The 57,240-nt window shown below is 67.8% G+C and carries 51 protein-coding genes (2 of these 51 cut by a window edge); 26 read left to right on the forward strand and 25 right to left on the reverse strand.

Features of this window, described 5'->3' with window-relative positions; translation table 11 throughout:
- The 6 genes from QMZ16_RS06565 to QMZ16_RS06590 all read left to right on the forward strand — a co-directional run.
- A protein-coding gene (locus QMZ16_RS06565) for a TRAP transporter substrate-binding protein (RefSeq protein WP_282602609.1) crosses the window boundary here: on the forward strand, positions 1–907 show its 3' portion. The gene continues 128 nt to the left of window position 1, outside the view; the window shows 907 of its 1,035 coding nt (coding positions 129–1,035); its start codon lies off the left edge, out of view; the stop codon is at positions 905–907.
- Between the two features lie 15 nt (positions 908–922).
- Entirely contained in the window at positions 923–1,468 is a 546-nt protein-coding gene (locus QMZ16_RS06570; protein WP_090734000.1) for a TRAP transporter small permease, read from the forward strand.
- Positions 1,465–2,748: a TRAP transporter large permease gene (locus QMZ16_RS06575; RefSeq protein WP_022706111.1), complete on the forward strand. Its 1,284-nt coding sequence runs from the start codon at positions 1,465–1,467 to the stop codon at positions 2,746–2,748. The genes QMZ16_RS06570 and QMZ16_RS06575 overlap by 4 nt, the downstream gene beginning before the upstream one ends.
- A gap of 15 nt (positions 2,749–2,763) precedes the next feature.
- Positions 2,764–3,432, forward strand: coding sequence for a DUF2848 domain-containing protein (locus tag QMZ16_RS06580; protein ID WP_282602610.1), 669 nt, complete (start codon positions 2,764–2,766; stop codon positions 3,430–3,432).
- Between the two features lie 110 nt (positions 3,433–3,542).
- The gene (locus QMZ16_RS06585) at positions 3,543–5,033 is read left to right on the forward strand and encodes an aldehyde dehydrogenase family protein (protein WP_282602611.1); all 1,491 of its coding nucleotides are present in this window, start codon (positions 3,543–3,545) and stop codon (positions 5,031–5,033) included.
- Positions 5,033–5,764: a sulfite exporter TauE/SafE family protein gene (locus QMZ16_RS06590; RefSeq protein WP_282602612.1), complete on the forward strand. Its 732-nt coding sequence runs from the start codon at positions 5,033–5,035 to the stop codon at positions 5,762–5,764. Before QMZ16_RS06585 ends, QMZ16_RS06590 begins: the two co-directional genes overlap by 1 nt.
- 66 nt (positions 5,765–5,830) lie before the next feature.
- Here QMZ16_RS06590 and QMZ16_RS06595 read toward each other — a convergent pair whose 3' ends face one another.
- The 3 genes from QMZ16_RS06595 to QMZ16_RS06605 form a co-directional block, all read right to left on the reverse strand.
- Positions 5,831–7,093 carry an ABC transporter permease gene (locus QMZ16_RS06595; protein WP_282602613.1) on the reverse strand — a complete coding sequence of 421 codons (1,263 nt, stop codon included), beginning with the start codon at positions 7,091–7,093 and terminating at the stop codon, positions 5,831–5,833.
- Between the two features lies 1 nt (position 7,094).
- Positions 7,095–7,895, reverse strand: coding sequence for an ABC transporter ATP-binding protein (locus tag QMZ16_RS06600; RefSeq protein ID WP_022706116.1), 801 nt, complete (start codon positions 7,893–7,895; stop codon positions 7,095–7,097).
- Positions 7,896–7,965: 70 nt separating this feature from the next.
- On the reverse strand, positions 7,966–8,946 hold the full coding sequence (locus QMZ16_RS06605; RefSeq protein WP_282602614.1) for an ABC transporter substrate-binding protein: 981 nt from the start codon (positions 8,944–8,946) through the stop codon (positions 7,966–7,968).
- 278 nt (positions 8,947–9,224) lie between these two features.
- On the opposite strand from QMZ16_RS06605, the gene QMZ16_RS06610 reads away from it, so the two are divergent.
- Together QMZ16_RS06610 and QMZ16_RS06615 are read left to right on the forward strand one after the other, a co-directional pair.
- Positions 9,225–10,601, forward strand: a complete 1,377-nt coding sequence (locus QMZ16_RS06610; protein ID WP_282602615.1) for an aminotransferase class III-fold pyridoxal phosphate-dependent enzyme — start codon at positions 9,225–9,227, stop codon at positions 10,599–10,601.
- Positions 10,602–10,674: 73 nt separating this feature from the next.
- Positions 10,675–12,147, forward strand: a complete 1,473-nt coding sequence (locus tag QMZ16_RS06615) for a PLP-dependent aminotransferase family protein (RefSeq protein ID WP_282602616.1) — start codon at positions 10,675–10,677, stop codon at positions 12,145–12,147.
- On the opposite strand, the gene QMZ16_RS06620 is transcribed toward QMZ16_RS06615, so the two are convergent.
- Positions 12,148–13,134 carry a LacI family DNA-binding transcriptional regulator gene (locus QMZ16_RS06620; protein ID WP_282602617.1) on the reverse strand — a complete coding sequence of 329 codons (987 nt, stop codon included), beginning with the start codon at positions 13,132–13,134 and terminating at the stop codon, positions 12,148–12,150.
- Positions 13,135–13,285: 151 nt separating this feature from the next.
- On the opposite strand from QMZ16_RS06620, the gene QMZ16_RS06625 reads away from it, so the two are divergent.
- The 4 genes from QMZ16_RS06625 to QMZ16_RS06640 all read left to right on the forward strand — a co-directional run bounded on the left by QMZ16_RS06625 (position 13,286) and on the right by QMZ16_RS06640 (position 19,247).
- Positions 13,286–15,607 carry an aminomethyltransferase family protein gene (locus QMZ16_RS06625; RefSeq protein WP_282602618.1) on the forward strand — a complete coding sequence of 774 codons (2,322 nt, stop codon included), beginning with the start codon at positions 13,286–13,288 and terminating at the stop codon, positions 15,605–15,607.
- A gap of 32 nt (positions 15,608–15,639) precedes the next feature.
- Positions 15,640–16,602, forward strand: a complete 963-nt coding sequence (locus tag QMZ16_RS06630; RefSeq protein WP_282602619.1) for a glycine betaine ABC transporter substrate-binding protein — start codon at positions 15,640–15,642, stop codon at positions 16,600–16,602.
- Between the two features lie 68 nt (positions 16,603–16,670).
- Positions 16,671–17,720, forward strand: coding sequence for a betaine/proline/choline family ABC transporter ATP-binding protein (locus QMZ16_RS06635; RefSeq protein WP_282602620.1), 1,050 nt, complete (start codon positions 16,671–16,673; stop codon positions 17,718–17,720).
- 9 nt (positions 17,721–17,729) lie between these two features.
- Positions 17,730–19,247 carry an ABC transporter permease subunit gene (locus QMZ16_RS06640; RefSeq protein WP_282602621.1) on the forward strand — a complete coding sequence of 506 codons (1,518 nt, stop codon included), beginning with the start codon at positions 17,730–17,732 and terminating at the stop codon, positions 19,245–19,247.
- A 79-nt stretch (positions 19,248–19,326) separates the two neighbouring features.
- Here QMZ16_RS06640 and purU read toward each other — a convergent pair whose 3' ends face one another.
- Genes purU through QMZ16_RS06675 form a run of 7 tightly spaced genes read right to left on the reverse strand, consistent with a single transcriptional unit; the run spans position 19,327 to position 28,284 of the window.
- Positions 19,327–20,211 (reverse strand): formyltetrahydrofolate deformylase, encoded by an 885-nt coding sequence (gene purU / locus QMZ16_RS06645; RefSeq protein WP_282602622.1) that lies wholly within the window; start codon positions 20,209–20,211, stop codon positions 19,327–19,329.
- Positions 20,208–21,113 carry a bifunctional methylenetetrahydrofolate dehydrogenase/methenyltetrahydrofolate cyclohydrolase FolD gene (folD, locus tag QMZ16_RS06650; protein ID WP_282602623.1) on the reverse strand — a complete coding sequence of 302 codons (906 nt, stop codon included), beginning with the start codon at positions 21,111–21,113 and terminating at the stop codon, positions 20,208–20,210. Before folD ends, purU begins: the two co-directional genes overlap by 4 nt.
- A 3-nt stretch (positions 21,114–21,116) precedes the next feature.
- Positions 21,117–22,037 carry an FAD-binding protein gene (locus QMZ16_RS06655; RefSeq protein ID WP_282602624.1) on the reverse strand — a complete coding sequence of 307 codons (921 nt, stop codon included), beginning with the start codon at positions 22,035–22,037 and terminating at the stop codon, positions 21,117–21,119.
- Entirely contained in the window at positions 22,037–22,789 is a 753-nt protein-coding gene (locus QMZ16_RS06660) for an electron transfer flavoprotein subunit beta/FixA family protein (protein ID WP_282602625.1), read from the reverse strand. Before QMZ16_RS06660 ends, QMZ16_RS06655 begins: the two co-directional genes overlap by 1 nt.
- A 36-nt stretch (positions 22,790–22,825) precedes the next feature.
- Positions 22,826–25,270 carry an FAD-dependent oxidoreductase gene (locus QMZ16_RS06665; RefSeq protein WP_282602626.1) on the reverse strand — a complete coding sequence of 815 codons (2,445 nt, stop codon included), beginning with the start codon at positions 25,268–25,270 and terminating at the stop codon, positions 22,826–22,828.
- Between the two features lie 13 nt (positions 25,271–25,283).
- The gene (locus QMZ16_RS06670; RefSeq protein ID WP_282602627.1) at positions 25,284–27,716 is read right to left on the reverse strand and encodes an FAD-dependent oxidoreductase; all 2,433 of its coding nucleotides are present in this window, start codon (positions 27,714–27,716) and stop codon (positions 25,284–25,286) included.
- A 10-nt stretch (positions 27,717–27,726) separates the two neighbouring features.
- Positions 27,727–28,284 carry a cupin domain-containing protein gene (locus QMZ16_RS06675; protein ID WP_282602628.1) on the reverse strand — a complete coding sequence of 186 codons (558 nt, stop codon included), beginning with the start codon at positions 28,282–28,284 and terminating at the stop codon, positions 27,727–27,729.
- 250 nt (positions 28,285–28,534) lie between these two features.
- On the opposite strand from QMZ16_RS06675, the gene QMZ16_RS06680 reads away from it, so the two are divergent.
- On the forward strand, positions 28,535–29,821 hold the full coding sequence (locus tag QMZ16_RS06680) for a 4-aminobutyrate--2-oxoglutarate transaminase (RefSeq protein WP_282602629.1): 1,287 nt from the start codon (positions 28,535–28,537) through the stop codon (positions 29,819–29,821).
- 42 nt (positions 29,822–29,863) lie between these two features.
- Here QMZ16_RS06680 and speB read toward each other — a convergent pair whose 3' ends face one another.
- Complete coding sequence (speB, locus tag QMZ16_RS06685) at positions 29,864–30,808, reverse strand: agmatinase (RefSeq protein WP_282602630.1); 945 nt, start codon at positions 30,806–30,808, stop codon at positions 29,864–29,866.
- 111 nt (positions 30,809–30,919) lie between these two features.
- Between speB and QMZ16_RS06690 the strand changes: the two genes are divergently transcribed.
- On the forward strand, positions 30,920–32,308 hold the full coding sequence (locus tag QMZ16_RS06690) for an FAD-dependent oxidoreductase (protein ID WP_282602631.1): 1,389 nt from the start codon (positions 30,920–30,922) through the stop codon (positions 32,306–32,308).
- A gap of 3 nt (positions 32,309–32,311) precedes the next feature.
- Here QMZ16_RS06690 and QMZ16_RS06695 read toward each other — a convergent pair whose 3' ends face one another.
- The 7 genes from QMZ16_RS06695 to QMZ16_RS06725 form a co-directional block, all read right to left on the reverse strand.
- A complete protein-coding gene (locus QMZ16_RS06695) occupies positions 32,312–33,598 on the reverse strand; it encodes an amidase (RefSeq protein ID WP_282602632.1) in 1,287 nt (428 codons plus the stop codon).
- 10 nt (positions 33,599–33,608) lie between these two features.
- Positions 33,609–34,928 (reverse strand): amidase, encoded by a 1,320-nt coding sequence (locus QMZ16_RS06700; RefSeq protein WP_282602633.1) that lies wholly within the window; start codon positions 34,926–34,928, stop codon positions 33,609–33,611.
- The gene (locus tag QMZ16_RS06705) at positions 34,925–35,110 is read right to left on the reverse strand and encodes a hypothetical protein (protein ID WP_022706137.1); all 186 of its coding nucleotides are present in this window, start codon (positions 35,108–35,110) and stop codon (positions 34,925–34,927) included. The genes QMZ16_RS06700 and QMZ16_RS06705 overlap by 4 nt, the downstream gene beginning before the upstream one ends.
- 26 nt (positions 35,111–35,136) lie before the next feature.
- Positions 35,137–36,135 carry an ABC transporter permease gene (locus QMZ16_RS06710; RefSeq protein WP_282602634.1) on the reverse strand — a complete coding sequence of 333 codons (999 nt, stop codon included), beginning with the start codon at positions 36,133–36,135 and terminating at the stop codon, positions 35,137–35,139.
- The gene (locus tag QMZ16_RS06715) at positions 36,132–37,724 is read right to left on the reverse strand and encodes a sugar ABC transporter ATP-binding protein (RefSeq protein ID WP_282602635.1); all 1,593 of its coding nucleotides are present in this window, start codon (positions 37,722–37,724) and stop codon (positions 36,132–36,134) included. The genes QMZ16_RS06710 and QMZ16_RS06715 overlap by 4 nt, the downstream gene beginning before the upstream one ends.
- Positions 37,725–38,831 carry a substrate-binding domain-containing protein gene (locus QMZ16_RS06720; RefSeq protein ID WP_282602636.1) on the reverse strand — a complete coding sequence of 369 codons (1,107 nt, stop codon included), beginning with the start codon at positions 38,829–38,831 and terminating at the stop codon, positions 37,725–37,727.
- A 147-nt stretch (positions 38,832–38,978) separates the two neighbouring features.
- Entirely contained in the window at positions 38,979–40,214 is a 1,236-nt protein-coding gene (locus QMZ16_RS06725; protein ID WP_282602637.1) for an MFS transporter, read from the reverse strand.
- A gap of 110 nt (positions 40,215–40,324) precedes the next feature.
- Here QMZ16_RS06725 and QMZ16_RS06730 point away from each other — a divergent pair, with 110 nt between their 5' ends.
- The 3 genes from QMZ16_RS06730 (at position 40,325) to QMZ16_RS06740 (ending at position 42,989) form a co-directional block, all read left to right on the forward strand.
- The gene (locus QMZ16_RS06730) at positions 40,325–41,077 is read left to right on the forward strand and encodes a GntR family transcriptional regulator (protein WP_282602638.1); all 753 of its coding nucleotides are present in this window, start codon (positions 40,325–40,327) and stop codon (positions 41,075–41,077) included.
- Between the two features lie 141 nt (positions 41,078–41,218).
- A complete protein-coding gene (rutA, locus tag QMZ16_RS06735; RefSeq protein ID WP_282602639.1) occupies positions 41,219–42,298 on the forward strand; it encodes a pyrimidine utilization protein A in 1,080 nt (359 codons plus the stop codon).
- Between the two features lie 52 nt (positions 42,299–42,350).
- Positions 42,351–42,989: an isochorismatase family protein gene (locus QMZ16_RS06740; RefSeq protein WP_282602640.1), complete on the forward strand. Its 639-nt coding sequence runs from the start codon at positions 42,351–42,353 to the stop codon at positions 42,987–42,989.
- 16 nt (positions 42,990–43,005) lie between these two features.
- Here the strand turns inward: QMZ16_RS06740 and QMZ16_RS06745 are convergent, their stop codons facing one another.
- Genes QMZ16_RS06745 through QMZ16_RS06770 form a run of 6 tightly spaced genes read right to left on the reverse strand, consistent with a single transcriptional unit; the run spans position 43,006 to position 49,304 of the window.
- Positions 43,006–44,394, reverse strand: a complete 1,389-nt coding sequence (locus QMZ16_RS06745) for an amidase (protein ID WP_282602641.1) — start codon at positions 44,392–44,394, stop codon at positions 43,006–43,008.
- A gap of 27 nt (positions 44,395–44,421) precedes the next feature.
- Entirely contained in the window at positions 44,422–45,222 is an 801-nt protein-coding gene (locus QMZ16_RS06750) for a dipeptide/oligopeptide/nickel ABC transporter ATP-binding protein (protein WP_282602642.1), read from the reverse strand.
- Positions 45,215–46,024 carry an ABC transporter ATP-binding protein gene (locus QMZ16_RS06755; protein ID WP_282602643.1) on the reverse strand — a complete coding sequence of 270 codons (810 nt, stop codon included), beginning with the start codon at positions 46,022–46,024 and terminating at the stop codon, positions 45,215–45,217. Before QMZ16_RS06755 ends, QMZ16_RS06750 begins: the two co-directional genes overlap by 8 nt.
- A complete protein-coding gene (locus QMZ16_RS06760) occupies positions 46,021–46,839 on the reverse strand; it encodes an ABC transporter permease (RefSeq protein WP_282602644.1) in 819 nt (272 codons plus the stop codon). The genes QMZ16_RS06755 and QMZ16_RS06760 overlap by 4 nt, the downstream gene beginning before the upstream one ends.
- Positions 46,836–47,789, reverse strand: a complete 954-nt coding sequence (locus QMZ16_RS06765; protein ID WP_282602645.1) for an ABC transporter permease — start codon at positions 47,787–47,789, stop codon at positions 46,836–46,838. The genes QMZ16_RS06760 and QMZ16_RS06765 overlap by 4 nt, the downstream gene beginning before the upstream one ends.
- 18 nt (positions 47,790–47,807) lie before the next feature.
- On the reverse strand, positions 47,808–49,304 hold the full coding sequence (locus tag QMZ16_RS06770; RefSeq protein WP_282602646.1) for an ABC transporter substrate-binding protein: 1,497 nt from the start codon (positions 49,302–49,304) through the stop codon (positions 47,808–47,810).
- A 165-nt stretch (positions 49,305–49,469) separates the two neighbouring features.
- On the opposite strand from QMZ16_RS06770, the gene QMZ16_RS06775 reads away from it, so the two are divergent.
- The 9 genes from QMZ16_RS06775 to QMZ16_RS06815 form a co-directional block, all read left to right on the forward strand.
- Positions 49,470–50,372: a LysR family transcriptional regulator gene (locus tag QMZ16_RS06775; protein WP_028725526.1), complete on the forward strand. Its 903-nt coding sequence runs from the start codon at positions 49,470–49,472 to the stop codon at positions 50,370–50,372.
- 76 nt (positions 50,373–50,448) lie between these two features.
- Entirely contained in the window at positions 50,449–51,354 is a 906-nt protein-coding gene (locus tag QMZ16_RS06780; RefSeq protein ID WP_282602647.1) for a LysR family transcriptional regulator, read from the forward strand.
- 139 nt (positions 51,355–51,493) lie between these two features.
- Positions 51,494–52,162: a DUF4286 family protein gene (locus tag QMZ16_RS06785; protein ID WP_282602648.1), complete on the forward strand. Its 669-nt coding sequence runs from the start codon at positions 51,494–51,496 to the stop codon at positions 52,160–52,162.
- A 72-nt stretch (positions 52,163–52,234) separates the two neighbouring features.
- Positions 52,235–53,194, forward strand: coding sequence for a TRAP transporter substrate-binding protein (locus tag QMZ16_RS06790; RefSeq protein WP_282602649.1), 960 nt, complete (start codon positions 52,235–52,237; stop codon positions 53,192–53,194).
- Positions 53,195–53,277: 83 nt separating this feature from the next.
- A complete protein-coding gene (locus QMZ16_RS06795) occupies positions 53,278–53,787 on the forward strand; it encodes a TRAP transporter small permease (RefSeq protein WP_282602650.1) in 510 nt (169 codons plus the stop codon).
- Position 53,788: 1 nt separating this feature from the next.
- Positions 53,789–55,087 (forward strand): TRAP transporter large permease subunit, encoded by a 1,299-nt coding sequence (locus tag QMZ16_RS06800; protein ID WP_282602651.1) that lies wholly within the window; start codon positions 53,789–53,791, stop codon positions 55,085–55,087.
- An 8-nt stretch (positions 55,088–55,095) separates the two neighbouring features.
- On the forward strand, positions 55,096–56,292 hold the full coding sequence (locus QMZ16_RS06805) for an amidase family protein (RefSeq protein WP_282602652.1): 1,197 nt from the start codon (positions 55,096–55,098) through the stop codon (positions 56,290–56,292).
- On the forward strand, positions 56,289–57,122 hold the full coding sequence (locus QMZ16_RS06810) for a 6-bladed beta-propeller (RefSeq protein ID WP_282602653.1): 834 nt from the start codon (positions 56,289–56,291) through the stop codon (positions 57,120–57,122). The genes QMZ16_RS06805 and QMZ16_RS06810 overlap by 4 nt, the downstream gene beginning before the upstream one ends.
- A gap of 117 nt (positions 57,123–57,239) precedes the next feature.
- Position 57,240 carries a 1-nt sliver of a bifunctional aconitate hydratase 2/2-methylisocitrate dehydratase gene (locus QMZ16_RS06815; protein ID WP_282602654.1) on the forward strand. 2,792 nt of this gene lie beyond the right edge of the window, so just 1 of its 2,793 coding nucleotides falls inside the window; only part of the start codon is in view: it crosses the right edge, with 1 base visible at position 57,240; its stop codon lies beyond the right edge, outside the window.

Raw genomic sequence — 57,240 nt, forward strand, 5'->3', positions numbered from 1 at the left:
CTGGACCGAGAAACTGCCCGAGCTGACCGACGGCGAATTCACCGCGCAGCTGACCAGCTTCGACCAGATGGGCATTGCCGGATCCGACGTCTACCGGATGCTGGGCGACGGCGTTTTCGACGTGGGCGCGACGGTGGCCGATTACACCGTGGGCGATGCGCCCGAACTGGAAGGTCTGGACGTGCCGCTGGTCGCGACGACCCCCGCCCAGGCGCAGGCCATGGTCGAGGCCGCCCGCCCGATGGTCGACGACATCATGCGCGACCGCTTCGGCGCCGAGGTGCTGGCCATCGCGCCCTATCCGCCGCAGGTCGTCTTCTGCAAGGGCGAGGTCGCCTCGCTTGCCGATCTGGAGGGCAAGAAGGTGCGCGGCTCGGGCCGCATGACCACGAAATTCCTCGAGGCGCTTGGCGCCGAGGGCATCAACATCGCCTTCTCCGAGGTGCCGGGATCGCTGGAACGCGGCGTGATCGACTGCGCGGTCACGGGCGCGGGCTCGGGCTATTCCGCGGGCTGGTGGGAAGTGTCCGACACGCTGATGACCATTCCGCTTGGCGGCTGGGACGCGGTCGTGATCGCGATGAATGCCGACCGCTTCGACGGCTTCAGCGAAGCCCAGCAGGCGACGCTGAAATCCGCCGTGGCCGAAGGGCTGGAGGCCCCCGCATGGGCCGCGGCCGAGGGCGGTCTGGACAATGACATCGCCTGCCTGACCGGCACCGGCGACTGCGCCTCGGGCGAGGCGGCCTCGATGACGCTGGTCGAGCCGAGCGAGGCCGATGTCGAAACCGCGCGCGAGATCCTGACCACCGAAGTCCTGCCCGACTGGGCGGAACGCGCGGGCGGGGACTGGGCCACGCGCTGGAACGAGACCGTCGGCCAGGCCGTCGGCGTGACGATCCAGTAAGCCGGGACCACCGCCATGACAGATGCATTGCACGGCGCGCTTCGGCGCGCCAACCGTATCGTCGCGCTGATCCTCGGGGTCGCGCTGCTGCTGACCGTCGCCTTCATCCTGACAGACGTGATCCTGCGCAAATTCGGCTGGGGATCGCTTGGCGGCTCGGACGAGGTGTCGGGCTATGTCATGGCGGCCGTCGCAAGCTGGGGCCTGGCCTGCGCGCTTCTGGACCGCGCGCATGTCCGCATCGACGTGCTGCGCCAGAAGCTGGCGCAGCCCTCGCAGGCGGCGATGGACATCTTCGCCATGATCGTCACCAACGGCGTCGTGCTGCTGATCGCGTGGCATTGCTGGCCGGTGCTGCAAAAGACGCTGGAACGCGGATCGCGGGCCAACACCCCGCTGGAAACGCCGCTGTGGATCCCGCAGGGCATCTGGTTTTCCGGCTGGCTGTGGTTCGCGCTGTCGGCGACGCTGCTGTCGCTGATCGGCATCGCGCATCTGGCCAAGGGCCGTCGCGCCGAATTCGACGCCGCCATCGGCATGGGATCGGAGCTGCAGGAATGATCTGGACCGTCGCGATTTCCCTTCTGGGCCTGATGGCCCTGTCGATCCCCGTCGGCATCGTCCTGTTCATCCTGGGCATCGGCGTGGGCGAGTTCTACTCCGCCTTCCCGCTGCTGCGCGGGCTGGGACAGGTGATCTGGTCGGCGTCGAATTCCTCGACCCTGATCGCCATTCCGCTGTTCGTCCTGCTGGGCGAGATCCTGGTGCGCGGGGGCGTCGCCGAACGCACCTACGCGGCGCTGGACAAGTGGCTGTCCTGGCTGCCGGGCGGGCTGGTCCATGCCAATATCGCCACCGCGACGATGTTCTCGGCCACGTCGGGATCGTCGGTCGCGACCGCCGCGACCGTGGCCACCGTCGCAATGCCGCAGGCGGAAAAGCTGAACTACGATCCGCGCCTGTTCTCCGGCGCGATCGCTGCGGGCGGCACGCTCGGCATCCTGATCCCGCCCTCGATCAACCTGATCGTCTATGGCTTCCTGACGGAAACCTCGATCCCGCGCCTGTTCTCGGCGGGGCTGATCCCGGGGCTGCTGATGGCACTGGCCTTCATCGCCGTCACCGCCGCGATCTGCCTTGCGCGTCCGCATCTGGGCGGGCCGTCGCGCAGCTTCGGCTGGGCCGAACGCGCGAACAGCCTGATCCAGCTGGTGCCGATCATCCTGCTGTTCGCGGTGGTCATCGGCTCGATCTATGCGGGCTGGGCCACGCCCACCGAAAGCGCGGCGATCGGGGTCGTCATGGCCGGGCTGATCGCGATCTTCCTGGGCGACGGGCTGGGCCCGCGCGCGATGGCGCAGGCGCTGCACGGCACGATCCGCATTTCCGCGATGATCATGCTGGTCGTGGCGGGCGCGTCCTTCCTGAACTTCGCCATGACCTCGGCGGGGCTGGGTCGGCAGCTGACCGAGATGATCGAGGGATCGGGCCTGTCGCCCTTCGGCACGCTGCTGCTGGTCATCGCGCTGTACCTGGTGCTGGGCTTCTTCATCGAGACGCTGTCGCTGATGGTCGCGACCATCCCCATCGTCGTGCCGATCATGGCTGGTCTGGGCTATGACAAGGTCTGGTTCGGCGTCCTGATGATCGTCCTGATCGAGATGGCGCTGATCACCCCGCCCGTCGGCCTGAACCTGTTCGTGGTGCAGGGCGCGCGGAAAAGCGGCTCGATCAACGATGTCATCATGGGCGCGATCCCCTATGTGCTGGTCATGATCTGCATGATCGCGGCGCTGATCGCCCTGCCGGGGCTGGCCCTGTGGCTGCCCTCGATTCTGTAGAAAAGGACTGACTTCATGCAATTCACCGTCGACGGAACGGCGCTGGACCTGAGCCCCGCGAACCTGATCATCGCGGGCTGGACGGGCCGCAACCAGGACGCCATCCAGCACCATATCGACGAGCTGGCCGAACTGGGGGTCAAGCCGCCCTCGGCCACGCCGCTGTTCTATCGCGTGTCCGCATCGCTGCTGACCACCGCCGATGAAATCCAGGCCGTGGGCCCGGCATCCTCGGGCGAGGTCGAGCCGATGATCGTCCAAGACGGCGCCCGCCGCTGGCTGGGGCTGGGGTCGGACCATACCGACCGCGCGCTCGAGGCGCATTCGGTCGCCATGTCGAAGCAGGTCTGCGCCAAGCCCTGCGCATCGCAGCTGTGGGACTGGGACGAGATCGCCGACCGGCTCGAGGATCTGGTGCTGGAAAGCTGGATCCACGAGGGCGGCGACTGGGTCGAATACCAGAAGGGCACGGCGGCCTCGATCCGGCCGCTGGCCGACCTGATCGACGGCGCGGGGTTCGACGACCTGGCCAAGGACGGGCCGGTCGCCATGATGTGCGGCACCTTCGGCGCGATCGGCGGCGTGCGTCCGGCGGGCCGGTTCCGGATGCGCATGACCGACCCCGCGACGGGGCGCAGCATCACGCATGAATACGCCACGACCACCCTGCCCGACATCGCCTGAGCCGGAGGGCGAAACTGGCACTATAGAACCGCCCCTCTGGCCCTAACGCCGGGGGGCTTTCGCCATCTATACCGGACCCAGCCGAATGTTCCATGGCCGGAGAACCCTTGATGACGACGCAGAAACAGATCCAGACCGCACCGGACGAGGTCTTCGCGAATTATCGGCAGGTGAACCTGATCGACGGGCAGCGCGTCCCCGCCAAGGCAGCGCTGGACGTGCTGAACCCCGCCACCGGGCTGGTGCTGGGGCAGGCCGCCGCCAGCGACGCCGACGAGACCGCAGCCGCCGTCGCATCGGCCAAGGCCGCGCAGGTCGCATGGGCGCAGGTCCCCGCCCGCGAACGCGGCAAGCGCGTCGCCGCCGCAGCCCGCGCCGTCGCCCAGAACGCCGAGCTGATCGCGCAGGTCCTCGCGCGAGAGACCGGCAAGGCCATCCGCACCGAATGTCGCGGCGAGGTCGCGGTCGCCGCCGACATCATCGAGTTCTATGGCGGGCTGGCATCGGAACTGAAGGGCCAGACCGTCCCCTACAACCCGCGCATGCTGACCATGACCACGCGCGAACCCCTTGGCGTCGTCGCGGCCATCGTGCCCTGGAACGTGCCGCTGGTCCTGTTCGCGCTGAAGGTCGGCCCCGCGCTGGTCGCGGGCAACTCGGTCGTGGTGAAATCCTCGGAAGAAGCCCCCTTCGCGACCTTCCTTCTGGCCGAGATCATGATGGCCCACCTGCCCGCGGGCGTGCTGAACATCGTGAACGGCACCGGCGCCGTCTGCGGCAATGCGCTGACCGGCCATCCCGACATCGCCAAGATCACCTTCACCGGATCCGAGGCCGTGGGCGAGGCGATCTACAAGGTCGGCGCGTCGCGCATCATCCCCGTCTCGCTCGAGCTGGGGGGCAAGTCGCCCATGATCATCTGCGAGGATGCGGATCTGGACAAGGCCGTCGCGGGCGCGATCTCGGGGATGCGCTTCACCCGCCAGGGCCAGAGCTGCACCGCCGCCAGCCGCATCTATGTCCATGACAGCCTGATGGACGGCTTCATGCAGCGCCTTGGCGAACAGCTGGACCGTCTGGTCATCGGCGACCCGCTGGACGAGGCCACCGATGTCGGCACCATCATCAACGCCCGCCAGACCGCGACCATCGCAGGCTATGTCGCGCAGGCCGAGGCGACGCCGGGCGCGACCGTCACCCGCTATGGGCAGCTGCCCAAGGACGCGGCGCTGTCGCCCGACCTGTTCGTCCAGCCGACGATCCTGACCGGTCTTCCCGACGATCACCCCTGCATCATGGAAGAGATCTTCGGCCCCGTCGCCGTCGTCCAGGGCTGGAGCGATTACGACGAGGTCATCGACCGCGCCAACAGCACGCATTACGGCCTTGCCGCATCGGTCTGGACGCGCAGCCTGCAGGTCGCGCTGGACAGCACCTCGCGGCTGGATGCGGGCTATGTCCAGGTGAACCAGAACCTGACGATCCAGCCCAATGTCAGCTATGGCGGGTTCGGGCGGTCGGGCCTCGGCAAGGAAGCCTCGCTCGAGGCGATGCTGGAGCATTTCACGCGGTCCAAGACCATCGTCATGAACTTCGACTGATGGACGACATCATCGTGCTGTCCGCCGCCACCCTGGCGGCGGGCTTTCTGCGGGGCGTGACCGGGTTCGGTTTCGCCCTTGCTGCCGTTCCGCTCTACAGTCTCAGCGTGCCGCCGATCCAGGCGGTGGTCATGGCGCAGATGCTGCAGATCGCCGCCGCGCCGACCGACATCGTGCAGAACCGCCGCAGCGTGGACCGCAAGGCGCTGACCCTTCTGTGCTCGGGGGCGGTGATCTGCACGCCGGTCGGCGCGTTCTTCGCGACCCGCCTGCCTGCCGACGCCATGCGCCTTGCCATCGCGGTCGTCGTGCTGATGGGCCTCGTGGCGCTGATGGCCAAGGTCACGATCCGCGACGGCAAGGGTCCGGCGATCACCGCAGGTGCGGTGGCGGGCCTGCTGGGGGGACTGGCCGCGATGCCCGGACCGCCCGCCGTGGCCTATTTCCTGGGCCGGGGCGCGGGCAAGGCGTCCAGCCGGGCCTCGTTGCTGCTGTTCTTCGCCTTCACGGCGGTCATCGCGCTTGGGTCGCTGGCGATCGGGTCGGACGTGCTGCGCTGGCACATGGTGCTGGCGGCGGTCGCGGCCTATCCCTCGATGCTGATCGGAAGCTGGCTGGGCACGCGCCTGTTCCAGCGGCTGGGTGACGGGCATTACCGGATCGCGGCACTTGGCGTGCTGTTCGTCTCGGCGGTGCTGACGGGGATCAAGGGCGTCGCGGGCCTGATCTGAACCGATCCGCAACGAAGAACGCCGCCCCCGACGGGGCGGCGTTTCGCGTTCTTTCGGGGTATATCGTCAGGAGCGGCCCTTCCAGGGCACCAGCCAGCTCTCGGCCTTGCGCATCAGGATGTCGATGCCGAAGCCGATCAGGCCGATCAGCACGATCCCCATGATCACGATGTCGGTCGCCTGGAACTTGGACGCCGCGACGATCATCTTGCCCGCGCCCTTTTCGGCAGCGACCAGCTCGGCCGCGACGACGGTGCCCCAGCAGACGCCCATCGCGACCCGCGCCCCGGTGAAGATCTCGGGAAGCGAGTTCGGCACGATGACATGACGTAGCACCTGCCATTTCGACGCGCCCAGGCTGTAGGCGGCATGCACCTTGGTGATGTTCACCCCCGACACGCCCGCCCGGGCCGAGATGATCATGACCCACAGCGCCGCCAGGAACAGCAGCACGATCTTGCCGTTCTCGCCGATGCCGAACCAGATGATGACCAGCGGGATCAGCGCCAGCGGCGGGACGGGGCGCATGAATTCGACGATGGGATCGAACCAGCCGCGCGCCCAGCCCGACAGGCCCATCGCGTAGCCAAGCGGGATCCCCACCAGCGACCCGATCACGAAGCCCGCGATGACGCGCCACAGCGACCAGCCGACATGTTCAAGCAGGGCGACGTTCTGGTATCCGTCGCGCGCGATCTCGAAGAAGCGGGCGACGACGGCCTCGGGGGCGGGCATCCAGATCGGCTCCATCTGCAGGCCCTTGTCGGGCGAGAAGTTGAGCGAGCCCTTGGCCGTCATCGTCACGCTGCCATCGGGGACCGAGACCGTGCCGCCCGGCTGGATCGGACGACCTTCGATCGCGGTGATGGTCGCGTCGTCGCCATCGTTGCGCTGCGCGCTGATCAGGACCGAGCGCCATGCGGCGACGGTCGCGACATCGCTTGTGGCAAAGCCGGTCGCGGGACCGGCCTCGGGGTCCTCGGCCTCGGCGCCGGTCTCGTGGACCAGCACGGTCACGGTGGCGTCGGCCTGCTGCCCGTCCGGCGCGGTCGCCGTATAGGTGAACGAGGTCGTCCCCGTGTATGGCCCCGGCACGTGGACCGGCACCAGCTTCGAGCCGGTGAACGCACCCCAGACCAGAAACACCACCACGACCGAGATGATCGAGGCCCACCGATCGGGCCTCACCGCGCTCTCATCCCCGAAGGTGACGGTCTTGAGCGAGGTGAAGTCGGTGACCTTGGCCATCGACCTGCGCACCAGCGATATGGCCAGCGCCGCCCCGAAGAACAGCGCGGCATAGACGGCAAGTATGATGAGACCGGTCATGTCAGTTCTCTGCTCCGCCCATGATTTCCTCTTCCATTTCCCAGATCATGCCCAGGATCTCGTTCTTGGTGGCCCCGAAGGCCGGATCTTCCTTGACCGAGCGCAGATCGGCGCCGACGGCGCGTTCCGCGAAGGGCAGGCGATATTCCTTGTGGATGCGGCCGGGGCGCGGGGCCATGACCAGCAGGCGTTCGCCCAGCAGCAGCGCCTCGTCGACGGAATGCGTGATCAGGATGATGGTCTTGCCCGTCTCCTTCCACAGCTTCAGCACGAGGCCCTGCATCTTCTCGCGCGTCAGCGCGTCCAGCGCGCCCAGGGGTTCGTCCATCAGGATCACGTCGGGGTCGTTGGCAAGGCAGCGGGCCAGCGCCACGCGCTGCTGCATGCCGCCCGACAGCTCGTAGACGGCCTTGGTCTTGAAGGCGCCGAGGCCGACCGTGTCCAGAAGGTTCTCGACGATGGTGTTGCGCTCGGTCTCGTCCATGCCCTTCATGCGGGGGCCGAATTCGACGTTCTGGCGCACGCTCATCCATTCGAACAGCGCGCCCTTCTGGAAGACCATGCCGCGTTCCGCGCCGGGGCCGGTGACGGGGCGGCCATCCAGCGTGACCTGGCCCGCCGTGGGCGCAAGGAACCCGGCAAGGATGTTCAGAAGCGTCGATTTCCCGCAACCCGACGGGCCGAGAACCGACAGAAGCTCTCCCTTGCCGATATCAAGCGAGACGTCCTTCAACGCCTGAACATGCCCGCCCTTGGGCAGGTCGAAACGCATGGACAGGTTGTCGATGCTGAGAAATGCCATGGGCAGTATTCCCGAAATCAAAGGGTGGTCGTTCCGGGCGCATGGTGGTGCCGCGCCCGGAACGCAGGGTTCACTGGGTCGCGGCCAGCGGCGCGGTGTTGATCGCCGCGGCATAGCTGTCCAGCGCGCTGCCGATGCTGCCGGCCTCGACGAAGACGTCCGCGACGCCCTTCATGAAGTTCTGCGCGTTGCCGCCCAGCCATTTCTGCGACAGCTGTTCCCCGACGCTCGGGAAGGCGAAGGTCTCGATCGCGGCCTCGGCCTCGTCGGGGGTCATGCCCGATTCCGCGGCGATCTTGGCCAGCATCTCGGGGTCGTGGTTCTCGTTCCACTCGGCGTTGACGGCGGCGGTCACTGCCAGGAACTCGGACACCAGCGCCTCGTTCTCGACCACGAAATCGGCGGGGGCAGAGGTCACGTCGAAGACGAGGATGCCCAGCTCCTCCTTCTCGGCGCCGGTCAGCAGCACGTTGCCGTGCTCCTTCATGCGGGCGAGGCCGCCACCGTAACCGCAGGCGAAATCGACCTCGCCCTGGGCCAGCGCGGCGGCACCGTCGGTCGGCGCCATGTCCACGACCGTCAGCGAGGCCACGTCCACGCCGAAATGCTCCATCTGGCGCAGGAAGCCGTAATGCGCGGCAGTGCCCATCGGCACGGCGACCTTCTTGCCGGCCAGTTCGTCCGCGCTGTCCTTGTCGATCTCCAGCGCAGTCGCGACGACGCAGTTGTCGTTCTCGGAATAGCTGACGGCGACATCCAGCGTCTGCAGCGCCTGCCCGGCAGATGCGGCCACCACGAAGGGCGGGACGCCCTGCGACAGCGCGATCTGCACATCCCCGGATGCCATTGCCGCCGACATCGCGGTGCCGGTCTCGAAGGCGACCCAGTTGACCTTCATGCCAAGCGCCTCGTCATAGGTGCCGTCGGCCTTGGCGGCCAGGAACGGCATCGGCCATTCCAGGAAATAGGCCACGGTCAGCTCCTCGGCGGCGGCGGCGCCCGCCACCAGCGCCATCGCGCTTGCGGACATCATGCTGGCAAATCTTCTCATCTCTCTCTCCTTCGGGCGGATGTTTGGCGACGCGTTGGCCGCAAGGCTTTTCCCTGTCGTTCCGGCACGGCGACCCGCATGGGGCGCCCGCCGATGATCCGATCAAGGCGGATGATGATGCGCCGCTCAACATGCCTGCGGGTCTGGACCTATCGCTTGGGGTCGTCTGGCCCTACTCGCGCCGCAAGTTTGGGCACAGTTTGGGACCAGATGCGCAGCGGCGGGATCGTCCCCCGAAGCATGTCCCCTTCCCTTGCCCCCGATTGGAGTGCCCTCCCGTGAACCAAGTCGCCCCCGTCAACGATTTCTCGGAAATCATCAGCGCCGACCGCGCGCATGTCTGGCATCACCTGACCCAGCACAAGGCGCACGAGACGACCGACCCCCGCATCATGGTCGAGGGCAAGGGCATGCGCGTCTGGGATGCCACGGGGCGTGAACATCTGGACGCCGTGTCGGGCGGCGTCTGGACCGTCAATGTCGGATATGGCCGCGACACGATCGGCCAGGCGATCAGCGATCAGGTCACGAAGATGAACTTCTTCGCGCAGAACAACGGATCGGTCCCCGGCGCCCTGTTCGCGCAGAAGCTGATCGAGCGGATGCCGGGCATGAGCCGCGTCTACTATGTCAACTCGGGGTCCGAGGCCAACGAGAAGGCGTTCAAGATGGTCCGCCAGATCGCGCAGAAGCGTTACGGCGGGCAGAAATACAAGATCCTTTATCGCGAGCGCGACTATCACGGCTCGACCATCTCGACGATCTCGGCGGGCGGCCAGTTCGAGCGGAACGCCCATTACGGCCCCTATACCCCCGGCTTCGTCGAAGTGCCGCACTGCCTCGAATACCGCGCCCAGTGGGATGTCGAGAATTACGGCCAGCGCGCGGCCGACGCCATCGAGGAGGTGATCCTGCGAGAGGGCCCCGAGACCGTCGGCGCGCTGTGCCTCGAAACCGTGACGGCGGGCGGCGGCGTCATCACCCCGCCCGAAGGGTATTGGCAGCGCGTGCAGGAGATCTGCCGCAAATACGACATCCTGCTGCATCTGGACGAGGTGGTCTGCGGCATCGGACGCACCGGCAAGTGGTTCGGATACCAGCATTACGGCATCCAGCCCGACCTGGTGACGATGGCCAAGGGTGTGGCCTCGGGCTATGCCGCGATCGCCTGCCTCGTGACGACCGAGAAGGTCTTCGAGATGTTCAAGGATGCCAGCGATCCGATGGGTCATTTCCGCGACATCTCGACCTATGGCGGCTGCACCGGCGGGCCGGCGGCGGCGCTGGAGAACATGCGCATCATCGAGGAAGAGGGCCTGCTGGAGAACACGCTGGCCATGGGCGAGCGGCTGATGGGCAACCTGCGCGAATTGCAGGAACGCCACGCGGCGATCGGCGACGTGCGCGGGCTGGGACTGTTCTGCGGGGCCGAACTGGTCGCGGATCGCCAGACCAGGGAACCCGCCCCCGAGGCCAAGGTGCAGGCCGTGATCGCGGAATGCATGGCGCAGGGCGTCATCATCGGCGCGACCGCACGCGCTATCCCCGGCTTCAACAACACGCTGTGCCTGGCCCCGGCCCTAATCGCCACCGCCGAGGACATCGACGCGATCACGGCGGCCATCGACGTCGCCCTGACGCGCGTCTTCGGCTGACCGGCGGCGATTGCGCAACGGGTTCGGACCGCGCTAACCTGCGGTCCGAACCACCCGTGCGACGGAACGGCAATTGGCGATACCACCCGAAATCTTCCTTCTGCCCGCCAAGAGCGACGCGACCCTTCAACAGCAGATCCAGCAGGTCGTGGCCGAGGCGATCGTCTCGGGGCGCTGCGCCCCCGGCGAGAAGATGCCGTCCTCGCGCAGGCTGGCCGAACATCTGGGCGTGTCCCGGATCACGGTCACGCTTGGATATACGGAACTGGTGGCGAACGAATACCTCGTCTCGCGCGACAGGTCGGGCTATTTCGTGGCCGATACCGCGCCGACGCGCCCCGTCTTCGCCGACCAGGCCGAGGACAGCCGCGGCGGCGTGGACTGGGACCGCAAGCTGACGCGCCGGACCCTGCAGCGCGACGACATCCTGCGCCCCCCGAACTGGAGCGATTACCGCTTTCCCTTCATCTATGGCCAGTCGGACCCCGACCTGTTCGACCACGGAAACTGGCGCAACTGCGCCCTCCGTGCGGTCGGGCGGCGCGATTTCGACAGCCTTGCGCAGGACCATTACCAGAACGACGATCCGATGCTGGTCGAGTTCATCCTGCGCCAGATCCTGCCCCGCCGCGGCATCCGCGCCCATCCAGACGAGATCCTGATCACGATGGGCGGGCAGAACGCGCTGTGGATGATCGCGCAGCTGCTGCTGTCCGAGGGGCAGAAGGCCATCGTCGAGAACCCCTGCTTTCCGGGGCTGCGCCGGATCTTCGACCAGATGCGCTATGTCGCGACCTCGGTCGACGTGGATGGCGACGGCCTGCCGCCGGACCGGATCCCGCCGGATGCGGACCTGGTCTTCACCACCCCCAGCCACCACGCCCCGACCAACGTCACGATGCCGCTGGAACGGCGCCTGCAGATGCTGGACCGCGCCTTGCAGGACGACTTCCTGATCGTCGAGGACGATTACGAGTTCGAGATGTCCTTCCTCTACCCGCCCGCACCCGCGCTCAAGTCGCTGGATCGGGCGGGGTCCGTCATCTACCTGGGATCGTTTTCCAAATCGATCTTTCCGGGATTGCGCCTGGGCTATGTCGTGGGGGCGAAACCGCTTATCCAGGAAATGCGCAAGCTGCGCACGGTCGTCCTGCGCCATCCGCCCAGCCATATCCAGCGCACGACCGCCTATTTCCTGTCTCTCGGGCATTACGACAGCCAGCTTGCGCGGATGGCCCGCGTCTATGGCAAGCGCCGCGCCATCATGGAGGGCTGCATCCGCGAATTCGGCCTGACGCCTGCGGGACGCGACATGCATGGCGGGTCGTCCTTCTGGATGAAGGCCCCGCCCGGCGTCGATACGACCCAGCTGGCGCTGGATCTGCGCCGGAACAGCGTCCTGATCGAGCCCGGCAACGCCTTCTTCGCGCATCGCGCGCCCGACAAGGCGCATTACCGCATCGCCTATTCCTCGATCAACGCGAACCTCATCCGCGACGGCATGGCCCTGGTCGCCGAGGCGATCCGGCAGGCCCCCCGCGCCTGATCACCGGCAGGGACCGGTCGAGCCGCGCACGACCAGTTCGTGATCCAGCAGTTGCGGGTCGGGTTTCTCGTCCCTCTCGACCCAGCCTGCCAGAGCATCGGCGACGGCGCGCCCCATCCGCGACACCGGCAGGTGGATCGTCGACAGCGCCGGATAGAGATGCGCCGAGCCGGGCAGATCGTCGAGACCCATCACCGACATGTCGTCCGGAATGCGCAACCCGTGGCGCTGCACCTCGGCCATCGCGCCGGCGGCGATGACATCGGACAGGCACAGGATGGCGCTTGGGCGCGGACCCGAAAGCACGCACTGGACCGCCTGACAGCCGCCCGCCGTCGAAAGAGCGGTCTCGTGAAAGGTCAGATCGGCATCGCCCTGCCCCTGCAGCGCAAGGACGCGGCGCTGTGTCCGGTCGTTGCGCAGCGGGCCGTGCAGGACGGCGATGCGGCGATGGCCCAGCCCGGTCAGATGGGACAGCGCCGCCAGCGCGGCGCCGTGATTGTCGTATCCGATGGTCGGCATCCGGTAATCCGGATCGTGGCAGGAGATCGCGATGACCGGCAGGCGTGCTCGGGCGACCAGCTCGTCGAAATCGGGGCTACGGGTCATGCCCGACACGATCAGCCCCTCGGCCCCGATATCGAGCAGGGCGCGGGCCTTGGCGACCTCGATATCGGGGTCGTCATCCGTCGTGGCAACGACCAGCGACAGCCGCTGCGCCGTCAGCCCCTGTTCAAGGTTCGCCAACACGCGCGCGAAGATGTCGCTGTCCAGCGTGGGGACCAGCGCGCCGACGAATCGCGTCCGCCCCGAATTGATCGCGCGGGCCGCAGCACTGGGCACCCATTGCAGCCGCCGCATCGCACCCTCGACCCGCTCGCGCGTCGCAGGGGCCACGGTTGCCGGTGAATTCATCACCCGCGAGACGGTCGCCACCGACACGCCCGCATCCGCTGCGACATCGCGCAGGTTCGCCCGCTTCCGCATCGCCGTTTTATTCATCCGCACCGCCCGAGATTCGATCACGCCACCCTGCCGTTCCTGCATTTTAGCAGGAACACCTGTATAGGTTCTTGACGGATGTAACCAGTTACACGCCAACTGTAACCAGTTACATCTGCAGAATCGAGACCGACTGATGACCGCTTACACAGTCCTGCGCGATTTCGACAACATGGGTTTCCTGACCCCTGCCCGCAGCTTCCACGGCTTTCCCAAACGCTCGGCCCCGGTCGATCGTGCGCTTGCCCCGCGCGAGGGGATGCGGCTGGATGCCCGTGCAGGCGACCTTGTGTCGGTCGATATCGCAGCAGGGGCCGAGGCCCGCATCCTTGCCTTCGGACCGCGCGGCGCCGATGCGCTGGCCGAACTGGGCCTGACCGCGAATGCCGCGATGGATGCGGGCGATTGCGATCCGCAAGCCATGTTCGACTGGATCGCGGCCTGCGGCGGAACCCGCCGCGACCTGCCCGCCTGCCGCATCGCCCCGCTGGACGAGCCGCTGCTGCTGCGCGTCCGCGATCCCCTGACGATCTGGGTCTTCTGGCCGACCCCGCCCGAGGCGCTGGTGACGGGCGGCCTGGGCGGCGCGGTCCGCGTCGGACATCGGCAGGCGGCGACGAATTCGCCGCTGCTGCCGCCGCTCCTGGGCGATGTGCGCGACGAATTCACCGTCCCGCGCGGCACCGCCTTGGCCTACGAGCTGAAGAAGGGCGAGTTCCTGCAGATCATCGATGTCGAGGGGCAGCAATGCTCGGACTTCAACGCCTTCCGCGCGGATGGCCTTGATCGCGGACTGGAACTGTCGATCGACGGCACGGCCACCCGCTCGATGGTGCGGCGGGCCTTTCCGGGGCCGGGCATCCTGGACAAGTTCTTCGATGCCGACATGCGCCCGCTGCTGAACGTGGTGCAGGATACCTGCGGGCGTCACGACACCTTCGGGCTGGCCTGCAACGCGCGCGGTTACGAGGAGCGCGGCTTTCCGGGCCACGTGAACTGTTCGGACAACATGTCCGACGCGCTGGCACCGTTCGGCGTGCAGCGCAGACGCGCATGGCCCGCGATCAACTTCTTCTGGAACACCTGGATCGACCCGCATTCCCATCACCTGATGACGCAGGAATCCCATTCGCGTCCCGGCGACTACGTGGCGATGCAGGCGATGGACGACCTTGTCTGCGTCTCGACCGCCTGCCCCGACGACATCGACCCCATCAACGGGTGGAACCCGACGGATGTGCATGTCCGCATCTATCGCCCCGAAACCCCCATCCGCCGCGCCGTGGCCTACCGCGAGAAGGAAGACGCCCCCATGACGATCAGCCAGAATTCGGCCTTCCACGAACGGCTGGCCCCGCTGACGCAGAACTTCGCGCCCGCGCGCGACCTCTGGGCGCCCACCAGCTTCGCGGCGGACGGGGCGATCGGCGAATACTGGGCCTGCCGCAACAACGTGACGATCCAGGACATGAGCGGGCTGCGCAAATACGACATCATCGGCCCCGATGCCGAGCGTCTGCTGCAGCACGCGACCACCCGCAACGTGGCCAAGCTGGCGGTCTGGCGCGGATCCTATACGCTGATCTGCGACGAGGCGGGCACCGTCATCGACGACGGCACGCTGTTCCGCCTGGCCCCCGACCTGTTCCGCTGGTGCTGCGGCTCCGAGGAAAGCGGCCGCGTGCTGGAAGCGATGGCCCGGCAGATGGGCCTGCAGGTCCGCATCCACCACCTGGGCGGCGCGATGCCGAACCTTGCGCTGCAGGGGCCGAAATCGCGCGACCTGCTGCGCCGGATCGTCTTCACGCAACCGAACGTTCCCGCGCTGGACCAGCTGAAATGGTTCGGCGTCACCGTCGCGCGTCTGAACGACCGCGACGGCGCGCCGTTCATGCTGTCCCGCTCGGGCTATACCGGCGAGCTGGGCTACGAGATCTTCTGCGCCCGCGCCGATGCGCTGACGATCTGGGATGCGCTGATCCAGGCCGGGCAGGAATTCGGCATCACGCCGATGGGCAGCGACGCGCTGTCCCTGATCCGGATCGAGGCGGGGCTGGCCGCCGGGAACGCCGAATTCGCCCCCGGCATCGACGCCTTCGAGGCGGGCCTGGGCTTTGCTGTCGATCTGACCAAGCCCGACTTCACCGGCAAGGCCGCGCTTGAACGCAATGCGGCGGCCCCGCGGCGCGTGCTCAAGGGGCTGCTTCTGGACTGCAACGACCTGCCCCATAACGGCGATCCGGTCCTTGCGGGCGAAAGACAGGTCGGCATCGTCACCTCGGCCACCCGCTCGCCCATGCTGGGACATGCAATCGCCATCGCGCGCATCGGCGTCGAGCACGCGCTGAACGACACCCGGCTGGAGATCGGCCAGCTGGACGGCCGGATGAAGCGCCTTGGCGCGACCGTGACCGACATTCCCTTCATAGACCCGCAACGCAAGCGGGCGCGCGCCTGACCGGCGCATCCCCCTGACAGAGAGGATATGACATGAAGAACCTTAGATCCCTGACCGCCATCGCGGCGGTCTTGGCCGCGACCTCGGCCACCGCGCAGGAAAAGGTCATGGTCGGCGAACCCAGCTGGCCCGGCGCCAAGGTCATGAGCCGCATCATCGCGCAGGTCATCCAGACCCGGCTGGGCAGCGAGGCGGGCTATGCCCCCGGCGCGAACGCGGTCATCTTCTCGGCCATGGATGGCGGGCGCGGCGATATCGACGTGCATCCCGATGTCTGGCTGCCGAACCAGGCATCCTTCACCGACGAATTCGTCGAGGGAAAGGGAACCGTCGCCCTGTCCGAAGGCAGCTACGAGGGGCGTTCGGGCTTCTGCGTTCCCACCTACATGGCCGAGGAACACGCGATGAAGTCGGTCTACGACCTTGCCACGCCCATGGCGCAGGACCTGTTCGACAGCAATGGCGACGGCAAGGGCGAGATCTGGGTCGGGGCCTCGGGGTGGTCCTCGACCAACCTGAACCGCGTGAAGGTCCGCGATTACGGGATCGAGACGTTCCTCGAACCCACGACCGAGGACGAGGCCGTCTTCTATGCCCGCCTGAAGGACGCGATCGACCGCAAGGAGGGCGTCGTCTTCTACTGCTACGAGCCGCATTTCGTCCACGCCCTCTATGACGTGACCTTCATCGAGGAACCCGAGCACGATCCGGCCGCCTATGTGATGGTCCAGCCCGACGAGGATGCCGACTGGCTGGCCAAGTCCTCGATCACGACGGGCGACGAGGTCAAGACCGTCACCGTCGCCTATTCCCGGTCGCTGGAACAGCGCAACCCCGCCGCCGCGGCCTTCCTGTCGCGCATCGACATGCAGGCGTCGGACCTGTCGCAGCTGACCCGCCAGACCGTGATCGAAGGGCAGGAGATCGACGAGGCCGTGGCCCAGTGGCTGGATGCCAACGGCGAGATCGTCGACGGCTGGCTGGGTCTGCGGTGACCGCGCCCTGGTACCGACCCCCGCCCGATGCGGGCCGGGGTCCGATCGTCGCCGCGCAAGGAGCAGCCATGACCGACGAGACAGTGATCGACGCGCAGGGCGTGTGGAAGATCTTCGGCACGCGCGCCAAGGAGGCCCTGCGCGCCATCCGCGACGAGGGGCTGGGCAAGGCCGAGGTCCGCGACCGCTTCGAATGCGTGGTCGGCGTGGCGGATGCCAACTTCCAGATCCGCAAGGGAGAGCTGTTCTGCGTCATGGGCCTGTCCGGTTCGGGCAAGTCCACCCTGGTGCGTCACGTCAACCGCCTGCTGGAGCCGACCGACGGGCATATCTTCATCGACGGCGACGACGTGATGGCGCTGGACGAACGCGGGTTGCGCGATCTGCGCAACCGCCGCGTCTCGATGGTGTTCCAGAATTTCGGCCTGATGCCCCACCGGACCGTGCGCGACAACGTCGCCATGCCGCTGGAGATCCGCGGCACCGGCAAGGCCCGCCGTTGGGCCGAGGCCGACCGCGTGCTGGATCTGGTCGACCTGCAGGGATGGGAGGACAAGTACGCCCACGAGCTGTCGGGCGGGATGCAGCAGCGCGTGGGGCTGGCCCGCGCCATCGCCTCGGACCCCGAGATCCTGCTGATGGACGAACCCTTCTCGGCGCTGGACCCGCTGATCCGCAAGCAGCTGCAGGACCAGTTCATGCAGCTGTCGCGGCGGCTGGGCAAGACCACCATGTTCATCACCCACGACCTGGACGAGGCGATCCGCATCGGCCATCGCATCGCCATCATGAAGGACGGCCGCATCGTCCAGATCGGCACCCCCGAGGAGATCATCCTGAACCCGGTCGACGACTATGTCGCCGATTTCGTGGCCGGCATCTCGAAGCTGGACATGATCTTCGCGCGCTCGGTCATGCAGCCTGCCGCGGAATACGAGGCGATGCACGGCCCCGTCCCCGCGGATGCGATGGCGGCCCATCCCGACATGGACCTGAACGCGCTGATGGACCTGTCGGTCGAGGGCCACGGCATCCTGCGCGTGATGTCCGATGACGCCACCGTCGGCGTCATCGACCGCGCGCGGCTGATCCGCGCGATCCAGTCAAGCCAAGCCTGAGGTGATCCCATGAAGCATGTCGAAACATCCGATATGGCGCCCGAGAATGCGGTGCAGCTGCAGGCCCTCGTGTCCGAGTTCGCGGGCCGGGGCCGGCCCTATTACCAGCGCGTCTTCGCCTACATGATGCAGGCGCCCGGCTTCCGCTTCACCCTGAACGCGGCGGCGGCGCTGCTGGGGCCGCTGTGGTTCGGGGCGCGCGGGTTGTGGTCGTGGTTCCTGGGCTTCGTCCTGCTGGAGACGCTGGCCTTCGTGCAGATCGGCATCGGCCTTATCGGCGATCTGGGGCGCGAGGATCGGTTGCGCGCCGAACAGATCGCGCAGACGCTGGACCTGCGCCGCCAGCAGATCGAGGCCGCGCGGCAGGCCGGCTCCGGCTCGGTCGCGTCGCTGGAAAGGGCAGCCGCCTCGCTGGAACAGGCGCTGGCATCGGCACGCGACGCCGCCGAGGGCGCGATCGCGGGCGGCATGATGCATGTCGCCCTGGGCCTTGCCCTGCTGCTGGCGATCCGCTTCGTCGCGGCGTCGATCGCGAACTGGACGCTCGAACGGCAATTCGTGCGCTGGCGGTCCGACCGCGCGGCGGCAAGCGGCTGGTCCCCTGCCCGCCTGTCCGTCGCATCGGTGCTGATGGCTGCCGTCGTCGGCTTGTCGATCCTGCGCTTTGCGATGCCCGACGCCTTCGCGATCCTGAACAGCTTTCCGACGAACCGCGAATGGCGGCTGGACCTGGGCGACGGCGTGCAATCGGTCTTCGACTGGACCAAGACCGCCGGACGCGGTTTCTTCGACGGGCTGACCGTGGGGATGCGCGGATTGCTGGACTGGATCGAGATCCTGCTGGTCGGCACGCCCTGGCCCGTGGTCGCGCTGGTCTTCGTCATGCTGGCATGGCTGTCCGGCGGCCCGAGCGTCGCGATCTTCACCGGCGCGGCGCTGGCCTATCTGGGGCTGCTGGACTTCTGGGAAAAGGCCATGACGACCATCGCGCTTCTGGGCGCGGCGGCGCTGATCTCGATCACCATCGGCATTCCCCTGGGCATCTTCTGCGCGCGCAGGCCGACGGCCTTCGCGATCGTGCGTCCGGTGCTGGACTTCATGCAGTCCATGCCGTCCTTCGTCTACCTGATCCCGGTCGTGGCCTTCATCGGATCGGGCAAGCCCGCAGGCGTCGTCGCCACGATGATCTTCGGCAGCCCGCCGGTGATCCGCTTCACCGTGCTGGGCCTGCAGCAGATCCCGGCATCGGTCCGAGAGGCCGCGATGGCCTTCGGCGCATCGCCCCGCTACCTGCTGTGGCGGGTGGATCTGCCGCTGGCGCGCAAGACGATCATGGCGGGCGTGAACCAGACCATCCTTCTGTCGCTTGCGATGGTGGTCGTCGCCTCGCTCATCGGTGCCAAGGGCCTGGGCGAGGACGTGCTGGAGGCGCTGCAATACGCGGCGGCGGGTCAGGGCATCCTTGCGGGGCTGGCGATCCTGTTCTGCGCGCTGATCCTTGACCGGATCGTCGCCGGACGGAAGTGATGCAGGCTCAACGACGCGAAAGGCCCGGAGCACGCTCCGGGCCTTCTTCATGTCGTGATCGGGACGGAAGAACCGCGCCTCAGCCCATCAGTTCGCTGGAATAGCTGCCGGGCGATGCGGGGAAGACGACGGTCTTGTTGCCGTTCAGGAACACGCGGTGATGCGCATGGGCATGGATCGCGCGCGCCAGCACCTGGCTTTCGACATCGCGGCCCAGGCTGACATAGTCGGACGCGCTTTGGGCGTGGGTGATGCGGACGATGTCCTGCTCGATGATCGGACCTTCGTCCAGGTCGGCAGTGACGTAATGGCTGGTCGCGCCGATCAGCTTCACGCCGCGCTCATAGGCCTGCTTGTAGGGGTTCGCCCCCTTGAAGCTGGGCAGGAATGAATGGTGGATGTTGATGATCCGCCCCGACATCTTCTGGCACATCTGATCCGACAGGATCTGCATGTAGCGGGCCAGGACGATCAGCTCGGCGCCCGCATCCTCGACCACCTTCATGATCTGCGCCTCGGCCTCGGGCTTGTTGTCCTTGGTGACCTTGATGCAGTGGAACGGGATGTCGGCGTTCACCACGACCTTCTGGTAATCCATGTGGTTGCTGATGACGGCGACGATCTCGACCGGCAGCGCGCCGATGCGGACGCGGTACAGCAGGTCGTTCAGGCAATGCCCGAAGCGGCTGACCATGATCGCGACGCGCATCTTCGTGGCCTCGTCATGGAACTGGAAGGTCATGCCCATCTCGCCGGCGACGGTCGCGAAGGCGGCCTCCAGCTCGGGCAGGACCGCGCCTTCCTCGGGGGTGAAGCTGACGCGCATGAAGAACCGGCCGGTCTCCTGGTCGTCGAACTGGCTGCTGTCGGTGATGTTGCAGTCGTGTTCCGCCAGGAAGGTCGAGATCGCGGCCACGATCCCGCGCCGCGACGGGCAGGTGACGGTAAGGCAGTAATTGGTCATGTCGGATCCTGTTCGTCCAGAAGAAGGGGCAGATCCTCGAGCCCGTTCTGATGGCAGAACGCGCTGAGCGTGTTGGCAAGAAGGCAGGCGATCGTCATCGGACCGACCCCGCCCGGAACCGGGGTGATCGCGCCCGCGACATGGCGGACATTCTCGAAATCGACATCGCCCACAAGGGCGGGCTTGCCGTCGCGCTGGATGCGGTTGATGCCCACGTCGATCACCGTCGCGCCGGGCTTGATCCATTCGGCGCGGACCAGCCCCGGCACGCCCGCGGCGACCACCACGATATCGGCCATGCGCGCCAGTTCGGGGATGTTGGTCGAGGATTTATGCGCCACCATCACCGTGCAATCGGCATTCAGCAGCAGCCGGGCCATCGGCTTGCCCACGATGTTGGAATGTCCGATCACCAGCGCGGTCAGGCCCCGGAAATCGGCGTGGTGATGGCGCAGCATCATCATGCAGCCAAGGGGGGTGCAGGGCACGATCGCGTCCTGTCCGGTGCCCACCATCCCGACATTCGAGATGTGGAACCCGTCCACGTCCTTGGCGGGCGATATCGCGTTGATCACCGCCCGCGCATCCAGATGCGCAGGCAGCGGCAGTTGCACCAGGATGCCATGTACCTGCGGGTCGTCGTTCAGCCGGTGGATCAGGTCCAGCAGATCGTCGGCCTGCGTATCGGCGGGCAGGCGATGCTCGAAGCTGCGCATGCCCGCCTCGACCGCCTGCTTGCCCTTGGCGCGGACATAGACCTGGGAGGCCGGGTCCTGCCCGACCAGCACCACGGCCAGTCCCGGTGTGCGGCCCGTTTCGGCCTGCAGCGCGGCGGTGCGCCTGCGCACGCGGTCGCGCAGGACCGCCGCATAGGCCTTGCCGTCGATCAGCTGGGCGGTCATCCGCTACAGCGTCCCGGTCAGTTCGGGCACGGCGTCGAACAGGTCCGCGACCAGCCCGTAATCGGCGACCTGGAAGATCGGCGCTTCCTCGTCCTTGTTGATCGCGACGATGACCTTGCTGTCCTTCATGCCCGCCAGATGCTGGATCGCGCCGGAAATGCCGACGGCGACATACAGATCCGGCGCAACGACCTTGCCGGTCTGGCCGACCTGAAGGTCATTGGCGGCAAACCCGCTGTCGACCGCCGCGCGGCTTGCGCCGACCGCAGCACCCAGCTTGTCCGCAAGGCCCGAGATCAGCGCGAAATCGGCCTCGGACCCGACGCCGCGACCGCCCGAGACCACGACCTTGGCCGAGGACAGTTCGGGACGGTCGCTTTTCACGACCATGTCCTCCAGATGCGCCGACAGAGCGGGCGCGTCGGACAGGGTGACGGTTTCCACGGGCGCGGCATTGCCGGTCGCGGCGGCCTCGAAGGCGGCGGTGCGGATCGACAGCACCTTGACCGCGTCCTGCGACTGCACCGTCTGGATCGCGTTGCCGGCATAGATCGGGCGCTTGAAGGTCTGGGCGTCCAGAACCTCGGTCACGTCGGTAATCACCATCGCATCCAGCAGCGCCGCGACGCGGGGCAGCACGTTCTTGCCCGAGTTCGTCGCGGGCGCGACGATATGGGTCACGCCGCCCGCCAGTTGCAGGATCAGCGCCGACAGGTTTTCGGCCAGCCCGTTGGCCACGCTGTCATCGGCGCAATGCAGCACCTTGTCGATGCCCGCGATGCCGGCCGCGGTCGCCGCCGCCTCGGCGGGGCCGCAGACCAGAACAGTGACCGGACCCAGGGCGGACGCGGCGCTTGCGGATTTCGCGGTCGCGTCCAGCGCCAGCGCGCCCCCCGCAACCTCTGCCAGAAGAAGAACAGACATCAGACCAGCGCCCTTTCTTTCAGTTTCTCGACCAGTTCGCCGACCGAACCGACCTTGATGCCCGCCGCACGACCGGCGGGTTCCTCGGTCGCGACGACCTTCAGGCGGGGCGTGGTATCGACCCCGTAATCCGCGGCGGTCTTTTCCGCGACGGGCTTCTTCTTGGCCTTCATGATGTTGGGAAGGCTGGCATAGCGCGGCTCGTTCAGGCGCAGATCGGTGGTGACGATGGCGGGCAACGCCACCTCGATCTTCTGCAACCCGCCATCGACCTCGCGCACGACCTGCGCCTTGCCGTCCGCGATCTCCAGCGCGGATGCGAAGGTCGCCTGACCCCAGCCCAGCAGCGCCGCCAGCATCTGTCCGGTCGCGTTCATGTCGTTGTCGATGGCCTGCTTGCCCGCGATGACCAGCTGCGGCTGTTCCTCGTCGACGACGGCCTTCAGGATCTTGGAGACGGCCAGCGGCTCGATCTCGGTCGCCTCGGGCGCCTCGACCATGATGCCGCGATCGGCCCCCATCGCCAACGCGGTGCGCAGGGTCTCGACCGACTTCTTGTCGCCGACGGAAACCACCACGATCTCGGTCGCGATCCCGGCTTCCTTCATGCGGATCGCGGCCTCGACCGAGATCTCGTCGAAGGGGTTCATCGACATCTTCACATTGGCCAGGTCCACGCCGGAACCGTCGGCCTTCACGCGGACCTTGACGTTATAGTCGATCACCCGCTTCACAGGCACCAATACCTTCATTGCTGCGCCTTTCGTTCGTCGTTGAGTTTCAAGGGATCAGACCTTCACCCGTTCGGATTTCGGGTCGTAGAAGGGTTTGAGGGATGCCTCGGCCCGCACGCGGACGCCCGCCACCTCGATCTCGTAATCCGAGGCCAGCACGTCCTGCGCGCTTTCGCCCGCACAGGGGACATAGCCCATGCCCATCGCCGCCCCGAGGTGGTGGCCATAGCCGCCCGAGCTGAGATAGCCGACGATCCGGCCGTCGCGCAGGATGGGTTCCGCGTGATACAGAAGCGGCTCGGGGTCGGTCAGCCGGAACTGGACCATGCGGCTGGCAAGCCCGGCCTCGCGCTTGCGCATCACGGCATCGCGGCCGATATAGTCGCCGTCGCCCTTCTTCAGCGCAAAGCCCAGGCCCGCTTCCAGGATGTGATCCTCGGCCGAGATGTCGTGCCCGAAATGGCGGAAGCCCTTTTCCAGGCGGCAGCTGTCCATCATGTGCAGACCGCACAGCTTGGCATCCATGTCGCGGCCCGCCTCGCGCAGCACCTCGAAGACATGAGCGGCCATGTCGGTCGACACATAGATCTCCCAGCCCAGTTCGCCCACATAGGTGACGCGGTGGGCGCGGGCGACGGCCATGCCGATCTCGATATCCTGCCATGTCCCGAAGGGGTTGGCCGCGTTCGAGAAATCGTTGGGCGAGACGCGCTGCAACAGCGCGCGGCTGTTCGGCCCCATGACGCAGATCACGGCCTCGGCTGCGGTCATGTCGGTCAGGGTCACGCGGCGTTCGCCCAGATGGCGGCGCATCCATGCCTGATCGGCCTGACGCGTCGCCGCCGGGGTCACGACCATATAGGCATCCTCGGCCAGGCGGTTGATGGTCACATCGGCCTCGATCCCCGCGCGGCTGTTAAGGAACTGGCTGTAGACGATCTTGCCCACCGGCACCGACAGGTCGCTGCCCGAGATGTGGTTCAGGAACGCCTCGGCATCGGTACCCTCGACGCGGATCTTGCCGAAGGACGACATGTCGTAGATGCCGACATTCTCGCGGATGGCCTTGTGTTCGCGGGCCGCGTTGTCGAACCAGTTCTGGCGTTTCCACGAATATTCGTATTCCGCCTTCTGCCCCGGATCCGCGAACCAGTTGGCGCGTTCCCAACCGGACAGTTCACCCATGACCGCGCCTTCGGCCTTCAGCGCCTCGTGCAGGGGCGAACGGCGGATGCCGCGCGCGGTGGCCTTCTGGCGATAGGGGAAGTGATCGGCATAAAGCAGGCCGAGCGTCTCCTTGGACCGTTCGAAAAGGTAGTGCTTGTTCCCCTGGAAGGGCTGCATCCGCGCGATGTCGACATCCCCCAGATCGAAGGGCTTCTCGCCCGTATCCATCCAGGATGCCAGCGCGCTGCCCGCGCCGCCCGCCGACTGGATGCCGATGGAATTGAAGCCCGCCGCGACCCAGACATTGTCCATCTCGGGGGCAAGACCCAGGTGATAGGCGTCGTCGGGGGTAAAGCTTTCGGGCCCGTTGAAGAAGGTGTGGATGCCCGTTTCCGCAAGGATCGGCAGGCGGTTCACGGCCATTTCAAGGATCGGCTCGAAATGGTCGAAATCCTCGGGCAGCTGGTCGAACTCGAAATCCTCGGGGATGCCCTTCATCGCCCAGGGCTTGGCGACGGGTTCGAAGGCGCCCAGCAGGATCTTGCCCGCGTCCTCCTTGTAATAGGCGCATTCCTCGGGGACGCGCAGCACGGGCAGCTGCTGCAGGCCCGGCACTGTGTCGGTGACGATGTAGAAATGCTCGCAGGCATGCAGGGGCACGTTGATGCCCATCTGGCGGCCGACCTCATGGCCCCACATGCCCGAACAGTTCACGACGTGATCGCATTCGATCATGCCGCTTGCGCCCTCGGCCTCCCACGAGACGCCGGTGATGCGGCGGCCGTCGCGGCGGAAACCGGTGACCTTGGTGCGTTCCAGCACCTGCGCGCCCCGCTGCTTCGCGCCCTTGGCCAGCGCCAGCGCGATATTGGCCGGATCGCCCTGCCCGTCCTTGTCCAAATAGACCGCCGCCTTCACGCCGTCGATATTCACATGCGGGTAGCGGGTCTGCAGCTCCGAGGGGCTGATCTCCTCGACCTCGACGCCGAAGGCGCGGGCCATGGATGCCTGGCGCAGGATCTCCTCTCGGCGTTCCTCGGACAGGGCCACGGTGATCGAGCCGTTGCGCCGGAAGCCGGTGGCGACGCCGGTCTCCTCTTCCAGCTTGCCGTACAGTTCCTGGCTGTATTTCGCCAGGCGCGTCATGTTCTGGGACGCCCGCAGCTGGGCGATCAGCCCGGCGGCGTGCCAGGTCGTCCCCGAGGTCAGCTGCTTGCGTTCCAGCAGGACCACGTCCTTCCAGCCCAGCTTGGTCAGGTGATAGGCGACCGAGCAGCCGATCACCCCGCCGCCTACGATGACGACGCGTGCTTTTTCAGGGGGCAGTGCCATGTTCATCGTCCTTTCACGCACGGATGCGGCTGTTGTCGGCATCCCAGAGGCAGGCGTTCTCCTGCACGACGGCCTTCAGGCGGGTGCCATAGACCTCGATCTCCAGCTCGGTTCCCGGCAGGGCGGCATCGCTTGCCAGCATCGCCATCGCGATGGCCTTGTCGGTGCGGTATCCATAGGCCGAGGACAGGACCTCGCCCACGCGGGTGTCGCCGTGGAAGGCCGCCGCCATGTAGGGCGCGTCCTGCCGACCCGGCTCGACCACCAGCGTGACCAGGCGGCGGGCAGGCGCGGTTTCGGCCTGAAGGGCGGCCTTGCCGGGGAAGTCCTGCGGCTTGTCCAGCTTCACGAAGCGGCCCAGCCCGGTTTCCATCAGCGTGTAGTCGCTGGACAGATCGCCCTTCCAGGTCAGGTAGCCCTTTTCGATCCGCATCGAGTTCAGCGCATACATCCCGAAGGGCGCGGCCCCCGCATCGCGGATCGCGGCATAGATCGCGGCGGCGTCAGAGGGGGATGCGTGAACCTCCCATCCCAGCTCGCCCGCAAAGGACACGCGGGCCAGCATCGCGGGCCTGCCCGCCACCGTCGCCTGCTGATGCGACAGCCAGCCAAGCGACAGATCCGCATCCGAGATCCCGGCCAGCAGGTCGCGCGATTTCGGCCCCGTCACCAGCATCGCGGTCACATCGGCGCTGCGGTCGGTCAGGGTCAGACCGGCGGGCATCCGGCGCGACAGCACCTCGTAGTCGTGCCATTGCGCAAGGGCGGCGGTCATCAGGGTGAATTCATCCTCGGCGTGGCGGATGCAGGACATCTCGGTCAGGACGCGGCCACGGCTGTCGGGGAAATAGATCAGGTTCATGCGCCCGACCTTGGGCAGACCGCCCGCGACCATGCCACGCAGCCATTCGGCAGCCCCCTCGCCCGACAGCGCGAAGCGCGAGAAACCGCACAGGTCGATCACGCCCACGCCGTCGCGCACGGCCTCGACCTCGGCGCGGACGCGGGGTTCCCACGGGCCGCTGCGATCCCAGGTAAGGGTCGCTTCCTCGGACGTGTCGTCGCCGGGCTGTGCGAACCAGTTGGCGCGTTCCCAGCCGTTATAGGCGCCCATCTGCCCGCCATCCGCGACCAGACGGTCGTGGTTGGGCGACAGCTTGCGGTCGCGTTCGGCGGGCCATTCGTGATGCGGGAAATGCATCGCGTATTCGTGGCCATAGGTCTCCAGCGCCTTGCCGGTGCAGTATTCCGCGTCGGCATGTCCGGTAAAGCGGCGCGGATCGACCGACCACATGTCCCATTCGGTATGGCCATGCATGATCCATTCCGACAGCACCTTGCCCGCGCCGCCGCCCTGCGCGATCCCGAAGGTGAAGCTGTGCGCCTCGAACGCGTTCGGCACGCCCGGCATCGGCCCGATCATCGGCAGCCCGTCGGGTGCATAGGGGATCGGCCCGTTGATGTTGCGTTGGACGCCCTGCGTGCCCAGCAGCGGCACCCGCGCCATCGCATCCTCGATATACCATTCCAACCGGTCCAGATCGTCGGGGTACAGCTGGAAGCTGAAATCGGCGGGCATGTCCTGGCCCGACGCCCAGCCGACCTGGCAGTTGCGTTCATACGGGCCCAGGTTCAGCGAATGCGTGTCCTGCCGCAGATAGTAGCTGCTGTCCACGTCGCGCAGCATCGGCAGCTTGCGGCCATGTTCCTTGGACCATGCGGCGACCTCGGGGATGGCCTCGGTCAGGAAATACTGGTGGCTCATCACGGTCAGGGGCACGGGGCGGCCACCATGCGGCAGGAACCATTCGCCGACGCGCGCGGCATAGTAGCCCGCCGCGTTCACCACGTATTCGCAGCGGATATCGCCCTTTTCGGTATGGACGATCCATTCGCCATCCTTGCGGCTGACGCCGGTTGCGGGGGTGAAGCGCAGGATCGTGCCGCCATGCGCCCGTGCGCCCTTGGCCAGCGCCTGCGTGACCTGGCTGGGGTCGATATCGCCGTCCAGCGGGTCCCAGAGGCCGCCTTCCAGGTCATGCGTCTCCATGAAGGGGAAATGGCTCTGCAATTCGTCGGGCGTGCACATGTCCATGGTCAGGCCCATATGGGCGGCCATGCCGCGCACGCGCTCGAACTCCATCATGCGGTCGTGGGTATGGGCCAGCCGAACCGCGCCCGTCACGTGATAGTTGATCGGGTAATCCACCTCGTCGGCCAGGCCACGATACAGCGCAAGCCCGTGGCGCTGCATGTTCATGACGCCGTAATTCGCCGCGAAGTTCGGGCAGTTGCCTGCCGCGTGCCAGGTCGACCCCGCCGTCAGCTCGTTCTTTTCCAGAAGGACGCAATCCGTCCAGCCCGCTTTGGCAAGGTGATACAGCGCCGAGACGCCGACCACCCCGCCACCGATGATGACCACACGCGCCGTGGAGGGAAGAGCCATTTCATTAACCTCAGTAGACAGGGGGAGAGATGACCCAGATCGCCGTGGCGGGGTCGTCGAAGGGGTTGGACCAGCGATATTCCGCACCCTTGATGCGGAAGCTGTCGCCAGCGCGGATGGTGAAGGTGGTGCCGTCGATCCACATCTCGAGCTGCCCCGAGACGAGATAGACCACCTCGGAGGTGGCGCGCCGGCGCGGCTGGTCCAGCGCGGCACCGGGCATGAAGGTCGAGTGGATCACCTCGAAATCGTCGGTCAGGTCGGGCGAGACCAGCGCCTCGTAGAGGCCGCTGTCGCGTTCGCCGATCTCTCGGCGGTTGGCGGCGCGCACGACGATGCCGCGCTCGTCCTCGGGGGCGTCGGCCACGCCGAAGAACATCGAGACCGGCACTTCCAGGATGGCCGCGATGCGGTGCAGGTCCGACACCGTCGGCGAGGAGATGCCGCGCTCGACCTGCGACAGCCAGCCGATCGACTTGCCCATCGCCGCCGCCATGTCGCCAAGCGTCATGCGCCGCGCGCTGCGCAAGGCCCTGATGTCGCCGCCGATGGTCGTCTCTTCCGTCATGGCCGATCCCGTGATCCTGTCCTTCGTGAAATTCCTGACGTTTATTTCACGACCACGCAATGAAATTCTTCACCGATATTTCACGAACCGGGGCGGTGACGGTTTTTCGGGCGCGCGGCATCAGCCCTGCCCGATGACGCGGCAGGGCGTCCGATTTCTGCCGAAGCGCTGCGCAGAAACAGCCTTCCTCCGGCCCGCGAAAGCGCTAGACTTCGCCTTCGGCACCACCCATCGCGTGAAAGGACGGGTCATGTTGAAGAAGACCGCCAATTCGGAAATCGAGGCACGGCGCAAGAAGGTCATGGCGCGCGGCGTCGGCGTGATGACCGACCATTACGCGACCCGCGCCCTCAACTCCGAGATCTGGGACGCGGACGGCAACCGGCTGATCGACTTCGCCTCGGGGATTGCCGTGCTGAATACCGGGCACCGCCATCCGCGCGTGATGCAGGCGGTCGAGGAACAGCTGCGCGCCTTCACCCATACCTGCCACCAGGTCGTCCCCTACGAGAACTATGTCCACCTGGCGGAACGGCTGACCGATGCGGCGCCGGGCGATTTCGACAAGAAGGCGATCTTCGTGACCACCGGCGCCGAGGCGCTGGAGAACGCGGTCAAGATCGCGCGCGCCCATACCGGGCGGCAGGCGGTCGTCACGTTCCACGGTGCCTTCCACGGGCGGACCTTCATGACCATGTCGATGACCGGCAAGGTCGCCCCCTACAAGGCGGGCTTCGGGCCGATGATGCCCGATGTCTTCCACGTCCCCTTCCCGAACCCGCTGCACGGCGTGAGCGTGGACGACTGCTTCCGCGCGCTGGACGGGCTGTTCAAGTCCGACCTCGAACCTTCGCGCGTGGCGGCCATCGTGTTCGAGCCTGTGCAGGGCGAAGGCGGCTTCAACCCCGCGCCCGCCGAATTCACGACCCGCCTGCGCGCGCTGTGCGACGAACATGGCATCGTGATGATCGCGGACGAGGTGCAGACCGGCTTTGCCCGCACGGGCAGCCTGCTGGCGATGGACCGCCACGAGGTCGCCGCCGACATGATCACCATGGCAAAAAGCCTGGGCGGCGGCTTCCCCATCGCCGCCGTGGTCGGCCGTGCCGAGATCATGGACGCGCCCGCGCCGGGCGGTCTTGGCGGCACCTATGGCGGCAACCCGTTGGGGATCGCGGCGGCCCATGCGGTGCTGGACATCATCCGCGACGAGGATCTGTGCGCCCGCGCCGAGGATCTGGGCGCGCGACTGAAGGACCGCCTGCGTGCGATCCAGGGCTTCATGCCCGAGATCGCTGATATCCGCGGCCCCGGCTTCATGGTCGCGATCGAGCTGATGCATGCCGACGGCACCCCTGCCCCCGACCTTGCGAACGCCATCAGGCAAGAGGCCCTGTCGCGCGGGCTGCTGCTGCTGACCTGCGGCGTGCATGGCAACGTGATCCGCTTCCTTGCGCCGATCACCATTCCCGACGACCATTTCGACGAGGCGATGGAGATGCTGCAAGACGCCGCCCGCGCGGTGAAGGGCGCCTGAGCGACGCGCCCCGGTCCGTCGCGACCGGGGCGGCACGTCCCCTTACCTCGGGACGCCGGGCAGCGCGCAGAGCATCTCGAACAGGAAGTTCGCGGCGATCACCGCCGTGTTCCCCGAGGTGTCGTAGGGGGGCGACACCTCGACCAGGTCGCAGCCCACAAGGTTCAGCCCCGCGCAGCCGCGGATGATCTCCAGCCCCTGGATGGTCGTCAGGCCGCCGACCTCGACCGTGCCGGTGCCCGGCGCGAAGGCCGGGTCGAGGCTGTCGATGTCGAAGCTGAGATAGACCGGCGCATCCCCGATCCGGCTGCGGATCTCGGCCATCAGCGGCGTCATGGACCGGTGCCAACATTCCTCGGCCTGGATCACGGTCCAGCCCCGTTCGCGGCCCCAGTCGAAATCCTCGGGGCTGTAGCCGCTGCCGCGCAGGCCGATCTGGAACACCAGGTCGTCGCGCAGCAGCCCTTCCTCGTGGGCGCGGCGGAAGGGGCAGCCATGGGCGACCTTCTCTCCGAACATCATGTCGTTGGTGTCGGAATGGGCATCGACATGGATCAGCGCGACGGGGCCGTGGCGGTCGCGCATCGCCTGAAGGATGGGCCAGGTCAGCGTGTGATCCCCCCCAAGCGTCAGCGGCACGGTGCCGTGCGCAAGGATCTCGCCATAGGTGCGGGCGATGATTCCGACCGATTTCTTCAGATCGAAGATGTTGATCGGCACATCCCCGATATCCGCGACCTGCAGGTGATCGAAAGGCGCGGCGCGGGTGGCCATGTTGTAGGGGCGGATCATCCTGCTCTCGTCGCGGATCTGGCGGGGGCCCAGCCGCGTGCCCGGACGGTTCGAGGTGCCGATATCCATCGGGATCCCCACGAAGCAGGCATCCAGCCTCTCGGCCGTGGGCTGCGAGGGCAGACGCATCATCGTGGCAGGCCCGCCCGTGCGCACCATCTCGTTTCCGCCAAGGGGGCTGTTCAGTTTCGGCATCGGCGACATCCTTCCTTCGATCCTTCGGGGCGACTGTGATCTGTTTCCCAAGCCTGCGCCATGGTGATATCGAGGTCGCGTGATCGCACCAGACGGAAAGGCGGCCGACCGATGACCCTGAAGCACGCGGCGCTGGCCGATGCGACGCTGTCGCCCCTGTGGCTGGACGATCCGGCAGCTCCCGCCACCGAACCGCATCTGATCGGCAGGCGGCAGGCCGATCTGCTGATCGTGGGCGGCGGCTTTACCGGGCTGTGGGCCGCGATCATCGCCAAGCAGCGCGACCCGTCCCGCGAGGTCGTCGTGATCGAGGCGGGCAAGGTCGCGCATGGCGCCTCGGGGCGTCCGGGGGGGATCGTCTCGACCTCGGTGATGCACGGGCTGTCGAATGCCGAGCGGGTCTTTCCCGACGACATGGAGATGCTGGAACGGCTGGGCATCGAGAACCTGGATGCCTGGCGCGCCACCATCGAGGAATTCGGCATCGACGCCGACCTGGAATGGGGCGGAGAGATGACCGTCGCCGCCCGCCCCGAAGATATCGAGGGCCTGCGCCACGAACAGGACCTGCACCGCCGCCACGGCCATGACGCGGTCTGGCTGGACCGCGACCAGGTCCGGGCCGAGGTCGCGTCCCCCATGTTCCACGCGGGCATCTGGTCGCGCGACCGGACCGGCACGGTCCACCCCGCCAAGCTGGCATGGGGCCTGAAGGCCGCGGCGAAATCGCTTGGCGTCGCCATCCACGAACATACCCCGATGGAGCGGGTCGAGGATCTGGGCAGCAGCCTGCGGATCACCACCCATGACGGCAGCGTCACCGCGCCGCGCGTCCTGTTCGCGACCAATGCCTGGGCGGCGGGGCATCCGAAGATCCGCAGCTATGTCGTGACCATGCGCGACCGCGTGATCGCCACCGAGCCGCTGACCGAAGAACAGCTGTCGCGCATCGGCTGGCGCAACCGGCAGGGCATCTACGACACGCGGACGCAGCTGAACTACATGCGGCTGACGCGGGACAACCGCATCGTCTATGGCGGGCGGATCGGCTACTACTATGGCGATCGGACGGACCCGGCGGGCGACCGGCGGATCGAGGTCTATGACCGGCTGGCGGGCTATTTCCTGCAGACCTTCCCGCAGCTGGACGACCTGCGCTTCACCCATGCCTGGTCGGGGCCGATCGACATGACGACGCGGCTGGCCGTGCATTTCCAGCCCTATTACGGCGGCAAGGGCGTCTATGCCGGGGGCTATTCCGGGTTCGGGGTGACCGCGTCGCGCTTCGGGGCGCGGATGGCGCTGGAGATGCTGGACGATACCGGCGTGCCCGAACTGCAGCTGGGCCTGGCCCGCAGCCTGCCCCGCACCATCCCGCGCGAGCCGCTGCGCTGGCCCGGCGCCTCCATCACCATACGCGCCCTGGACGAGGTGGACAGCAAGGGCGGCTGGCGCAGGGCGTGGATCCGGCTGATCCACGCGATGGGCTTCCCGCTCTGACGGTCAGGGCCTGCGCGGTTCGACCAGGGGCACGGCATCGGGATGCAGCAGCCCCGCCGCGCGGATCACCTTGCGATCCTCGAAGCGGCGGCCGATCAGCGACACCCCGACCGGCAGGCCCCCCGCCGCGCGGTGCAGCGGCACGTTGACCACCGGCACCTGCATCAGCGTCCAGAGCGAGTTGAAGACCGGATCGCCCGCCCATGTCCCGACCGGGGCCACCCCCGGTGCCGACGGCGCAAGGATCAGGTCCATCCCGTCCTCGAACATCGAATCCAGCATCACGCGGCAGCGGTCCGCCTGCCCATAGGCCGCGCGGCTGGTCGCCGCATCGGGCCTGTCGCGCTGCATCTCGGCAAAGAACGGATCGACAGCGGGATCGACGCGCACCTCGTTCAGGAAGGCCGATGCCCCCTCGCGCGCAAGGATGACACGGTGGGCGTCGAGGATCCCCTCGAACTCCTGCGGCAGCGCCAGTTCGGTGACGATCGCGCCACGGTCGCGCAGCATCTCGCGCGCAAGGATCATGGCGTCGCGGGTCTCGGACATGGCGGCATCGGGGGTGGTGCCGAAGGTCATCCCGATGCGCAGCCCCTCCAGCGTCGTGGGCAGGGCGCAGGGGTCGAAGTCGAACAGGTCGGCCAGCATGTCCAGGTCGTCGGCCGAACGTGAATACAGCCCCACCGTGTCGCAGGTCGCCGAATACATCTTCGACCCCTCGCGCGTGATGGCGTTCCAGCTGGGCTTCATCCCGAACACCCCGCAGAACGAGGCCGGACGGATGGTCGAGCCGCCCGTCTGCGTGCCCAGTGCGATCGCGGCCAGCCCCGCGGCCACCGCCGCCGCCGACCCCGAGGACGACCCCCCGGGCGAGCGTCCGGGATCGTGCGGGTTCGCCGTGCCGGGACCGACCGACATCGCGGCGAATTGCGTTGTCCGCGCCTTGCCCGCGATCAGCGCGCCCGCCTGGCGCAGAACCTCGACCGCGGGGGCGTCGATGCCCGCGCCGCTGCCCTGGTGGCGGGCGGCATTGTGCCCCGTCGGCATGTCGCGCGTCAGCAGCACGTCCTTGACCGCCACGGTCACGCCCCGCAGCGGCCCCTGGGGCAGCACCGCCGCCGCGCGCAGCAGCGCATCGGGGTCCAGATGCGCATAGGCCGCGACGACCGGCTCGATCCGCGCGGCGCGGGCGATCAGCGCCTCGGCGACGGCCTGGGGTGCGACGCCCGATGCGACCGCGCGTTGCAGATCGCGCGCGGTGGCTGCACACAGGTCCAGTTTCATGTCCATTCTTCTTTCCTCAGGCAGGTTGCAGCGCGGCTTCTTCCAGCAGCACCGCGATGTCGGCGATGCGGTCCTCGGCATTCGGCGGGCCGATGACCTGGACCGAGATCGGCCCGCGATCCGTGCGCGCCACGGGAACCGAGATGGCGGGCAGGCCCAGGATCGACGCGGGCCGCGAGAAGCGCGTCACCTCCGAGATCATCCGCGCAAGCGAGCGGCCTTCCAACGATGCAAGCGCCGCGATCTGGGGCGGCACATCCGGCAGCATCGGCGTCACGATCACGTCCACCTTGGCGAAGATCGCCTGCATCCGGTCCTGCGCCACGGCCCTGATCTGCCTCGCCCGCAGGTAATCCTGCGCCGAGATCGCCGCCGCCTGTGCCAGCCGCGTGCGGACCTGCGGACCATAGCTGTCCTGCGCCTTGCGCAGCCGATCGGCATGGACGGTCCCGGCCTCGGCCATGGCGATGACATTGGCGGGTTCGTCCAGCGTCGCCAGCCACCCCAGGTCCAGGTCGCAGGGCCGATGGCCCGCATCCGACAGCATCGCGCGCACGATGCGCAGCTGGCGATCGGTCGCCTCGGCGATGCCGTCCGTCAGCGGCCCCGCATCGAAGCCGATGCGCAGGTCGCGGGCGTCGCCGCCCGTGGCCGAGACGGCACCGCCCGTCAGCACCGACAGGACGCGCCTTGCGCAATCGACGCTGGCGGCCAGCGGCCCCACGCAATCCTGCGTCCAGGACAGCGGCATCACCCCTGCCATCGACATCCGCCCCGGCGTCGGCTTGAAGCCGACGACCCCGTTGCAGGCGGCGGGAATGCGGATCGACCCGCCCGTGTCCGATCCAAGCGCCGCGGGCACGATGCCCATCGCGACCGCGACCCCCGACCCGGACGACGACCCGCCGATGATCGCCCCCGGCACGACCGGGTTCGGCGGCGCGGGATGGTGATGGTTCGCCCCCGTCGGCCCCATCGCGAATTCGGACATCTGCAGGCGGCCCAGATCCACGGCATGGGCGTCGTCGAGGCGGCTCAGAACCTCTGCCGTTCCCGCCGCGACATAGCTGGCCGAGGGATGCGCCCCGCGCCCCACGCGGCTGCCCGTGCGGTCGAACATGTCCTTGTGGGCCATCGGGATGCCCGCCAGAGGGCCGGTGGCGCGCCCCTCGGCGCGGGCGCGGTCGACCATCGCCGCCTGCGCCAGCGCGCGGTCGGCCTCGATGGTCGAAAACGGGCTGTCGGGGCCCGCCGCAAGGGCCAGCGCCTCGGAGGCGAGGGATTGGGCGGTCGCCTCGCCCGTGGCAAGGCGCGCCTGCATCCGGCGGATCGTCATTGGCGCCCCCCGCCCGCCATCGGGTCGCGTTCGTTCAGCCCCGTCGCCGCGTCGTCGTCGCGCAGCAGCGGGTGATAGATCACGCCGAACTCGATCCGGGTGCGCTGGTCCTGGAATATCGCCAGCTCTTCCGGGGTCGGGCTGCGGCCCAGATAGGTCTCGAGGGCATCCGTGGTGGTCATGGCGGTTCCTCCTTGGTGGTGGTTCTTCAGCCGAAATTCTGCGGCTGGCGCTTGCGGACAAGCTGGCTGAGCGAGACGGCGACGATCAGGGCCCCGCCGTAGAAAAGCGACTGCACGAAGGCATCTGCCCCCAGCATGGTCAGCCCGGTGATGCCGGTGATCAGGAAATAGACACCGACCAGCGTCCCCATCGGGTTGAAGCGCCCCGGATAGATCGCCGTCGCGCCAAGGAACGCCGCCGCGAAGGCGGGCAGCAGCAGCGACAGCCCCGAGGTCGGATCGGCAGACCCCGTCATCCCGGCATAGAGCACACCTGCCAGCGCGGCCATCGCCCCCGACAGCACGAAGGACGTGGCCCGCACCCGGTCGACCGAGACGCCGTTCAGGCGCGCGACCTCGCGCCCCCGACCGACGAACAGCAGCTTGCGGCCCGCGATGGTGTATTCCATCGCCCACCACATCACCGCTGCCAGCACCGGGCCATAGAAGAAGGCCAGCGGGATGCCGAACAGGCGCTGGATCACGACCAGCTCGACCAGCTGCATCGACACGCCCGCGATGGTGCGCGACTCCGACAGCCACAGCGTCATGCCGTTCAGGAACGTCCCCAGGCCCAGAGTCACGATCAGGCTGTGGATGCGGAAATACAGCACAAAGAACGCGTTGACCGCCCCCGCAAGCGCGCCGATCAGCAGCGCGGCCACGACGGACAGGCCGATGGGCCAGCCCCAGCCGACATTCGACACCGCCAGGAACATCGCCCCGAAGACCAGGATCGAGGCCGCCGACAGGTCGAAATCGCCCGAGGTCAGCGGCACCAGGATCGCCAGTGCCAGCACGACCAGCACCGCCTGCGATCCCAGCATCGAGGACAGCGTGCGCCATGTCAGGAACGTGTCGGGCAGCAGCATGCCGAAGACGGCGAACAGCGCGATCCATGCCAGCGGCAGGGCGTATCGCTCCAGTTCCTTCTTCCAGGCGATGGTGGGCAGGACGCGCGGGCGCGGGGTTTCGGTGATGCTCATGCGGTGGCCTCGGACAGCTTGGTGGCGTTCTGGGGGGCGGGATCGTGGAAGCAGGCGCGCGCGATGGCGTCGCGGGTCAGCTGGTCGCCCTGCAGGACCGCGCCGACCGTGCCGCGCCGCAGGACCAGCACGCGGTCGCAGATCTGGGCCAGCTGCTCGGCATCGGTCGAGGCGCAGAGGATCGCGGTGCCCGCGGCGACCGCGCGGTCCAGCGCCGCGAAGATCTGCTGGCGGGCGCCGTAATCGACGCCCTGCGTGGGCTCGTCCAGCAGCAGCAGGCGCGGGTCCTGCGCCAGCCACTTGCCGATCACGACCTTCTGCTGGTTGCCGCCCGACAGGGTGGACATGGCGACCTCGGGGCGGTCCGGGCGCACGTCATAGTCGCGGATCATCCCGCGCGCGGCATCGACCAGCCCCTGCCGGCGCAGCCCCGCCGGGGCGCGGTAGCGCGGCAATTGCAGGAAGGTGGCGTTCTCCTCGACGGTCAGGCCGCCGACGCAGCTTTGATGCGTGCGGTCGCCCGGTATCAGGCCCATGCCCGCGGCCATCGCCGCCCGGGGCGTGATCGCCGCCACGTCAAGCGCATGGTCCAGCGTCACCTGCCCCGCGCCCTGCATGGCGCCGAACAGCAGATAGGGGATCTCGGCAAAGCCCGACCCGATCAGGCCGGTGACGCCGACCACCTCGGACCGGCGGATGGTGGTGTCGAAATGCCTCAGCTGCCCGCCCGACAAACCCTCGATCCGGGCGGCGATCTCGGGACGCGGCTGCGCGGGGGCGCGGCGGAAGGGCGTGATGCTGCGCCCGACGATGCGGTCCAGGATCGCCTGCCGCGTCGTCTCCGCCGTCACCATCAGCGCGTCCAGTTCCCCGTCGCGCAGGATCGCCACGCGGTCGGTGATGGCCAGAACCTCGTCGATGTCATGAGTGACGATGATGACGCTGGCCCCCTTGGCGCGGATCTGGCGCAGCAGGGTGAACAGCTTGTCGACATCCTCGGCCGACAGGAAGGGCGTCGGCTCGTCCAGGACCAGGATCCCCTCGCCCGCGGCGCCCGCCTCGGACCGGCGCAGCTGGGCGACGGCGCGCAGGATCGCGACGAAGGCCCGCTCGACCGAGGACAGCTCGGACACCAGCGCCGAGGGGTCGATCGCAAGGCCGAACTCGTCGAACAGCGCGCGCATCTCGGCGCGTTCGCGACGCCAGCGGATGCCCGCGGGCCCGCGCCGGCGGTCGTCCCCGATCAGCATGTTGTCCGCCACGCTGAGCGAGGGCACCAGCGCCAGGTGCTGATGCACGAAGGCCACCCCCATGCGCCGGATGCGCGCGGCATCCAGCGGCAGCGGCAGCGTATCGCCCCACAGGGTGACGCCGCTGCCCTCCGAGGGAGAGTTGAAGCCCGCCAGCACCTTGATCAGCGTCGACTTGCCCGATCCGTTCTGGCCCAGCAGGCCCAGGATCTCGGCGCGGCGCAGGTTCAGGGACACGCCCTTCAGCACCTCGACCGGGCCGAAGCGCATGCGGATGTCGGTCAGGCGAAGGACCCCGCCGGGATCGTCCGCCTGACGGTCTGTCGCCTGACCCGCCATTCAGCCCTCGAGGCCCCAGAGCTTGCGGAACCCGGCCACGTGGCTGTCGCCATAGCCCGAGTCGAAATCGGCGGGCACGCCTGCCGTCTGGGCATTGTCCTTGTCGAAGATCAGCAGCGGGATGCCCAGGCTCTCGGGGACCTCCAGCCCGCACAGCACGCGCATCTGCGCATCGACCGCGGCATAGCCGGCCCAGCCCAGGCTCTCGCCGACATCCATCGACACCGTGCCCTCGCGCACCATGTCCAGGACGAAGGGCGTGCCGTTATAGGATGCCATCCCGACCCCGTCGGCCCCCGCGATCCGCAGGGCGGGCGTCACGAACTGGGTCATCGAATCGTAGATCGGCAGGATGTAGTTGATGCCCGGATCCGCCAGCAGCGCCGACTGCGTGCCCGACTGGATGCGCGTGGCCCATTCGTTCACCGGCACGTTCAGGTATTGCTGCTTGCAGTCGGGGCAATAGGACGAAAGGCTCTCGCGGATCTGTTCGACGAAGGGGATCGAGGGCAGCACGTCGTCCGATCCGATGATCAGCACGTTCGGCGCGCCTTCGGTCTCGACGAAGGCCCAGGCGGCCAGGATCTCGCCCGCGCGGCGGTAATCGACCTTGGCCGAGGCATCGACGAAGCCCGCCTGTTCCTGGCTTTCGTCATAGAGATGGGTCGTCGTGACGGCGAGGCCCGCCTGCTTAGCCTCTTGCAGTTGCGGGGCCAGCATCTCGGGGTTGAGGCCGCCCGCCAGATCGACCAGCGAATATTCCTGCGCGACGGCCTGGTTCACACCCTGGATCCAGCTGTCGGACGCGCCCTGGTTTTCCCAAGTGGTATAGGTGAAGCCCACATCCTCGGCCGCGCGCTGCATCGCCTTCTGCAGTTCGACGTTGAAGGGGATGGCCATGCTGACCGGGATCGAGAAGACCGACTTGTCGGCCATGCAGGCCGCGGCATCGAAAGGTTCGCCCAGGGGCGCGAATTCCGGAATGGCGCGGTGTTCCGCGATCACGGCCTTGGCCTCGGCCATCGCGTCGGCGCGCGCACCTTGCGCGGCAAGCAGCGTGGCGGTCGTCATCGTCAGGGCGGCAAGCGCTGGCGTCATGGTTCTCATCACAGTCCCTTCCGGCAATCGGTTGATCCGATAGTCCGGACTTGTTCAGAGATCACCAAGAGGGAATGCAGGTTGCGGAACGATCATATCAGAGATTTCAGCGATACGTGACACAGATTAGGCAGTCTGATCCGAAGTTGAACAGAATCAGGTCCGGACTTGTTCAGCATGCTGGCGGAAGGACATCGCCGCGCCCGCAAACCCGATGCACGAGAAACCCATGAAGCACAGGTCATAGGACCCAATCAGGTCATAGATCAGCGCGAAGGCGGAGGGGCCGATGATGACGCCGATGAAGGTATAGACCAGCAGCGCGCCGGTATTCGCCCCGACCTTGCCGCTTGGCGCGGTCCGTGCCGCCGCCGCCAGGAAGACCCCGTTCCAGCCCGTCGCGACCGCGCCCAGCACGACCAGCAGCACCGCCAGCGCCCAACCGGGCAACGCGCCCGCCCAGCCCAGCAGGAACATGCACAGCCCCGCGATCACCCCGATGATCCCGAGCGTACGGAAACCGCCCAGCCTGTCGGCGGCCAGCCCCCAGCTGATGCGACCCGCCGCCCCGGCCATCTGCAGGCAGGCCGCGACGATGCCCGCCGCGACCAGCGGCCAGCCATGTTCGACCATCATCACCACCGCGAAGGCCGTGACCATCAGCTGCAGTGCCGAATAGAGCCCGCCCAGAAGCGCCAGCGTCCGCATGCGGCGGTTGCGATACAGCTCGACCTGATCGCGGATGGCGCGGACGAAGGGATTGCCGCGCCACGCCGCCATGCGGATCGGCGGAAAGGTGAACTGCGACCAGGCCCAGACCATCAGGACCAGCGGCACGACCGCCGCCGCGACCAGCGCGTGCCGCCAGCCCGCGCCCGTCCCCGGCAGCGCGACCGCCAGCATCGGCAGCAGCGTCGATGCCAGCACCGCCCCGAAGGGCACCCCTGTCTGCTTGATCGAGAAGACCAGCGAATGCCGCCCCCCGCGCGCGGCGCGGTGCAGGATCTCGGACGAGGCCGGGTTGTTCAGCCCGTAGCAGATCCCGAACAGCGCGGATGCCAGCACCATCAGCACCGGCCGCCCCGTGGCCAGCAGCAGCAGGCCCGCCGCGAAGACGCCCAGCTCGGTCACGATCACGCGCTCGGCGTGGAAGGTCTCGACCACGCTGCCGGCGATTGCGGATGCGAAGACCCCCGCGAAATAGATCAGGCTGATCTGGTATCCGATCGCATGTGCCCCGATCCCGAGCGAGCCCGCAACCTCGGGGGCAAGCGATGTCAGGGCCAGCACGCTCATGGTCGCGGCGACCTGCACCAGCGTCATCATGGCCAGCGGGCCGATCCATTCCGGTCGGCCTGCTCGTTCGGGTCCGCTCGACACTGTATCCGTCATGAGTATTCTGTCCGTACCTTGTCCGGGCCGTTCGCCGGCTGCGATTTCCTCTTGGCTACATAAGTCCGGACAATCAAGCAACACGATTCACAGTCCGAAAGACCCTTCGCATGGCCCAAACCGCCGAAGCGCATAATGACAGCACGAACACGCCGCTCTATCTGCAGATCGCGCACAAGCTGGAGCGGCAGATCGTCAGCGGCGAACGCGCCGTCGGCAGCCTGCTGCCCCCCGAGGCGGAACTGGCCGCGCAGCTGGGCGTCAGCCGTCACACGATTCGCCAGGCCATCGCGCAGCTTCGCCAGCGCGGGATGCTGGCCGCCAAGAAGGGCGTCGGCACCAGCATCGAAAGCGCGCGCCCGCAATGGCGCGAGCGGTTCCGCGACAACAATCGCGGCGACCTGTTCGAATTCGCCAACGAGACCGAGATGTATATCCGCCTCAAGGAGCGCCGCGAGGTGCGCGGAAAGCTTGCGACCGAGATCGGCTGCCGCCCCGGAAAACCGCTGATCTACATGGAAGGTCCGAGGCATTTCATCAACGAACCCAATGCCTTTTGCTGGAACGAGGTCTATCTGGACCCCATCGCGGAACCCGTGATCCGCGACATGGATGTGCAGCGGTCGTCGCTGTTCCACCTGGTCGAGGCCCATACCGGCGAAAGGATCGTCGACATCCAGCAGGAAATCCGCGCCGTCACCATCGCGCCCCGCATCTGTGAACAGCTGAAGCAGCCCGAAGGCACGATCGGTCTCAGAATCACCCGCCGCTATCTCTCGTCCGGGGGGCGGCTGATGGAATACGCGATCCAGACCTCTCCGGCTGACAGTTTTGCCTATCGGACCCACATCCAGGCCACCTGATCATGCGGCCTGCCCCGCATTTGGGCATCGCCGAGGATTCTGAACAAGTCCGGACATGCTGAGAGGGATTTGCGCTGGACCGGCCCAGGAAGCCCCCTGCTAAGTTCGGACTTGTCAGAAATCCAACAGGGGGCCTTCACCATGGACATGGGCGTCTTCATCCCGATCGGGAACAACGGCTGGCTGATCTCCGAGGCCGCGCCGCAATACAAACCCAGCTTCGAGCTGAACAAGCAGATCGTCCAGAAGGCCGAGGGCTATGGCTTGGAATTCGCGCTGTCGATGATCAAGCTGCGCGGCTTCGGCGGCAAGACCGAGTTCTGGGACCACAATCTCGAAAGCTTCACGCTGATGGCCGGGCTGGCCGCGGTGACGACCAAGATCAAGCTGTTCGCATCCTCGGCGGTGCTGACGCTGCCGCCCGCCATCGCCGCGCGCATGGCCAGCACGGTGTCCTCGATCGCGCCGGGCCGCTTCGGGGTGAACATCGTGACCGGCTGGGCCGAGGCCGAGTACAGCCAGATGGGCATCTGGCCCGGCAACGAGTATTTCGGCTATCGCTATGATTACGCGGGCGAATATGTCGACATCATGAACCAGCTGTGGTCCGAGGGGTCCTGCGATCTCAAGGGTGAGCATTTCCAGATGACGGATTGCAAGCTTTCCCCGCCCCCCGAGGGCAAGGTCGAGATCGTGGCCGCCGGCCAGTCGCCCAAGGGCATGGAATTCGCCGCGCAATATGCCGATTACAACTTCATCATGGCGCAGGGCGTGAACACCCCCACGGCCGTCTCGCCCATCTGCGACCGCCTGGCCGAGGCCGCGAAGAAAAGCGGCCGCGATGTCGGCGCCTATTGCCTGTTCATGGTCATCGCCGACGAGACCGACGAGGCCGCGCAGGCGACCTGGCAGCGCTACAAGGACCATGTCGATGCCGATGCGCTGGCCTGGATGGCCGATCAGGGCAGCAAGGACGATGCCGCCGACGCAAGCGCCACCGCGAAGCACATCAACCTTCCCGAAGGTGCCGTGAACTTCAACATGGGCACGCTGGTCGGCTCCTATGCCAATGTCGCGCGGATGCTGGATGAGGCCTCGGAAATGGAAGGGGTGAAGGGCATCATGATGGTCTTCGACGACTTCCTCGAAGGGCTCGACAAGTTCGGGCAGCGCATCCAGCCGCTCATGACCTCTCGCAGCCCGGCCGAGGTCGCGGCCTGACATCCGGCGGGGGCCATGCGGTCCCCGCCCCCACTTGCGGAAAGGAACAGCGATGCTGGATCGCGACGACAACTATGCGGGCGTCTATGACCGGCAGGTCGGGTTCGGGCAACGGCCCGCCCTGCTGATGGTCGATTTCGCCCATGCCTATTACGATCCGGACTGCCCGCTGTTCGGCGGCGAGGGCTGTCGCACGGCCCTTGCCGCGGCGCTGCGCCTTCGGCAGGCCGCGAAGGCGGCGGGCGTCCCCGTGATCCTGACGCGTGTCGGATACCATCCGACCGGTGTCGATGGCGGCAGGTTCTTCGAGAAGGCCGCCCCCCTGACGGCCTTCCTGCCCGGTCGCCCGACCGCCGAATTCGCCGAAGGTTTGGTCCCGGACGCGGACGACATCGTGGTGACCAAGCAATACCCCTCGGCCTTCTTCGGCACATCGCTTGCGGCGATGCTGACCACCCTGGGCTGCGACAGCGTCCTGCTGACGGGGCTGACCACCTCGGGCTGCGTGCGCGCAAGCTGCGTGGACGCCATGAGCCACGGCTTCCGCACCATCGTGGTCGGCCCCGCCTGCGGCGACCGCCACGATGCCCCGCACGAGGCCAACCTGTTCGACATGAACGCGAAATATGCCGACGTGGTCGATCTGGCCCCCGCGCTGGCCCATCTGGAGGGTCTGCGCGCCACCGCATGACGGTGGCGCCCATCCCTCAGTCGAAGCGCGGCCAGGTCGTGATCGGGCCGCGCAATTCCTCGTAGGCGCGGGCAAGGCCCATCACCGTCAGGTCGCCGAAGCGCGGCGCGACGATCTGCAGCCCGATGGGCATGCCATTGGCCGCAAAGCCGCAATTGATCGAACAGGCCGGCTGTTCGCCCATGTTCCAGGGCACGGTGAAGCAGATATGCTCGAAGGGGCGGGCGGGGTCGTTGGTGGGCGAGGCCCAATCCGCCGGATAGCTGACATTGGGATTGACCGGAGAGATGATCGCATCGACCTGCCGGAACGCCTCGGCGGTGGCGCGGCGCATGGCGAAGGTCTGGTCGAACCCCTGCGCCACCCTGATCGGCGACGCGTCCGCCCCCGCCTCGGCCCATTCGCGGATATAGGGCAGGATGCGGGCGCGGGCCTCGGGGCGCAGCGCCTCCATCATGCCCCAGAAGCGCGCGCGCCATGCGATGTCCAGCCCGTCCAGCATCTCGCGAGTCAGGACGGGGGCGACGGGGACGATGGTGGCGCCCATCCCCTCGAAGGCGCGGGCGGCATCGGACAGGGCCGCGACCACCTCGGGTTCGGGATCGATGCCGCAGCCCGCATCCATCATCAGCCCGATCCGCATGCCGCGCGGATCGACGCGCGCGCCGTCCCAGTCCAGCACCTCGGGGGGAAGCGATGTCGCGTCGCGCCAGTCCGGGCGCGACAGAGTCGGCATCATCAGCGCCGCATCGTCCACGGTGGGCGTCATCGGCCCCGCGCAGCGCCCGGTATAGTAGGGGTCGATGGGGATCCGCCCGTGCGAGGGCTTGAACCCGAACAGCCCCGTCCAGCCCGCGGGCAGCCGCACCGATCCGCCGATATCCGTGCCGACATGCAGCGGACCGTATCCCGCCGCCCCGGCCGAGGCCGCCCCCGCCGAGGAACCGCCCGGGTTCTCGGTCAGCTTCCACGGGTTCAGCGACAGCTGGTGAAAGGTGGACAGGCCCGATGACAGCATCCCGTAATCGGGGCAGGTCGTCTTGGCGAAGATGACCGCGCCGTCCTCTCTCAGCCTGGCGGCGGTGGGCGCGTCCTCGGGGGCGGGGACAAGGTCGATGGCGGCGGTGCCCATGGGGACCGGCTCTCCCTTGGTGGCGATCAGTTCCTTGACGGTCACGGGCATCCCGTCCAGCCGTCCAAGGGGGCGGGACGCCATGTAGCGCGCCTCGGATGCGCGGGCATCGTCCAGCGCGCGTTCGGGCGCGAAGGCATAGAGCGCGCCGACCTTCGGCTCGCTCGCCTCGACACGGGCGATCAGGGCGGTCATGTATTCGACGGGCGAAAGGCTGCGGTCGGCGAATGCGGCAAGCACGCGCCGGGCGGTCAGGTCGAGGATATCGGACATCGGTCTTCTTTCGCCTTCGGGTTGGGATCAGACGGGCGCGCGGTTCCGGCGCCCGATCACGTTCAGCATCGGTTCGGCTGCAAGCAGCCTGCGGGTATAGTCCTGTCGCGGGTGGTCCAGCACCTGCCGCGCGGGGCCGGTCTCGACCAGGCGGCCGTCCTGCATGACGGCGACCTCGTCGCAGATCTCGTCCACGACGCCGATATTGTGGGTGATGAACAGCACGCTGATGCCGTGTTCGTCGCGCAGCCGCAGGATCAGCTCCAGGATCTGCTTCTGCACCGTCAGATCCAGCGCCGAGGTGGCCTCGTCCGCGACCAGCAGGCGCGGCTTCGTGATCAGCGCGCGGGCAATCGCGATGCGCTGGCGCTGACCGCCCGAGAATTCGTGCGGAAAGCGGTCGGCATCGGCGGCGGCAAGGCCCACATCCTCCAGAAGGCCCGCCACCAGGTCGCGCCGCGCGGCGCCCTTCGGGGCGTCGGGGTCAAGATGCAGCGGCTCGGCCACGATGCGGCCCACGGCGTGGCGCGGGTCCAGCGACCCGTAGGGGTCCTGGAACACCATCTGGAAATGCCGCCGCGCCTGCCGCAGCGCGCGCGGGGTCAGCGAGAACAGGTCCTGCCCGTCGATCACGACCCGCCCCGCGGTCGGGCGGTCCAGCGCCATGACCAGCTTGGCAAGGGTGGACTTGCCCGACCCGCTCTCGCCCACGACGCCGAGGATGCGGCCCTGTTCCAGCGACAGCGACACGTCGTCCAGCGCGCGCACATGGCTTTGCCCCAGCTGGAAGTCGCGCGACAGGTTCTCGACCCGCAGGATCTCAGCCATGGGGGGCCTCCAGCGATGCACGCACGCGGCGCGGCATGGCCGCGATCAGCTTGCGGGTGTAATCATGGGCGGGACGGCGCAGGACGGCCTCGGTCTCGCCCTCTTCAATGCGGTCGCCGCGATACATGACCAGCGTGCGGTCCGCGATCCGCGCGATCACCCCCAGGTCATGGGAAATCAACATCAGCGAGATCCCCAGCTCCGTCACCAGATCGTCGAGGATGTCCAGAACCTCGGCCTGCACCGTCACGTCCAGCGCGGTGGTGGGTTCGTCCGCGATCAGCAGGTCGGGCTTCAGCGCAAGGGCGATGGCGATGCCCACGCGCTGGCGCTGCCCGCCCGACATCTGGTGCGGAAAGCTGTCGATGCGTTCGGATGCGCGGGGGATGCGCACCATCTCCAGCAGGCGCAACGCCTCGGCGCGGGCATCGGCGCGGGACATGCCCTGCGTGATCCGCAGCCCTTCCGCGATCTGGTCGCCGACGCGCATGGCGGGGTTCAGCGCGGTCATCGGTTCCTGGAAGATCATCCCGATCCGCCGCCCCCTGATGCCGCACAGCTGGCGTTCGGACATGGTCAGCACGTCCTGCCCGTCCAGCAGCACCTGCCCGCTGGCCGTCGCGCTGCGGGGCAGCAGGCCCATCACCGCCAGCGACAGCACCGATTTGCCCGATCCGCTTTCGCCCACGATGCCAAGGGTCCGACCTTTCGGCAGATCCAGGTCGATGCCGTGCAGCACCTCGGTCGCGGGGCCGCGTTCGCGCGCGAAGGACACGCGCAGATCCCTGATCGACAGCATCATGACGCCTGCCTCCGCCTCGGGTCGGTCAGATCGCGCAGCCCGTCGCCCAGCAGGTTCAGCCCCAGCACGGCAATCGCGATGGCCAGCCCCGGTGCCAGCACCAGATGCGGCGCGGACGAGATGTAGGTCTGCGCATCGGCCAGCATCCGCCCCCAGCTGGGCGTCGGCGGCGCGACCCCCATGCCAAGGAAGGACAGCCCGGCCTCGGACAAAATGCCAAGCCCCGTCTGGATCGCCAGCTGCACGATGATCTGCGCCTGGATGTTGGGGATGACGTGCTGGACCGTGATCAGCGCCTGCCCCTTGCCCGCCATCCGCGCGGCCTGCACGAAGTCGCGCGCCCAGATCTGCATCGCCGCCGCCCGCGAGATGCGCGCGAAGACCGGCACCATGAAGACGCCGATGGCGGTGATCGAGGTCAGCGCCCCCGGCCCCATCAGCGCGCCCAGCAGGATCGCCGAGAGGATCGGCGGGAACGAGAACAGCACCCCGTTCGCGGCCATCAGCACCCGCTCGACCGTGCCGCCACGCGCGGCGGCGGTGACGCCCAGCAGCGTGCCCACCGCGCCGCCCAGGATCGTCGCCGTGAAGGCCACGCCAAGCGATGTCCATGCCCCCGCCATCACGATCGAGAAGACGTCCCGCCCGATCTGGTCGGCACCCAGCAGCCCGGCCTCGCCCGGGCCCTTCAGGCGGTTCAGCACGTTCATCGCGGTCGGGTCGGCGGGCGTCCACACCCGGCTGAGCAGCGCCGCGCCCAGCAGCAGCGCCGAGATCGCGCCGCCGATCACAAGGGAAACCGGAAGCCGCCTCATGTCCTACCCCTCAGCCGCGGGTCCAGCACGGAGTAAAGCGCATCGACCGCGAAATTCACCACCAGCACGATCAGCGTGAACAGCAGGACGACGTTCTGCACCACGATCAGGTCGCGCTGCGACAGCGCCTGATAGGCCAGCGTGCCGATGCCCGGCAGGGTGAAGACATTCTCGACCAGCACCGCGCCGGAAATGAGGAACGGGATCTGCAGGCCCAGCATCGTCACCACCGGCAGCAGCGCGTTCGGGACCGTGTGCCGCCACAGCGCACGGCTGCGCGACAGGCCCTTGGCGCGGGCGGTGCGGATGAAATCCTCGTTGGCGACCTCGATCACGGCGGCGCGGGTCACGCGGGTCAGGACGGCGGCCTGCGGGATCGCGAGCGCGATGGCCGGCAGCACAAGCGCACCGATGGCAGGACCGGCGCCCGCGCCCCAGCCCGGAAAGCCCCCGGTCGTGAACCATCCCAGCCCAAGTGCCACACCCAGGATCAGCAGCAGGCCGATCCAGAAGTTCGGCACCGCGATCCCCACCTGCGAGAAGACCGAGGCCAGCGTGTCGACCGGCCCGTTCGGGCGGTTCGCGGCCCAGACGCCAAGCGGCAGCGCGATCGCCACCGACAGGACCACGGCCATCGCCGTCAGCGGCAGCGTCACCAGCAGCCGGTCCAAGATCAGCCCCGCGACGGGCGTGTCATAGGTATAGGACACGCCCATGTCGCCCCGCACCAACCCGCCCAGCCAGGAAAGATAGCGCAGCGCAAGCGGCCTGTTCAGGCCCAGCTCGGCCCGCAGGGCCGCGACGGTGTCGGGGGCGGCGCTGGTCCCCAGCATGATCGAGGCCGGATCGCCCGGCGCGGCCTCGATCAGCAGGAAGATCACCAGCGAGGCGATCAGAAGGACGGCAAGCAGGCCGCCGATCCGCCGCGCGGATCGTGTCAGGGCAGGCATCATCGGTTCCCGTATCGCTCAGCGGTCGGTCCAGCGGACATCCGTCATGTCGTTCGAGGGAACGGGACCGTTCTCCCACACGCCCTCCAGCCCGGCATCCCAGACCGCCAGGCGCGGCTCGGAATACAGGAACAGCGCGGGCAGGTCGCGCGCCACGATGCGCTGTGCCCGGGCATAGCCCTCGGCGCGGTCCTCGGGGGTGGATGCGGTCGCGATGGCCGACATCGTCTCGCGGAACTCGGGGTTGTCATAGTTGAAGTAGTAGGGATCGCGGGCATAGATGTTGATGTCCAGCGGTTCGGCATGGCCGATGATGGTCATGTCGTAATTCGTGTCCTGGAACACGTCCTGGATCCATGCCGCCGGAAAATCCGAGCTTTCGATATTCGCCGTCACCCTGATCTGGGCGAAGAACGCCTGCATGATCTCGGCCGAGCGTTGGGCATAGGCGCGGTTCGGCACCTTGAAGGTGAATTCGAACCCGTCGGGATGGCCCGCCTCGGCCAGCAGCGCCTTGGCGGCCTCGGGGTCGAAGCCGTATTCGCCGGTCATGTCCACGTAGAAGGGCGAGCCGGGCGCGAAATGCGACCCGATGGGCGTGCCGTGGCCGGATTTCACAGCCTCGATCAGCACGTCGCGGTCGATGGCATGCATCAGGGCCTGCCGCACGCGGATGTCGTCGAAGGGCGGGCGGTCGGCGTTCATGCCCGCGACGACCTCCATCTCTCCGGTGCCCTCGTGGGTGGCGAAGGCCGCGTCGCTTGCGAACTGGTCGTACAGCTCGGGCGCCGAGAACTCGGCCACGACCTGCACCTGCCCCGATTTCAGTGCGGCGACCTGCGCCTGCGGATCCGAGATGAAGCGCGCCACGATGCGGTCCAGCGCCGGCTTCTCGCCCCAGTATCCGTCCCATGCGGACATGATCGCGCGGTCGCCCTTGCGCCATTCGTCCAGCTTGAAGGGACCGGTGCCGACCGGCGCGGTGCCGTTGGTATCGGCCGATGACGGCTCGACCATCACGGCGGCGGGAAAGCCCAGCCAGTAGATCAGGTCCGAGGAGGGCGCCGACAGCGTCAGCACCAGCGTCGAGGGATCGGGCGCCTCGACCCCTTCGATCGCGGCGTAAAGCGCCTTCTGGCCGTTCGTCGACTCCTCGGCCAGGATGCGTTCCAGCGTGAATTTCGCGGTCGCGCTGTCGAAGGGCACGCCGTTCTGGAAGGCGACCCCCTCGCGCAGCGTGAAGCTGTAGGTCAGGCCGTCATCCGAGACCTGCCATTCGGTCGCAAGCTGCGGCTGGACCTGGCCGTCGCGGTCGATGGCGACCAGCCCCTCGAAGACGTTCTGCCAGGTCACCTGCCCCGCCGCCACGGGCGAGCTGACCGTGGGGTCCAGGCCCGCCGGTTCGACCGACTGCACGAAGCTCACCTCGTTCGCGGCAAGGGCCGCGACGGGGGCGGCGGCGATCAGCGCGGCGGCGGATGCCGTCATGGCAAGGGCGCGAAGGGGCATGTTCATGGCGGATCCCTGTCCTTGGATTGCTTGGCTGCGACGCGGGGCGGCGCAGCGGGTGATGCGTTCATGTGCACATCTTATGCGCTGATAAGATGGCAGTTCCAGTGACTTGAAAAGCGAAAGATGCGTGGCACCGTGCAACGCAAATCGTTGCAGCGGGGATGGCGCGTGGATCGGCAGACAATCGAACTGTTCCAGGAACTGGCACGGACCGGGTCCATCCGGCAGACCGCCGACACGGTGGGCATGTCGCCCACCGCCGTGACCCGGCAGCTGGACAAGCTGGAACGCACCTTCGGATCGCCGCTGGTCGAACGCACCCCGCGCGGCGTCCGCCTGACCGCCGCGGGCGAGCTGCTGGCTGCCAGAAGCCGCGACATCGGGCGCGAGCTGGCCCTGACGCGGCAGATGATCGACGATCTCAAGGGGCTGCGGCGGGGCCATGTCTCGATCCATGTGAACGGTGCGGCGATCAGCTCGATCCTGGGGCCCGCGCTGTCGGAATTCGCCGCGCTGCATCCCGGCATCTCGGTCGAGGTGACGGTCACCTCGGCCCAGGGGGCGCTGGACGCGGCGGCGACCGGGCGGACCGACCTGATCGTGACCATGTTCGCGCCGCCCGACACGCGCATCGTCATCCGCCACCGGCGGCCCGTCATGCATGAACCGATCATGGCGCCCGACCACCCGCTTGCGGCATCGCAGGTCGTCACCCTGCCCCAGATCGCGGGCGCGCGCCTTGCCCTGCCCGATCGCGGCTTCGGCGTGCGACGGGCCTTCGACCAGCGGATGCGGGCGCAGGGGCTGGACGGGTTCGAGGCCGCCTTCACCACCTCGTCGATGGAACTGCAGAAGGAGCTGGCGCGGCGCGGATCGGCGGTGCTGATCCTGCCCCGCATGGCCGTCGCCCGAGAGATCGCGGATGGCAGCCTTGTCGCGCGCCCCTTCGAGCCGCGCGCCCGGATCGAGACCCTGCTGGAGCTGGGCCATTCCATCGCCCACCACCAGAGCCTGGCGGCACGGCGGCTGCTGGACTTCCTCGAAACCTTCTTGCAGCGGCCCGCGGCCTGACCGCCGCGTTGCCGTGCGGGGCGATTGGCGCTAATCACGAAGGGACCGCGCCCGCAGCAGAAGGCATCGCCCCAAGGTGAACACCCGCTTCCTGGAAACCTTCGTCACCGTCGCGGGGCTCGGCAGCTTTCGCGCGGCGGCGGAACGGCTGAACATCAGCCAGGCGACCGTCTCCAGCCGCATCTCGGCGCTGGAGAACGAGCTGGGCGTGAACCTGTTCGACCGCGAATTCCACGCCAGCCGCATCACCGTCGCGGGAACGCTGATCCTGGACAAGGCCAAGGAGATGCTGGCGACCGAGAACCGCCTGCGCGCCACGCTGTCCGATCCGTCCCAGGCCGCGGGGCGCGTGCGGGTGGGTCTCGTCACCTCGGTCGTGCATACATGGCTGTGCGACCTGATCGAGGAGGTCGCCCGCGTCTATCCCCGGCTGGAGATCGAGCTGACGGTCGAGGCCACCCCCGGCCTGTCGGCGGCCTTCGATCGCGGCGGGCTGGACCTGCTGCTGACCACCGACGAGTTGCAGGACGAACAGACCGCCTGCACGGCGCTTGCGCCCCTTGCGATGGGGTGGTTCGGCCCCGTCGGCATGCGCGACGAGGTGCTGGGCCTTGCCGATATCGTCACCGGCCCGCTGATCACCTTCACCCGCAATTCCAGGCCTCATGCCAATGTCGTGGCGCTGTTCGACGAACAGGGGCTGCGCCCGTCGATGGTGCATTGCGTGACCTCGATCTCGGCCATCGCGCGGCTGACGGAACGGGGCCTGGGCGTGGCGACGCTGCCGCGCGGCTGCGACCTTGCGGGACCGGACCTGGTCGAGCTGGCGGTCGATGCCGCGCTGCCCGACCTGCCGCTGTTCTGCGTCTGGCGGCGCAATTCCGATGCCGCCATCCACCGCGCCATCGCCGATCTTGCCCGCCTTTGCGCCGAGGCCCACCGCGCGGCCCTGCCCGCCGCCCCGCGCCTGATTGCAGGGTGACAAAGGGGTGATCGGAAAACCCGATCACCCCCTGACGGAAAATCCCGTTTGCCCGATCGGCCTTTTCGCCGCAGCCTTCCCCAAATCCCAACCGACGGCGCGGGCACCCGCCCGCACGTCCAGCAGTCAGGATGCAGGCATGAGCAGGATCCGTTCCACCGAAGAAGCGCAGTTGTTCGTCTGGAGCGACGTCGACCCCGACCACGAGGCCGATTTCAACCTGTGGTACGACCGCGAGCACATGGAAGAGCGCGTGCGTATCGAGGGCTTCACCGGCGCTCGCCGCTATCGCGCGGTGTCGGGATCGGCGCGGCGCTACCTCGCGCTCTATCGCGCCAGCGCGCTGAGCGATTTCACCTCGGCGGCCTACAAGCAGGCGTTCCAGCACCAGACGCAGTGGTCGGTCACGAACTTCACCCGCATGTCGAACACCCGCCGCCGCGTGATGAATGTCGCGCTGGAAGGCGGCTTCGGCTGGGGATCGGCCGTCGCGATGGTCGAACTGGCCCCCGGCGCGGTCGACGAGGACGCGATCCGCGACCAGATGGAGGCGCTGATGGCCGTCGAGGGCGTGCTGCGCGTCCACTACATGGTCCCCGATCAGGCGCTCTCGACGCCGCTGCCCTCGGAACAGACCGAAGGCCGCGTCCTTGCGCCCTGCCTGGTCGTCGATGTCACCACCGAACCCGTGGCCGAGGCGACGCTGCGCCAGATGACCGAGCGCTTCGAGGGCAGCGTCCGCGAGGCCCAGACCTTCACCCTGCTGTGGTCGCTGGACGAACACGACCTGCCGCCGCAAGCCGACTGAACGCGAATTGCCGGCACGGGGGCAGAGATCCCCGGCCGGCCCCAACACACCAACCAACCGGGAGATCACGACATGAAACGCATCCTTCTTGGCACCGCCATCGCGGCCCTTGCGACCACCGCCGCCCAGGCCGAAACCTGGCAGATGTCGGCGGACGCGCCGGACGGCAACTATCTGACCCAGAACATCCGCGCCTTCGCCGATGACGTCGCGCGCCTGACCGAAGGCGAGCTGGAGATCGAGGTCGTCTCGAACTCGGTCCTGCTGAAGCGTCCGGAACTGAAGCGCGGCGTGCAGCGCGGCATCGTGCCCATCGGCGAGGTGCTGATCTCAGCCCTTGGCAACGAGGACGCGGCCTATTCGGCGGATGCCGTGCCGCTGCTGGCCACCACCTTCGACGAGGCGAAGGCCCTGTGGGACGCATCGCGCCCGATCTACGAGGAAAAGCTGGCCGAGGAAGGGCTTGTCCTGCTTTACGCCGCGCCCTGGCCGCCGCAGGGGATCTACATGAACAGCGAGGTCACCGACGCCTCGTCCTTCGACGGCGTGAAGTTCCGCGCCTACAACCCCTCGACCGCGCGGCTGGCCGAGCTGCTGGGCGCCGTGCCCGCGACCATCGCCACGGCCGAGATCTCGCAGGCCTTCTCGACCGGGGTCATCAACGGGATGATCACCTCGCCCTCGACCGGGGTGGACAGCCAGGCGTGGGATTTCGTCTCGCATTACTATGACGTGCAGGCCTTCATTCCGAAGAACATGGTGATCGTGAACCAGCGGTCCTTCGACGGGCTGGACGAGGGCGTGCAGGGCGCCCTGCGCGAGGCCGCCGAGCTGGCCGAGACCCGCGGCTGGGAGATGGCCGAGACCGCGACCACCGAGGCTACGCAGACCATGGCCGACAACGGCATGCAGGTCCTGCCCACCCCCGAAGGGCTGGCGACCGATTTCGAGGCCATCGCCGAGACCATGCGCGCCGAGTGGCTGGAACAGGCGGGCGAGGACGGCCAGACCATCGTCGACGGCCTGAACTGAGGCCCCGCACCCGCGATCCCGCCCACGGGGTCGCGGGCATCCTGCCACGGGCGCTGCCCGTCCACGAACCAAGGAGCGTCGCGATGGTCCTGACACGACATCTGTTCACCTTCTGCGGGGCCCTGGCCGCGCTTTCGCTTGTGGGGATCGCCGTGCTGATCCTTGCCCAGATCGTCCTGCGCATGATGGGCAGCCAGATCCCCTCGGCCGACGATTTCGCGGCATGGGGGCTGTCGGCCTCGATCTTCCTGGCGCTGCCGACCGCGCTGACGCATGGCGACCATATCCGCGTGACCTCGCTGCGCCAGCTGCTGCCTGCGGGCATCGGGCATGCGGCGGATATCCTCGCGGCGGGCTTTGCCACGCTGATGATGGCCTGGGTCGCATGGGCGATCTTCGGCTATGTCCACGAAAGCTGGGCCTATGACGATGTCAGCCAGGGAATCGTCGCGGTGCCGCTGTGGATCCCGCAATCGGCCATGGCCTTCGGCGCGATCCTGTTCGCGGTGGCCTTTGCCGAACGCACGCTGCGCCTGATCCTGGGCCTGCCGGTCGAACGCGACGATGTCGCCGAACAAGCACGGGGCGAGTGACATGGAAATCCTTTCGCAATCTGCCGTCCTTGTCGTGACGCTGCTGGTCCTTCTGGGCCTTGGCGTCTGGGTGGGCGTGGCGCTTCTGGCATCCGCCGTGGTGATCTTCCTGCTGTTCACCTCCAGCCCGGTCGATGCGGTGCTGGGCACCACCATGTGGGCCCATTCCGCCAGCTGGACCCTGACCGCGCTGCCGCTGTTCATCTGGATGGGCGAGATCCTGTACCGCACCCGCCTGGCCGAGGATCTGTTTTCCGGCCTTGCCCCTTGGGTCGGGCGTCTGCCCGGTGGGCTGGCGCATGTGAACGTGGTGGGCTGCGGCATCTTTGCCGCCGTGTCGGGATCGTCGGCGGCCACCACGGCGACCGTCGGCCGCATTTCCCTGCCGGAACTGAAATCGCGCGGCTATGACGACCGGCTGGCCATCGGGTCGCTGGCAGGGTCCGGCACGCTTGGCCTGCTGATCCCGCCTTCGGTCGTGATGATCGTCTATGGCGTCGCGGCGCAGGTCTCGATCAACCGGCTGTTCATCGCGGGCGTGGTGCCGGGGCTGATGCTGATGGCGCTGTTCTCGGGCTATATCGCGATCTGGTCGCGGATGAACCGCGATGCCATGCCCGCCCCCGAAACCAGCATCGGCTGGGCCGAGCGCCTGTACCGCCTGCGCCTGCTGCTGCCGGTGGTGGGGCTGATCGTGGGCGTCATCGGCTCGATCTATGCCGGTTTCGCCACCGCGACCGAGGCTGCGGCCATCGGCGTGGCCGGTGCCCTGCTGATCGCCGCGCTCGGGCGGTCGCTCACGCGCGACAGCTTCGTCGCCGCGCTGTTCGGCGCGACGCGGACATCCGCGATGATCGGCCTGATCCTTCTGGGCGCGGCCTTCCTGACATCGGCCATGAGCTTCTCGGGCCTGCCCGCCGATCTGGCCGAAGTGATCTCGAACAGCGGGCTGGGCAAGGCGGGGCTGATCGCGGTGCTGACGGTGTTCTTCGTGCTGCTGGGCTGCTTCCTCGACGGGATCTCGATCGTGGTGCTGACGACCTCGGTGGTGATGCCCGCCATCGCGGCGGTGGGGATCGACCCGGTCTGGTTCGGCATCTACCTGATCATCGTGGTCGAGATGGCGCAGATCACGCCCCCCCTTGGCTTCAACCTGTTCGTGATCCAGAACCTGACCGGGCGCGGCATCTTCGAGATCACGCGCATGATCGTGCCCTATTTCCTGATCCTCGTGCTGGCGGTGATATTGCTGACGGCATTCCCCGGCATCGCCACCTGGCTTGTCCAACAAACGATCTGAGAGCTTCGATGACCAACGACCTGCTTGCCGCCGCCCGCGCCCGCGCCTCTGCCCCCGACTTCACGCGCGTGTTCGACGATCCGGTGGAAACCGAAGGCCCGCTGAGCGGCCTGACCGTCGCGGTCAAGGACCTGTTCGACGTGCGCGGATACCCGACCGGCGCGGGCACCGCCCCCGATCCCGCGCGCGCGCCTGCGCAGGACGACGCGGTCGCCGTGGCGCGGCTGCGGGCGGCGGGGGCGGGGCTGATCGGCCACGCCAACATGACCGAATACGCCTATAGCGGGCTGGGCCTGAACCCCCATCACGGCACGCCGCTGACCCCGTTGATCGAGGGCGCGATCGCGGGCGGCTCGACCTCGGGCGGGGCGTCGGCGGTAGCGCGCGGCGTGGCCGATATCGCGCTTGGGACCGACACGGGCGGATCGGCGCGCATTCCGGCGGCCTTCTGCGGGCTTTACGGGTTCAAGCCGACGGCGGACAGCATCTCGCGCGAGGGTGCCGTTCCGCTGTCGCATTCGCTGGACAGCGTGGGGGTGATGACCCGCGATCCGGCCCTGCTGCGCCCGGTGCTGAACGTGCTGCGCGACCGCCCGCTGGCGGCAGCCGACATCCCCGGCACCGTGATCGTGCCGCAGAATTTCGGGCTGGACGGCGTGGATCCGCAGATCACCCAGGCCTTCGAGGCCGCGCTGGAGGTCCTGGCCCAGGGCGGCATCACCATCCGCCGCCTGTCGATGCGCTTCTTCGACGATTACCGCGCCCTGCCCGTCTGGCAGTTCAGCGCGGTCGAATCCCGCTGCCATCACGGCGCGGCCTTCGAGGGTCACCGCGACCGGCTGGACCCGCGCGTCGCCTCGCGCATGGCCCGCGCGGACGAGACCGATGCCCCGGGCTATGCCCGCACGCTGATCGCGCGCCAGGCGCTGGCGGACGAGGCCGCGCGCATCTTCGCGGATGCGCCCATCGTGCTGCCGACCGTCGCGACCCTGCCGCCGCAGCTGGCCGACCTGGCGGGCGACGCGACCTATGACCGCGTGAACCTGCTGGCGCTGCGCAATACCAGTCTTGGGAACGTGATCGACGGCTGCTCGGTCAGCTTGCCGCTGACGGACCTGCCGGGCGCGGGGTTGATGATCACCGCCCCGCGCGGCCATGACGCCACGGTCCTCGGCATGGCTGAGGTGCTAGCCGACCAGCTGTGACGACGCGCCCCGCGATCCATGTGGCCCTGGGCGAGCGGCGATATGTCGTTCGCCACCTGGCCCATGACGCGCTGACGGGGATCAGCGACATCGCGGTGGATGGCGACCGGATCGTCGCGCTGCGCCGTCGCGTGCCCGAACTGCAGGTTATGGACCCGCGCGGATCGCTGCGGGACGAAGGCCACGACCTGCCGCAGATGGCCTGCGGTCACGGGTTGCGCCGCATCGCGCCGGGGCTGTTCGCGGCGGTGGACATGGACGGGCACAAGCTGCTGTTCCTCGATGCCGCGCTGAGCGAGATCGGGCGCATCCACTGCAACGAGCGGCCGGGCCTGGGCCGGCCCTTCAACCACCCCACCGATTGCGCGCGCGGGCCGGACGGGCGGTTCTATGTCACCGACGGCTATGGCAACAGCGCGGTCCATGTCTTCGCGCCCGATTTCCGCCACCTGCGCAGCTTCGGCACGCCGGGCCGGGGGGCGGGGCAGTTCTCGACCCCGCACAGCGTCGTGGTGGACGGCCAGGGCCGCGTCTGCATCGCCGACCGCGAAAACGACCGCATCCAGCGCTTCGATGCGGACGGCGAATTCATCGACATGATCGAGGGGCTGCATCGGCCCATGGCGCTGGCGCTGCTGGCGGACGGCACGCTGCTGGCCACGGACCAGACGCCGCGCCTGTCGGCCTTCGACCCCGATGGCCGCCTGACGGGGCGCTGCCGCACCTTCGCGACCTATGCCCACGGGATGGATGTCTGCGCCGACGGCACCATCGTCCTGGCCGAGATGGCGCCAGATCGCGTGACCTTTCTGAAACCGGTCGCCGAGTGAACTTGCAATCTGCGGATGCTTTGGTATACGACGGCATACCTCTAGCTTTCCCGGCAATGCCCGCAGGCCTTGCGAACGGGACAAGTGCCACTTGAAACGCATGACCTGGGCATCGCCA

The sequence above is a fragment of the Paracoccus sp. PARArs4 genome, assembly GCF_947311865.1.
GTDB lineage: Bacteria > Pseudomonadota > Alphaproteobacteria > Rhodobacterales > Rhodobacteraceae > Paracoccus > Paracoccus zeaxanthinifaciens.

Coding starts and splice junctions, on each gene's coding strand:
- QMZ16_RS06655 (WP_282602624.1), bottom strand. CDS start 22,037: ATGTCTGTTCTTCTTCTGGCAGAGGTTGCGGGGGGCGCGCTGGCGCTG.
- rutA (WP_282602639.1), top strand. CDS start 41,219: ATGGACATGGGCGTCTTCATCCCGATCGGGAACAACGGCTGGCTGATC.
- QMZ16_RS06785 (WP_282602648.1), top strand. CDS start 51,494: ATGAGCAGGATCCGTTCCACCGAAGAAGCGCAGTTGTTCGTCTGGAGC.
- QMZ16_RS06755 (WP_282602643.1), bottom strand. CDS start 46,024: ATGATGCTGTCGATCAGGGATCTGCGCGTGTCCTTCGCGCGCGAACGC.
- QMZ16_RS06620 (WP_282602617.1), bottom strand. CDS start 13,134: ATGCGGAAGCGGGCGAACCTGCGCGATGTCGCAGCGGATGCGGGCGTG.
- QMZ16_RS06580 (WP_282602610.1), top strand. CDS start 2,764: ATGCAATTCACCGTCGACGGAACGGCGCTGGACCTGAGCCCCGCGAAC.
- QMZ16_RS06770 (WP_282602646.1), bottom strand. CDS start 49,304: ATGAACATGCCCCTTCGCGCCCTTGCCATGACGGCATCCGCCGCCGCG.
- speB (WP_282602630.1), bottom strand. CDS start 30,808: ATGCCGAAACTGAACAGCCCCCTTGGCGGAAACGAGATGGTGCGCACG.
- QMZ16_RS06750 (WP_282602642.1), bottom strand. CDS start 45,222: ATGGCTGAGATCCTGCGGGTCGAGAACCTGTCGCGCGACTTCCAGCTG.
- QMZ16_RS06700 (WP_282602633.1), bottom strand. CDS start 34,928: ATGACGATCCGCCGGATGCAGGCGCGCCTTGCCACGGGCGAGGCGACC.
- QMZ16_RS06705 (WP_022706137.1), bottom strand. CDS start 35,110: ATGACCACCACGGATGCCCTCGAGACCTATCTGGGCCGCAGCCCGACC.
- QMZ16_RS06640 (WP_282602621.1), top strand. CDS start 17,730: ATGAAGCATGTCGAAACATCCGATATGGCGCCCGAGAATGCGGTGCAG.
- QMZ16_RS06660 (WP_282602625.1), bottom strand. CDS start 22,789: ATGAAGGTATTGGTGCCTGTGAAGCGGGTGATCGACTATAACGTCAAG.
- QMZ16_RS06760 (WP_282602644.1), bottom strand. CDS start 46,839: ATGAGGCGGCTTCCGGTTTCCCTTGTGATCGGCGGCGCGATCTCGGCG.
- QMZ16_RS06635 (WP_282602620.1), top strand. CDS start 16,671: ATGACCGACGAGACAGTGATCGACGCGCAGGGCGTGTGGAAGATCTTC.
- QMZ16_RS06805 (WP_282602652.1), top strand. CDS start 55,096: ATGACCAACGACCTGCTTGCCGCCGCCCGCGCCCGCGCCTCTGCCCCC.
- QMZ16_RS06585 (WP_282602611.1), top strand. CDS start 3,543: ATGACGACGCAGAAACAGATCCAGACCGCACCGGACGAGGTCTTCGCG.
- QMZ16_RS06575 (WP_022706111.1), top strand. CDS start 1,465: ATGATCTGGACCGTCGCGATTTCCCTTCTGGGCCTGATGGCCCTGTCG.
- QMZ16_RS06670 (WP_282602627.1), bottom strand. CDS start 27,716: ATGGCTCTTCCCTCCACGGCGCGTGTGGTCATCATCGGTGGCGGGGTG.
- QMZ16_RS06675 (WP_282602628.1), bottom strand. CDS start 28,284: ATGACGGAAGAGACGACCATCGGCGGCGACATCAGGGCCTTGCGCAGC.
- QMZ16_RS06680 (WP_282602629.1), top strand. CDS start 28,535: ATGTTGAAGAAGACCGCCAATTCGGAAATCGAGGCACGGCGCAAGAAG.
- QMZ16_RS06665 (WP_282602626.1), bottom strand. CDS start 25,270: ATGGCACTGCCCCCTGAAAAAGCACGCGTCGTCATCGTAGGCGGCGGG.
- QMZ16_RS06720 (WP_282602636.1), bottom strand. CDS start 38,831: ATGAGAACCATGACGCCAGCGCTTGCCGCCCTGACGATGACGACCGCC.
- QMZ16_RS06800 (WP_282602651.1), top strand. CDS start 53,789: ATGGAAATCCTTTCGCAATCTGCCGTCCTTGTCGTGACGCTGCTGGTC.
- QMZ16_RS06595 (WP_282602613.1), bottom strand. CDS start 7,093: ATGACCGGTCTCATCATACTTGCCGTCTATGCCGCGCTGTTCTTCGGG.
- QMZ16_RS06740 (WP_282602640.1), top strand. CDS start 42,351: ATGCTGGATCGCGACGACAACTATGCGGGCGTCTATGACCGGCAGGTC.
- QMZ16_RS06630 (WP_282602619.1), top strand. CDS start 15,640: ATGAAGAACCTTAGATCCCTGACCGCCATCGCGGCGGTCTTGGCCGCG.
- purU (WP_282602622.1), bottom strand. CDS start 20,211: ATGACCAATTACTGCCTTACCGTCACCTGCCCGTCGCGGCGCGGGATC.
- QMZ16_RS06600 (WP_022706116.1), bottom strand. CDS start 7,895: ATGGCATTTCTCAGCATCGACAACCTGTCCATGCGTTTCGACCTGCCC.
- QMZ16_RS06695 (WP_282602632.1), bottom strand. CDS start 33,598: ATGGACATGAAACTGGACCTGTGTGCAGCCACCGCGCGCGATCTGCAA.
- QMZ16_RS06605 (WP_282602614.1), bottom strand. CDS start 8,946: ATGAGAAGATTTGCCAGCATGATGTCCGCAAGCGCGATGGCGCTGGTG.
- QMZ16_RS06790 (WP_282602649.1), top strand. CDS start 52,235: ATGAAACGCATCCTTCTTGGCACCGCCATCGCGGCCCTTGCGACCACC.
- QMZ16_RS06725 (WP_282602637.1), bottom strand. CDS start 40,214: ATGACGGATACAGTGTCGAGCGGACCCGAACGAGCAGGCCGACCGGAA.
- QMZ16_RS06715 (WP_282602635.1), bottom strand. CDS start 37,724: ATGGCGGGTCAGGCGACAGACCGTCAGGCGGACGATCCCGGCGGGGTC.
- QMZ16_RS06625 (WP_282602618.1), top strand. CDS start 13,286: ATGACCGCTTACACAGTCCTGCGCGATTTCGACAACATGGGTTTCCTG.
- QMZ16_RS06690 (WP_282602631.1), top strand. CDS start 30,920: ATGACCCTGAAGCACGCGGCGCTGGCCGATGCGACGCTGTCGCCCCTG.
- QMZ16_RS06570 (WP_090734000.1), top strand. CDS start 923: ATGACAGATGCATTGCACGGCGCGCTTCGGCGCGCCAACCGTATCGTC.
- QMZ16_RS06745 (WP_282602641.1), bottom strand. CDS start 44,394: ATGTCCGATATCCTCGACCTGACCGCCCGGCGCGTGCTTGCCGCATTC.
- QMZ16_RS06765 (WP_282602645.1), bottom strand. CDS start 47,789: ATGCCTGCCCTGACACGATCCGCGCGGCGGATCGGCGGCCTGCTTGCC.
- QMZ16_RS06730 (WP_282602638.1), top strand. CDS start 40,325: ATGGCCCAAACCGCCGAAGCGCATAATGACAGCACGAACACGCCGCTC.
- QMZ16_RS06795 (WP_282602650.1), top strand. CDS start 53,278: ATGGTCCTGACACGACATCTGTTCACCTTCTGCGGGGCCCTGGCCGCG.
- folD (WP_282602623.1), bottom strand. CDS start 21,113: ATGACCGCCCAGCTGATCGACGGCAAGGCCTATGCGGCGGTCCTGCGC.
- QMZ16_RS06710 (WP_282602634.1), bottom strand. CDS start 36,135: ATGAGCATCACCGAAACCCCGCGCCCGCGCGTCCTGCCCACCATCGCC.
- QMZ16_RS06590 (WP_282602612.1), top strand. CDS start 5,033: ATGGACGACATCATCGTGCTGTCCGCCGCCACCCTGGCGGCGGGCTTT.